Below are 56504 nucleotides of genomic sequence, written 5' to 3'. Positions count from 1 at the left end.
CGATCAGCACCAGGGCGGATGCAACGGCGAAGCCGATGCCGTACCCGGTTTTGAGCACCATCGCGACCGTTCCCATGTACGGAACGTGGAAGACATAGAGGCCGGCAGTGTCAACGGCGTACGGCTCAGGATCGTCAGTGGCGTTCGCGTCGCCGCGAAGCGTGACATCGACCGTGGTGCCGTCTACGTCATGGACGGACGTCACACGATGAGTGATGAGTCCGAGCCCACGAGGGCGCTCGAGCGTTGCGATGTCGCCGACGGTGAGCTCGGCTGCCGGAACCGTCCGTGAGAAGACGACTGACCCGACCGGGAGAGTCGGCTCCATGCTGCCGGAGAGCACGATGAGCGGCCGCACTCCGAACGCGAACGACACCCCGAAGACGAGCACGCACACGATCCCGAGCACCGCCGCGGAGGTGAGGATCACCGAGCGCAGCAGGCTCCACGCGAACCAGAGCCGGGACGAGTGGCCCGACAACGACCTCCCGCGTCGGGATCGCCTCGTCGTCATCGACGCTGTCATGGCTTGCGCGAAGCGGCGTCGAACCGGACGGCCAGCGCCGACTGCCCGCCGTTGAGGCTTTCGACCCCTGCCACGTCGAGGTAGCGGATCGTGAGAGTGATGATGTCGGAGCTCGCAGTGGCACCCGGAGTGTAGGCGTCGCCTGCAACGAGCGGCTGCTCGCCTCGTGCCGACAGGGTTCCCAGACTGGCGTGAGCGTCTGCCAGTGCAGCATCCGAGAAGAGCACGCTCCCGTCCGCCCTCGATGCCGTGAACCGGAGATACGGCGTGATGTTCGGCACGGATGGCGACACCGCGCCCGTCCCATCGCGGGCCACCAGGGTGACGACCGTGTCCGCGTCCAGGTCTGTGGTGTTGTTGAAGACCGGGATCTGCGTGACGACGGTGCGGCCGGGAACGAGGGTCTCTGCGTCTGTCACGGGCCAGGCGTAGCCGGCCGGCGCATCGGCCTGCTCGACCGTGCCGTCGGGCAGAACGATCCCGATGTCGAAATGCCCCTGATAGCCGACCCCGGCGTCTCCCGCGAGATTCATGTTCGCCTGGTCCGTATAGGCCGCTGAGGTCGCCGCTGCGGTGACGACCACCGCGCCGACCACAGCGATCGCGCCGGCAGCGACGGCGAGCGCGAAACGCCTGGTTGTACGTCGGGGCGCGCGGTCTCGAGCACGAATACGCATGTCGCGTTCTCCCTTACTGCGCGATCATCGAAAGGTCCCAGGAGACCTTGCGGTTGGTGGTGGTGCCGACGCTGGGCAGACCGATCGCGCCCTGTGGGTTGTATCCGCGACCCCAGAACGTACCGTCGCCACGCTGCCAGATGTAGTAGCCCTGCCCGGCGGCGAACTGGCGCACGTCGTCGTCGACCTTCGTCGGGGCCTGGGGCAGCTGACCATAGTCATCGCTGGCCCCGTAACCCCACAACGAGCCGTCGTTCTTGGCCATGACGACCCCCGTCAGGCCGAACTGCATCGAGGTGATGCCGCTCAGAGTGGTGACGAGCGCGGGCGTACCGGGGGTGCCGGATCGGTTGCCGATGCGCGTCGCAGACCCGCCCCAGCTGAGGAAGGTTCCATCAGACAGGAGCGCTCCTCCCATGGAGATGCCCCCGTCGACGGCGACGATGTGCGGCTGCCCGGTCGCGACGGTGGAGGCGAACCAGGGCGACAGTGATGTGAGCTTCACCGCCGTGGTCCCGCTGGAGTAGCCGGTCGGGGTACTGGAGGTGCCGCCCCACGCGTAGACGTCGCCGTTCTCCAAGATCACGAAGAAGTTCGTGTACGCGCCCTTGATGTAGACGGGTCGATTGCCGGCGACGGTGGGGTCGGGCAGTCCGGTGAGCTTCTGCGCACCCGAGACGGTCGAGCCGCCGTATGCACTGGATCCCCACTTGTACACCTCCCCCGTGTTCGTGATCGCCGCGCCGGCCATCTCTGTGGACGCGATCGTCAGAGCTCCGGTCAGGAGCGGCCCCGTGCCGTTCCATGCGGTGCCGATGCGGATCTGTCGGGGTTGATTGGCCGATGAGGATGCGCTCGTCCCATTGCGGCTGTTGTAGGCTCCCCAGCCGTATACGGTCCCGTCCGCCGCCAGCGCGTTGGCGTCGTAGATCATGCCGGAGATCTGCTTGATGCCGTCGGGAAGCGGGACGGCCTGAGGCGCGCGGTCGCCGAGGAGAGGTGAGGTCGAACCCGAGATCTCCGACGAGCCTCCGAACCATCCCCAGACGTACACGCGGCCGTCGTTGCCGAGCGCGATGCCGGTGTCGACCATGCGCGCGTTCCTCGCGAGCCCCGGTCGGAAGGGCGCCGACGCCTCAGCGGCGATCGAGTCCGTGCGCGCGTGAGCGACATCCTGGTAGGCGGCACTCGTCCCCGCGACGCCGGCGAGGAGGCCGACAGCGGCGAGTCCGGCGGCCAGGGCGAGCAGGCGACGGTTCGTCTTACGCATCAGTGCGGGCCTTTCGTCGAGTGAGTAGCAAGACACCGAGGGTGAGAAGAGCGCCACCCAGAAGCAGGAACACGATCGGTGCCGTCCCACCGGTCTGCGCGAGGGGCGTCCGTGGATCGACCGCAACGAACTCGAACACGAGCTCGCCGCTGAGCCCCTGGTAGGAGTTGTCCGCCGAGCGCGGGAGGCTGGCGGTACCGGAGAGCGCATACGTCGCGCCTGCGGGCAACGAGGGCAGGACGATCAGCTGGCCGATGAGATCCCCCGCCGCCAACGGGCCGACCACGATGCCACCTGTCGCGTCGCGAACGGTGACCTCCAGTGGTGTCGCACCGACGAAAAGCGGTACGCGCTCGCCGCTGACCCGCAGCGAGAGAGGCACAGCGACGGAGGTGACGTTGGTCACGGTCATCGTCCAGTCCATGGCATGGCCGGGCGCAGGAGTATCGATCCCGATCGTCGTGGGTGCCGCATCTATGAGATCGTCCTGGGCGGCAGCCGGAGCGGCGGCCGTCCATACGGTGAGAGCGGCCAGTAGGACAGCGGTCCTCCATGTACGGAGGCGGGAGATGCGCGTCATCGGCTCGTCCCGTTCGTCTGCAGTCCGATCGCCGTCGACGTGCCCGCCACGCTGAGACCCGCGCCGGTCGCGATGACGGCGTCGACCCGCACGTGGTGTTCGATGCCCGGCTCGACCGCAGTGAAGCCAAGGCCGGCCGCATTCACGGTGTCAGCGGTGGCGTCAGTGATCGCCGGTGTCGCCGAGCCGTCCAGGTACAGGCTGAACCGCAGCGATCCGAACAGATCGGAGGACTGTGGATCCGGGTCGTAGAGCGAGAGCATGAGATCGCCCGTGACGCCGGGGGTGCGGTTCGCGATCGTGACGTCGAAGCGCACCGGTGTTCCCTCCGTGAACACGGTGCCCGAGGTGACGGGAAGCACGACCGCGTCGGCTCGAGTCACCGCGTCCTGTAGTTCGTTCTGTGCGTCGCGCACCGCGATATCGAAGCGGTGGGGGTTTCCGATCCCCGATCCTTCGCTGCCGGTGCCCAAGAAGACGAGAGCGGCGTCGGTGTACGCGGCAGCGGTGACCCCGCCGCAGGCGAGGAGGACAGCGCCGGCGGCGAGGAGCAGGCGTCGCGTCCCGGAGCGGCGAGGAGTGCCGGTCATGAGTTCTCCGCTTCGAAGTGGAACTGTACGGCTGTGCTGGCGCCCTGCCATCGGTTGTCGACACTCGGCGGCAGATCGATCTGCACGTCCAACACCATGTCGTCGCCCGAGGCGAGTGCGGCGGACCACACGTACGTCGTCAATGCGGTCGCAGGGACGTGGTCGAAAAGGACGGTCGATCCCTGCTTCACCGTGAAGACGAGCTGATCGAACAGCTCGACATAGCGCCCGGTCGTCGGGTCGATCTCCTGCCCGCGGGGCTGAGGATCGACGATGTCCAACGAGAGCGTCCCGGCCAGCGCGGGACTGTTGTTCTGAACGGCAACCCTCAGCGCGAGCACGCCGCCGGGCGCGAGCGTGGCCCCGCTGTGCAGCGCGACCTCGTACGCACCAGGGTTGCCCTGCTGCCAATCCGAGGGACTCGGCTCCCACCCGGTTGCGTCGCTGCCGGCGGTGCGGATGTCGAACGTCGTGCGCGTGCCGTCCAGCGCGACGCGCACATCGGCGAGATCGACGAACGCTGCGGCGGTGGTGAGTGCGCCGATGGCGAGGACGGCACCGGCGGCAATGATGAGCCGACGGGCCCCGAGTCTGAGGACGGGCATGGGCTCTCCTTCTGGGCTGCTCGCGGATGTGCACGCGCACTCGTACGCTGCCGGAGCGTCAGAGAGCTGCGTACCTGGAGAGGGCCCGCGGGACGGGGCGGACGCATCGGCACGTGGGGAGACCGAGCGTCGGCCGGGCTGGGGACTCGGCCTTCCCGCGAGCGGCCTTGGGGTGCACGCTCGCGGTCGGGTGAACGTCCCCGCCCCGCGGGAGTCGGCTACGGCTGGACCGAGATCGCGTCGAAGTGGGCCTGCACGTAGGAGACCTGCCCCTGCAGGGCGTTGTTGTCCGCGGCCGATCCCTGATCCGGGAGCGTGATCGCGACCTCGAGGGTGCCCTGCTCGCCCGTCAGGTAGGTGCCGAGATCGAGATCATCGACAGTCGCCTGCGTGGCGTCGGTGACGATGTCCGTGCCGTCGAGCGTGATCGTGTAGCGCAGGGCCGCGACCATCGCGGGGTCGGACGTGTAGCCCGGGCGATCCTGCAGGGAGAAGGAGATGTCTGCGCTCAGCGCCGGGCTCTCGTTGCGGAACGGAATGGCGACACTGATGGTGTCGCCGGGAGTGATCAGCTGCGACCCCGGGACGTTGATGTTGACGCCCGCTTCGGTGTCGGCCTCCTGCCACGTGCCTGCCACGGGGTTGCCGTCGGCGTCCGTGCCGACGACCTGGATGTTGAAACGGTTGTTCCCACCGATACCGCTGTCGTCGGTGCCGTTGCCGAGGTTCAGGTTGGCGAAGTCGGTGAAGGCGGCGGCCGTGACGAGGCTGGCAGCGCCGAGCAGCGCTCCTCCCGCGATGAGGAGGCGCTTACGGCCGGGAACGCGTGTCTTGGTGTCCATGGGTGTCCTTTGCGTGGGGTGAGCGCGCGACTGTGGTGTCGCACGGAGTACGGCACTGCGACACCATCGAGAGATGGCGCCCGCCGCCGGGAGACGAGCGACCCGACGCGAAGTCCCCCTTGCGCCGCTCGGCTCGTTCCGCGATCACTGTACCAATTTTCTTTGGTTATCGCAAAGGAGAAGAACTGTTTCCCTTCAGGGCCCTGCGCTACATCGACCCGGACGCACCGTCCCGCCGCGGGGTGACCATGAGCGCCATCAGCGGCGTGACTCCGATCAGTCCGAAGGCGACGGGATAGCCGACGGCGGCGATCAGTGCACCGACGAACGGACCGACGGCGGAGGCGGCGAGGAACTGTCCCGTGTTCTGGATACCGAGGGCACGACCCGACCAGAAGGGCCCGGCCGCCTCGGCGACCGACGTGTAGGCGAGGCCGTTGTCGGCGACCGAAACCGTCGAGGCGACGAGGTACAGCACAACGACCAGCGGGTCGAAGCGCATGGCGCCGGCCACGGCGAGGGCGACCATGACCAGCACCCCCGCGCCCGCCACCCATCGCAGTACGCCGACACGGGTGCCGACGCGGTCGCTGAGATGACCGACCAGGATTCGGCCACCAGCGCCGACGAACTGCGAGACCGCGACGAGGGCACCCGCCTCGGCCGCGCCCCATCCCATCGCTGCCACGAGCCACACCATGCCGAAGATCGAAAGCGCGAACTGCGGCACGACCAGCAGCGCGGATGCCACGTGGATGCGGACCAGGAAGTCGTTCGCGCGGTACGGGCTGACCGCGGCATCCACGGGTCCGGATCCGCGCGCCGGTCGCGGCGGATTGCGGATCCCCCATGCGCACAGCACGACGAGCACCCCCGTGATCACCCCCGTGACTACCATCGGCGCCGCGAGCCCGCGCATCGCCAGCGGGGGCACGATCAGCGCGGCCACCGCCACCCCGAGCGGCTGGGACATCTGCCGGATCCCCATCGCGAGGCCTCGGCGCCGGGCAGGGAACCATCCGATCACGACGCGACCGCTCGCGGCGTTCGCGCTGGCCGACGCCGCGCCGCCGAAGGCGAGCAGGACGCCGAGCAGCAGGTAGCCGTCGTCGCTCACGGCGGCCGCCGCGAAGGAGGCCGCCGCGGTGAGCACGAGCCCCGCGACGATGATCTCGCGCTCCCCGTACCGATCGGTGAGGACGCCCCACGCCACCAGAGTGCACACCATACCGAAGGTGGGTGCCGATGCGAGCAGGCCTGCCTGCGTCAGCGGAAGGCCGCGTTCGCTGTGCAGGAGCGGGATCAGGTAAGCCGGCGTCGACACCAACAAGGTGCCCGCCGCCTGAGCCAACACGCCCAGCGTCAGCATTAGCCAAGCACGCGCGGGCGCGGCCGTGGAAGTCCTCGTGATCAGCATCGCGGCGTCCTTTGTCGGATAGAGTGCTGGTATACCAGTCTGGTACACCAGGAGAGTAGCCGTGACCCCGCCCGCCCCCTACGACCGCCTCCGCGCCGCCGTCCTGTCACTCGACCTGTTGCCGGGTGAAGGATTGAGCGAACGCGGCCTCGAATCGCTCCTCGGTGCGTCGCGCACACCCATCCGCGCCGCCCTGATGCGCCTCGAGAACGAAGGGCTCACCGTGCGGGATGGGCGCAGCTGGCGCGTGGCCCCGATCGACCTCAGCGAGATCCGGGCGGTGATGGAGTTTCGTGAGGCGGCCGAGGTCGCCGTTGTGACTCTCGCCGTAGAGCGCGCTGATGAGGCGGAGCTCGACAGCTTCGCCGCCCTCCTCGACGAGAGCGGCACACACGACGATGCCGACACCGTGCTGCGTGACGGCAGCGACTTCCACATCGCGCTCGCACGCCTGTCGCGCAATCCGTTCCTCGTGGATGCGGTGTCCGGGGCGCTCCTGCGCCTCAGCCGAACCCGGTGGCTCGAGGTGCGCAGCGCGGCGTCGCGCGCGCAGGCGCGAGCCGAACACCGAGAGATCGTCGCGGCGATCGCGGCACGGGATCCCGAGCGGGCACGTGAACTCGTCATCGCACACGGACGCGGGACGCGCGACCGTGTGCTCGCCGTTCTGTCCGCGGAGCGAGGGCGTCTGCGCGGACACGGCCTGTCGATCGTGGAGTCCGCGGTGACGAGATGAGCGGCCGGCTCCCTGCCGGCGTGGCCGACACCACGCATCCTGACGTCGCTCACGGCGAAAACGCGGATCACGACCCCCCAGCGTCGCGACGGCGTCATTCTCTGGTCGGCGCCCCCTGCGATCCTGGGCGGCGCCGCCTACGGAGAGATCCGACCTGTCGCAGCGTCTGCGCGCGACGTACCATTCGATGCAGATGAGTGACACCCTTTCTCCCATCGAACTCACCAGCGGGATGATCCTGAGCGACGAGATCTACGCCCGCATCGGTGCGGCGATCGCCGACGGCACGTTCCCTCCGGGCCATCGGCTCCGCGACGTCGAGCTCGCGCGGCAGCTCGGCGTGTCCCGGACGCCCGTGCGTGAGGCGCTGCAGCGACTGGAGCGCTTCGGGCTCGTCGAGATCGCCGTCGGCCGCTACACCCGGGTCACCGCTCCCGACGATGCGCTCCGCCGCGACACCGGCGAGTTCGCCGCGTACTTCCTGGGCAACGCAGTGAACCTGGCCGTCTCCCGGTGCTCGGACGAGGACCTCGCCGACATCGTCGGCACCGTCGACGCCGCCCTCGCGGGCATCGACGCGGGCGAGCCGGCAGCGGTCTTCGCCGCGGCATCCGCTTTGGGGCTCCTCGCCACGCGGGCGACCGGCAACGGGGTCTTCCTCACGATCATCCGCGAGACCTCGATCGTGGTGCAACGCAACCTCCGGGGGTGGTCGGGCGTCGTCGCAAGACCGGCACCGCGCCGCGAGAACTGGCAGCGGCTGCGCGACCGCATCGCCGCGCGCGACGCGGTCGGCGCGGAACAGGCCATCCGGACGCTCTACGGCGTGACGCCCGGCGCCGCGCCGGCCAATCGTGAACGGGGTGACCAGCGAGGGCCGAATGTCGACTCAGCCGAGTGAGTGACCTTCGCACACCCTGAAGTCTTCGAAGACCGTGAACAGCAGAAAAGGCCACCCCGGAGGGTGACCTTTTGCATCGCACCGTAGGAGACGAGATCACCACCGGCACAGCCGGGCTGATCTCCGTCGTCTTCCTGTGGTGCGCGAGGGGGGAGTTGAACCCCCACGCCCTTTCGGGCACTGGCACCTGAAGCCAGCGCGTCTGCCTATTCCGCCACTCGCGCGAGCCGCGACATCCGAAGATCTCACGGACTCAACTTCCCGAGGATATCACGAGACGGGAGGCGTTTCGACTCGGCGCTGCGCGCCTCGCTCAACGCACGGGCGGCGCTGCGCGCCTCGCTCAACGCACGGGGCACGCGGGCGGGGCCCCCGGGCGTTGAGCGAGCGCAGCGAGTCGAAACGCGACGCCCGACATCGCACGTTCCGCGTGCGCTCAGCCTGTGCAACTAGCATGTACGCACCGGTCGGCGATCCTGAGGAGCCCTGTGGGACTACTGGACAGCTTCGAGAAGGGACTCGAGCGCGCAGTGAACAGCGCGTTCGCGAAGTCCTTCCGTAGCGGCATTCAGCCCGTCGAGATCGCGGCCGCCCTGCGCAGCGAGCTCGATGCGAAGGCTGCCGTCGTCAGCCGCGACCGCATCCTGGCCCCCAACACGTTCGAGGTGCGCATGTCGCCGGCGGATGCCGAGCGCATGCTGTCCCTGGGCAGCGCGCTCGACTCCGAGCTGCACACGCTCGTCGATGCGCACGCGAAGGCACAGGGCTTCACGTTCGCGGGACCCGTGACCATCTCGCTCACCGCGGATCCGACGCTGTCGACGGGGACGCTGCGCGTGGCATCCCAGACGGCCGCCGGCCAGGTCGCGTGGCGCGGCGTCGTGGAGATCGCCGGAGCGCAGCACCCCCTCGCGAAGGGGCGCACCGTCATCGGGCGCGGCAGCGACGCCGACATCACCATCCCGGATGCCGGCACCAGCCGCCGCCACGTCGAGATCCTCTGGGACGGCGAGCGCGCGATGGTCCGCGACATGGGCTCCACCAACGGCACGCAGCTGAACGGAACCAAGATCGCGGAGGCCCCGCTGCCGCCCGACTCGGTGATCACGATCGGACGCACCGACATCGTCTTCCGCGTCGTCGCACAGGCGACGCCTCCCCGCCCCACCACCTCTGCCGCCGACGCGACCCGCGCCTTTGGATTCGGAGGATCCGCGTGAGCGAGTTGACCCTCCTGCTGCTGCAGATCGGATTTCTGATCCTGCTGTGGTTCTTCGTGTTCGCCGTCGTCTACTCCTTGCGCGCCGACCTCTTCGGCGTGAAGGTTCGAAAGCTCCCCGAGCCGGCGGCCGCGGGGCTCGCCCCGGCGGCGGCATCCGCTCCCGCGCAGGCCGCCACGGCGCCCATCGCCCCCGCCGCCCCCGCGGCGGCGCCCACACCGAGCGGGCCGCAGAAGGCGACCCGCGACGCCGTGTCACGCATCGTCATCACGAGCGGACCGAAGGCCGGCCTCGAACTCCCCCTCGGCTCCGAGGCCCTCACGATCGGCCGCTCCAGCGAGTCGGGGCTCGTCATCCGCGACGACTACACGTCCAGCCATCACGCCCGCCTGCTGCTGTGGGGCGACCAGTGGATGATCCAGGACCTCGACTCCACCAACGGCACCTGGCACGACGGCGCACGCGTGAGCACCCCGGTGCCCGTGCGCGTGGGCGCACCGATCAAGGTCGGCGCGACGACGTTCGAGCTGAGGAAGTAGCCCGCGGCTCATGGTGTTCGAGGGATCGAGCGTCGCCATCTCCCATACGGGGAAGGTGCGCTCCAACAATCAGGACTCGGGCTACGCCGGCTCGAACCTCTTCGTCGTGGCCGACGGCATGGGCGGCCACGCCGGCGGGGATGTCGCCTCGAGCATCGCCGTCCACCGTCTGAAGGAGCTCGACCACCCCTACGGGTCCACCGGTGAGGCCGAACAGGCCCTTCAGGAGGCGATCTCCTCCACGGCGGCCGTGCTCATCGACACCGTGGCGCGTCGGCCCGAGCTCGCCGGCATGGGGACGACGGTCAGCGGCCTCATCATGGTCGACGACTACGCCGTCATCGCCCACATCGGCGACTCCCGCATCTACCTGTACCGCGACGACGCGCTCACCCAGATCACGACGGACCACACCTTCGTGCAGCGCCTCGTCGACTCGGGTCGCATCACCCCCGAGGAAGCGCGCTACCACCCCCGCCGGTCGGTGCTCATGCGCGTGCTCGGCGACATGGACCCCGACCCCGAGGTCGACACCTTCATCATGCCGACGCAGCCCGGCGACCGCTGGCTGCTGTGCTCCGACGGTCTGTCCGGGGTCGTCGACGACGCCCACACGAGCAAGGTGCTGGGCCACCACTACCCTCCGGGGCGCACGGCCGACCTCCTGCTCAAGCAGGCCCTCGACGGCGGGGCTCCCGACAACGTCACGGTCGTCATCGTCGACGTGGGCGGCAGCCACCCCATGTTCAGCGGGACCGCCACCATCGTCGGCTCGGCATCCAACCCGCAGGGCGTCGAGGTCCCGGCCGCCCGACCCGGTCGCACCAGCTGGCTGCACTCGGCGCGGCAGGCCGCGAACGAACCGACGCACTTCGAGCCCGCCGCCGAGTTCCTCGAGGAGCTCATCGAGGAGGATCGGCGCCGCGCCCGCCGTCGACGCGTGTGGTGGGTGGTCGGGCTGCTGACGATCCTCCTCGCGCTCGCGGCGGCGGCGCTGGGCGCCTACAGCTGGACCCAGACGCGGTACTTCGTGGGCGCCGACACCGACACCGTCGTCATCTTCCGCGGCATCCAGCAGGATCTCGGTCCGCTCTCGCTCTCCTCGGTCTACGAGGACACCGGCATCATGCTGAAGGACCTGCCGTTCTACCAGCGGCTCGCGGTCACCTCGACCATCTCCGCGCGGTCGCTGTCCGACGCGGAGCAGATCGTCGACACGCTGCGCACCACCGTGGAGGATGAACGATGAGCGCGTCGACCGACACCGTCCAGACCGATACGACGGTCGTCAAGGCGTTGCGGAGACTCCGCGTGCCGCAGACGCAGCGCAATCGCGAGCTGGGCCTGCTGCTGTTCGCGTTCGCGATCAACGGCGCCGCCATCGCACTCGTGCAGCTGGGCGCGCTCGGCCACATCGACTGGACGTTCCTCTACTACTGCGGCGCACTGACGGTCCTCGTCCTGGGGCTGCACATCGTGCTGCGCTTCAAAGCGTCGCAGGCCGATCCCTTCGTCGTCCCGATCGCGACCGTGCTGTCGGGACTCGGGCTCGCCATGATCTACCGCATCGACATCGAGGATCAGAGCACCGGCTGGGACGCCCTGTCCACGCGCCAGCTCGTCTGGCTCGCGATCGCCACGGCGGCAGCCGTCGCGATCGTCGTCTTCCTCAAGAACTACCGTGTGCTGTTCCGCTACACGTACGTGTTCGGTTTCGCCGGCATCCTCCTGCTCGTGCTGCCGTTCATCCCGGGCCTCGGCACCGACGCCAACGCCGACGTCTGGATCTCGATCGGCGGCATCTTCTCGTTCCAGCCGGGCGAGCTCGCCAAGATCGCGCTCGCGATCTTCTTCGCCGGCTACCTGGTGCGCACCCGCGAGGCGCTGAGCTCGGTCGGCACCCGCTTCCTCGGGATGACCTGGCCACGCGCCCGCGAGCTCGGTCCGCTGCTGCTGATCTGGCTCGCCTCGATGGCGATCATCGTCTTCCAGCGCGACCTCGGCACCGGTCTGCTGATGTTCGGCATGTTCATCGCCATGATCTACGTGGCGACCGGCAAGACCAGCTGGGCGGTGCTCGGCGTGCTCCTCGCCGTCGGCGGGGCGATCATAGCCTCGCAGGTGCTGACGTACGTCGGCTGGCGCTTCCAGAACTGGCTCGACGCCTTCAACCCCGCCGTCATCGATCGCGACGGCGGCAGCTACCAGCTGGTCAGCGGCATCTTCGGCCTCTCCGAGGGCGGGCTGCTCGGGACGGGACTCGGTCGCGGACGCCCCGGCCTGACGCCGCTGTCGCAGAGCGACTACATCTTCCCCAGCCTCGGCGAGGAGCTGGGCCTGATCGGCGTCTTCGCGATCCTCTGCCTGTACATGGTCTTCGCGAGCCGCGGCATCCGCATCGGCATCGCCGGACAGGACGACTTCGGCAAGCTCCTCGCGACGGGCCTGTCGTTCACGATCGCCCTGCAGGTGTTCATCATGGTCGGCGGCGTCACCCGCCTGATCCCGCTGACGGGTCTGACGACCCCGTTCCTCGCGGCCGGCGGCTCCTCGCTCGTGGCCAACTGGATCATCGTCGCGCTGCTGTTGCGGATCTCGGATGCCGTGCGCTCCCGACCCCGGGTGGTGATCGGATGACCCGCGAACTGCGACGGCTGTCGTTCATCATGCTGGCGATGTTCATCGCCCTGTTCGGCGCGACCAGCTGGATCCAGGTCGTGCAGGCCGGCGACCTCGGCGAGAACCCGCGCAACAAGCGCGCCCTGTACGACGCCTTCGAGGTGCAGCGCGGGTCGATCATCGCGGGCGACACCGTGATCGCCGACTCCGTGCCCAGCGACGACGTGTACGCGTGGCAGCGCCAGTACGTCGATCCGCAGATGTGGGCGCCGGTCACCGGCTACATGAACCCGCTGCTGAACTCCCTGACGGGTCTCGAGCAGTCCATGAACAAGGAGCTGTCCGGCACCGCGAGCTCGCAGTTCCTGTCCCGCGTCGAGCGGGTGATCACGGGTCAGCCGGCCCGCGGTTCCAACGTGCTGCTGACCCTCGACCCGACCATCCAGAAGGCCGCCTTCGACGCCCTCGGCAGCTATCAGGGCGCGGTCGTGGCGATGGACCCCACGACCGGACGCATCCTGGCGATGGTGACCAGCCCGAGCTATGACACCAACGCGATGGCGGTGCACAACGCCAAGCAGGTCAACACGACGTACGACGAGCTGCTCAGCGCGGCGGTCAACCCGCTGGAGAACCGCACGATCGGCACCCTCAACCCGCCCGGCTCGACGTTCAAGCTCGTCGTCGTGTCGGCCGCCCTGTCGTCCGGAAAGTTCACGCCGGACTCGACCTTCCCGAACCCGGCGACCTACACCCTGCCCGGCACCTCGACCTCCATCCGCAACTTCGACGGCAACACGTGCGGACCGGGCGACCAGGTCACCATCGCCACCGCTCTGCGGCTGAGCTGCAACATCCCGATGGCCCAGCTCGCCGTCGCCCTCGGCCAGGACGCGCTGCGCGCCGAGGCGGAGAAGTTCGGGTTCAACGGCGCCGATCTCGACATCCCCCTCGCGGTCACGGGATCGGTCTACCCGACCTCGAAGCTCAGCGATGCGCAGGTCGCGCTCAGCGGTTTCGGCCAGGGCGACGTCACGGCGACGCCGCTGCAGATGGCGATGGTCGCGGCCGGTATCGCCAACGACGGGGTCGTGATGAAGCCCCGCATGGTCGATCGCGTCGTGGCCCCGGATCTGACGGTGCAGGAGAGCTTCGCCGACACCGAGCTGGGCCGCGCGCTCAGCACGACGGATGCCGCGACGATGACCTCGCTGATGATCTCGAATGTCCGTGACGGCGCTGCCAGCGGTGCAACAATAGACGGGGTCGATGTGGCCGGGAAGACCGGGACGGCAGAGCACGGGGCTTCGGATCCGTACACGCTCTGGTTCACGGGCTTCGCCCCGGCGCAGGATCCGAAGGTGGTCGTCGCCGTCATGGTGGAGAACGGCGGAGGTCTCGGGCAGTCCGGCACGAGCAACGGGATCGCGGCTCCAATCGCGAAGAAAGTCATGGAGGCGGTGCTGAGCAGATGAGACCGACACAGGGTGTGAGCTTCGGTGGACGCTACGAGCTGGACTCGCGGATCGCGATCGGCGGCATGGGCGAGGTCTGGGAGGCCACCGACCACGTGATCGGACGCACCGTCGCGATCAAGATCCTCAAAGACGAGTACATGGGCGACCCGGGCTTCCTGGAGCGTTTCCGTGCCGAGGCCCGCCACGCGGCGCTCGTCAACCACGAGGGCATCGCCAGCGTCTTCGACTACGGCGAGGAGAACGGCTCGGCCTTCCTCGTGATGGAGCTCGTGCCCGGCGAGGCGCTGTCGACGATCCTGGAGCGCGAAGGGTCGCTGTCGACCGACAAGACGCTCGACATCGTCGCGCAGACCGCCGCCGCCCTGCAGGCCGCCCACGCGGCCGGCCTCGTCCACCGCGACATCAAGCCCGGCAACCTCCTGATCACGCCCGACGGGCGTGTGAAGATCACCGACTTCGGCATCGCGCGCATCGCGGACCAGGTGCCTCTGACGGCGACCGGACAGGTGATGGGCACGGTCCAGTACCTGTCGCCCGAGCAGGCGTCGGGTCACCCGGCATCCCCGGCGACGGACATCTACTCGCTGGGCATCGTCGCCTACGAGTGCCTGGCGGGCAAGCGCCCCTTCACCGGTGAGTCGCAGGTCGCCATCGCGATGGCGCAGATCAACGACGCTCCGCCTCCGCTGCCGGCCACCATCGCCGAGCCGGTGCGCAACTTCGTCATGAGCATGATCGCCAAGAAGCCCGAAGACCGGCCGGCCACCGCGTCGGCGGTCGCCCGGGCCGCCACGGCGCTGCGTCGCGGCGACGTCGCCGGGGCGGTGGCGATCGTCCCCGCGATCGCGGGAGCGATGGCGCTCGACGACGTCACCAAGCTGCTCACTCCGGGGATGGCGACCCAGGAGGCGACCCGCATCCTGCCGACCGCCGCCGCGCTGGGTTCGGCGGCGGACGCGGGAGCGCCCGCCGAGGAGCCGAAGAAGAAGCGCAGCCCGTGGACGTGGCCGCTCGTCGCGCTCATCGCGCTGCTGCTGATCGTCCTCGGCGGCACGCTGTTCGCACTGTTCGCCAACCAGGGCGGGCAGCCGACGCCGACGCCGACGACCACGTCGACGACGGCCTCCCGCACACCCACGACTCCCACGCCGACGCCCAGCAAGACGACGGTGTCGATCGACAGCCTCGGACTGATCGGAAAGACGTGTGACGAGGCGCAGTCCATCGCCACCGCGAACGACGTCCAGATCACGTGCGAACGCGGCTCCGCCGCTCCGACCGACGCCGAGATCGGCAAGATCTACCAGACCAACCCGACGCGCGGCGAAGTCCCCACCGGCAGCATCATCACGGTGACCTTCTACGACGAGATGTCGCCGATCGGCACGCCCACGGCGCCGACCGTGACGAACGATCCCAAGGGGTCGCAGACGTTCACGGTGACGTGGGAGGCCTTCAGCTGCCCGGCCGGGTCGTCGGTCACGGCGTACAACTTCACGGTGATCAACGGCACCTTCAACGCCAACGACAGCACGACCTACCAGTCGCCGACCGCACCGCGCAGCTTGCAGGTGACCGCCGACAAGGACGTGCAGCCGGGATCACTCATTCTGGTGAAATACACCGCTCAGTGCGGCGACCGCGAGAGCGGCTCCTCGCAGGAGGGCCAGGCGCAGATCCCCACGGCGAGCACGTCGACGGGAACTCCGGCGCCCTGAGCGGCGAGCCTCCTGGGACGGGGGCGCCCCAGGAGGCGTTCAGCAGGGTTCGATTAGGCTGGCGGTGAGTCAGCCCAGGGGAGAGAAGTGTCGGGAGAGCAGCGTGTGCTGTCCGAGCGGTACCGCGTCGATGAGCTCATCGGCCGCGGTGGGATGGCGAGCGTCTACCGTGGACAGGATCTGACCCTCGGCCGCCAGGTCGCGATCAAGGTCCTCAAGCGCGAGCTCGCCGACGACAACGCCTTCCGCACCCGTTTCCGGCTCGAGGCGCAGTCCGCCTCGAGGATGTCGCACCCGGCGATCGTCCGCGTCTACGACGCCGGAGAGGACACCGAGACCGACCCCGACGGCACGGCGCACCAGGTTCCGTACATCGTCATGGAGCTCGTCGAGGGCACCCTGCTGAAAGACCTGGTCGCCGATGGCGGTGTCGCCGTCCCCGATGCCATCCGCTACGTGGACGGCATCCTGGAGGCCCTCGAGTACTCGCACCGCGCGGGCGTCGTGCACCGCGACATCAAGCCGGGCAACGTCATGGTCACCGCGGCCGGCCAGGTCAAGGTGATGGACTTCGGCATCGCCCGCGCCGTGTCCGACTCCTCCTCGACGGTCGCCGAGACGACCGCGATCATCGGGACCGCCGCCTACCTCTCGCCGGAGCAGGCGAAGGGCGAGCCGGTCGATGCCCGGGCCGACCTCTACTCGGCCGGCATCGTCCTGTACGAGCTCCTCACCGGCCGTCAGCCGTTCCGCGGCGAGTCGCCCGTCGCCGTGGCGTACCAGCACGTCAGCGAGACGCCGCTGGCACCCTCGGAGCTCGTCGACGCGATCCCCCGCTCGGTGGATGCCGTGGCCCTGCGTGCTCTCGCCAAGGATCCGTTCCAGCGCTACCAGGACGCGGCCTCCTTCCGACAGGCGCTCGACGCGACCCTCGAGGGGCGCGCACCCACGAAGAAGCAGGTGGGGGCGCTCACCAGCGAGCTCTACGGTGCCAACCCGCGGCAGGCGGCCGAGACCGCGCGGTCGCTCCGGCAGCTGACCGCGGACACGACGATGAGACGCACGCAGGCCGGCCCGCCCGCGGCCTGGATCTGGGCGGGCGTCGCCGTGCTGGCGGTCGTCCTGATCTCCGTGCTGATCTGGGTGATGACCAGTCGCCCGGGCACGCCCGTGCCCCAGAACTCCCGCATCGTCGAAGACGTCACCGACATGTCGTGGGACCGCGCGAGCGAGACGCTCACGGCCCAGGATCTGCAGCCGCGGCGCGTCGACCAGAGCAGCGACCAGATCACGGAAGGCAACGTCATCCGCACCGATCCGGGCGCGGGCACCACGGTCGCACCGGGTCAGTCGATCACCGTCTACGTGTCGACGGGCCAGCAGACCAGCGCCGTGCCCGCGCTCACGGGTCTGTCGTCCACGCAAGCCGAGGCCGCTCTGAAGACGGCGGGCCTGCAGCTGGGCGCGGTCACGACCCGCAGCGACCCCGATCTGGCGCAGGGCATCGTGATGTCGGCCGACCAGACCGAGGGAGCGCAGGTGCCCGTCGGCACGCGCGTCAACCTCACGGTGGCCAGCGGCAAGGTCGCGCTGGTGAACCTGGTCGGCTACACGGTGGAGGCCGCGACACGCGAACTCGAGTCGGACAGTCTGAAGCTCACGCCGACCGTCGTCGAGGATCCGTCGTGCCCCGCCAACCCCGGCACGCCGATCGTCGCCGGACAGTCGTTGCCGCCGGGAGACGTCCCCATCCACTCCACGGTGGAGCTGCGGGTCTGCTCCGGCACCTGACCGGCCGCGCGCGGGCTCAGCCCCGAAGCGGGTGCAGTCGCGCGCCGCGCGCCGCCGCACCGGGCACGCCCACCCGTTCGAGCCAGTTTCCGAGCAGCAGGTAGCCGCCCTCGGTGAGCACCGCCTCCGGGTGGAACTGCACCCCCCACAGCGGCAGGTGGCGGTGGGCGAGTCCCATCACCACCCCCGACGCCGTCTCGGCCGTGACGTCGAGCTCCTCCGGGAGCGTGTCCCGCCTCACGGCGAGCGAGTGGTACCGGGTCGCCGCGAACGGTGACGGCAGTCCCGTGAAGGGGACGTCCCCGCGATGCCGCACGTGCGAGGTGGTGCCGTGGCGCAGTTCGGGCGCCTCCGCCACGGTCGCCCCGAAGGCGACCGCGAGGGCTTGATGCCCCAGGCAGACACCGAGGAGAGGGATGCCGGCGGCAGCGGCGGCGCGGACGACGGCGACCGACGACCCCGCGTCCTCGGGACGTCCCGGACCGGGGGAGACCAGCACGCCGGCGAACGCTCCGATCGTGCGGACCGGGTCGGCGACGGCATCCGCTTCGACCATGTCGGTGTCGGCGCCGAGCTCGTGCAGGTAGCCCACGAGCGTGTGCACGAAGCTGTCGTGATTGTCCACGACCAGCACGCGCGCGCGATCAGCCACCGACAGTGGCCTCCTGCGGGTTGATGAACTGACCGACCCAGGGGAACACGTACCAGAACAGGCCGTAGAGCACGGCGGCCAGCAGGACGAGGAGGATGAGCACCCGCACCCAGGCCGGGCCGGGCAGGACGCGCCACAGAGCGGCATACATCAGGCGGTCACTCCCTGAGTCAGTGAGGCGGGGGCACCCGCGGCGGTCGGGGTGAAGCTCTCGAACACCGCGTAGGCGATGATGCGCTCGAGCATGTTGAGCTTGGGGGCGCAGCTGGTCAGCGTGAGGTAGCGGCCGTTCGCCGCCAGACCGACCTGCTGCGGCACGGGGAGGAGGACCTCGACCTGGGTGTCCTGCACGTACTCCAGCGTGCGGAAGCGGTAGGTGTACCAGCCGTCGGGCGTCTGGATCACGATCGCGTCGCCGATGACGAGCTTGTCGATCGGGTCGAACGGGGCGCCGGAGGTCCAGCGGTGCGCGGCGTAGACGGTGTTGCCGACCTCGCCCGGCATGGCGGTGTCGGTGTAGTGACCGATCTCGCCCGCGTCGAGGATGTCGCGACGACCCGTTCCGGCGGCGACCGTGAACTGCCAGTTCGGACCGAAGCGAGGGATGAACATCACGCCGAACTGCTGGCCGTAGTCCTGCTGGGCCAGGACGGGCACGACCGGATCACCCGTCTCGGTCGGAGACGCGCTCGGTGTCGCACTGGGCGAGCCGGATGCCGTCGGGTCGTCGCTCGGCTGCTGCAGCCAGCTCTGCGACAGCGCGCTGGCCTCGTTGTGCTTCTGCGAGCCGATGATCAGGTCGCCGATCCACATCTGCCAGGCGACGTACAGGAGGGCGACGACACCCGCCGTGATCAGCAACTCGCCGAGCACGCCCAGGAAGGACGCGCGCCGTCGCGGACGCGCGGGGGTCACGACGGGGGTCGCGGGAGCCTCCGCGGCGGGTGCGGCGGAGGTGGCGGCATCCGCGGACGAGGGGGTCGACGGACCGCCCGCACCGTCCTGTGCGGCGAGTCGGCGCGCGCGGCGCGACGTGTGCTCACCCGGGCCGGCGACCCGGGGCCCGTCGTCGCCCATACCCTCGTTCACGGTGTGATTCTCGCACAGCATGGCTGAGGGAGACCTGCCAGGTAGAATCTTCGCCATGGCACGTTCAGGCAAGGAAGACGAGCAGCTCGCGGAGTACGGCGAGGGCGAGTCCGCACCCAACCCGGTGTGGTTCAAGCCCATCATGCTCGGGCTCATGATCCTCGGTCTGCTGTGGGTGATCGTGTTCTACCTGAGCAACCAGGCGCTGCCGATCCCGGGCATCGCCGGCTGGAACCTGGTGATCGGCTTCGGCATCGCCTTCATCGGGTTCCTCATGACGACGCGCTGGCGCTGACCCCCGCACGACCCGTCGTCCGCGCTGTCCACAGGCGCATCCCCCTGTGAATTACACCGGTGTGATTCATCCCCATATGTGGATGAAGCTGTGGATAACTCTCTCCCGCGGCACCCGCGGACCCCGCCTCCCGCGAGGCGCACGGCGTCAGGCGTACACGAAGAGCGGCACCGCCAGCAGCGCGACGAGCCCGACGGCGACGGCGATCAACAGCCAGGTCTGCAGCGCGCGCTGACGGATCTTGCGGGTGCGTGCGAAGATCACGCCGATCAGCGCCCCCACCAGACCGCCGCCGATGTGCGCCTGCCAGGCGATGTTCGACCCCGGCAGGAACGTGATCACCAGGTTGATCCCCAGCAGCACTGCGATCGCCGTCACGTTCGCGCCGAGGTGTCGGCCGATGATGAACATCGCACCCAGCAGACCCCAGACCGCGCCCGAGGCGCCGACGACCACCGTCGCCGGCGCGAGCAGTGCCGTGAGCACCGACCCGCCGACCGCACTCAGGACGTACAGCGTGAGGAACCGCCACCGCCCGAGCAGCGGTTCGAGGCTGCGCCCCAGCGCCCACAGCGCGAGCATGTTGAACGCGATGTGCCAGATGCTCGCGTGCACGAGCGTCACGGTCACGAGCCGCCACGGCTCGGTGTAGGCCAGGGGGGCGTAGAACGCGAGCGCATTGCGCACGGTCGCGCCGACCCCGCCGGGGATCAGGCCGATGAGGTAGAGGGCGCTCGTGACGATCAGGAGCGCGTACGTGACGACCGGCTTGCCGTCGAGTCCGGCCACGCGGCGCCGCGGCATCCGCGTGACGTTCGCCGCCTTGCGCTGGTCGGCCAGGCACTCCGGGCAGATGACTCCCACGGGCAGCGGCGTCTGGCACTCGGGGCAGATCGTCCGCAGGCAGCGCTGACAGAGCACGAAGCTCTGGCGATCCGGATGCCGGTAGCAGAAGTTGTCCGGGTTGGTCCGGAGCTCGGAGTCGGTCACGCCGGCCGGTTCCGCGCGATCAGGCCGCGACGACGTCGATGGAGCTGATGACGACGGGCTCGATCGGGCGGTCGCCCGCGGCGGTCGGGACGGCCGAGATCGCGTCGACGACGGCGCGCGACGCATCGTCGGCGACTTCGCCGAAGATCGTGTGCTTGCCGTTGAGCCACGGCGTCGGGTCGGTGGTGATGAAGAACTGCGAGCCGTTCGTGCCCTCGGCCTTGCCGGTGATCGCGTTGCGACGCAGACCCGCGTTGGCCATGGCCAGCAGGTAGGGCGCGCCGAAGGTGAGCTCGGGGTGGATCTCGTCGTTGAAGTTGTAGCCCGGCCCGCCGACGCCCTGGCCGAGCGGGTCGCCGCCCTGGATCATGAAGTTCGGGATGATGCGGTGGAAGATGACGTCCTTGTACAGCGGGCCCTCACCCGGCTTGCCGTTCGCCGGGTGCGTCCACGCCTGCGAGCCGTCGGCGAGACCGGTGAAGTTCTGCACGGTGCGGGGTGCGTGGTCTCCGAAGAGGTTGACGACGATGTCGCCGTGGTTGGTGTGGATGGTCGCGACGGCGGTGTGGATCGGCATGCCTAGCATTCTCTCACCTGTCAACCCCTCGCAAGGCCCGGGAGGTCTGGCAAGATGGGATGAAACCCAGCCGGAACCCAGGGAGGGCACCGTGAGCCTCAGCCGCAAGCGCAAGAAGGAACTCCGCAAGCTCCAGCACCAGGCGAACACGCTGTGGGAGTCGCAGCAGGTCCTGATCGGACAGGCCGGCGAGGTCGCCCGCGAGGCGGGACGCCAGCTCGGCAACTACAACCGCGAGCAGGTCGTGCCGACCGTGCAGCACACGTATGAGAAGTACGCCGCCCCGTACGTCGAGCAGGGCGTCGCGACCTCCAAGAAGGTCTACAACGACAAGGTCGTCCCGACCGCCGGTGCCCTGATCGGCTCGGCGCTGTCGGTGTGGGATGCCGCGAGCGAGAAGCGTCACGACCTCGCAGCCGGCCGCGGTTTCGGCTCGATCGACCTGGCGGCCATCCAGAAGAAGGCCGACAAGTACGGCAAGAAGGCGACCAAGCAGCTCAGCGTCGCGGCACCCAAGAAGCGCATCGGCGCCGGCGGTGTCATCGCGATCCTGCTCGGCGTCGCCGCGGCCGCGGGCGTCGTCTACGCCGCCTGGCAGACCCTGCGTGCCGACGACGAGCTGTGGGTGGCGGACGACCCGCTGCGCGCACCGGATGCCTGAGCAGCCCCGGTCGTCGAGCTCCCGCAGCCCCCGGTCGTCAAGCTCCCGCAGCCCCCGGTCGTCAAGCTCCCGCAGCCCCCGGTCGTTGAGCGAGCGCAGCGAGTCGAAACGCCATGACTGATCCGCTCGCGCGCGTGCGCACCGCCGCCGCAGCGCGCGGTCTCGACATCGAGCTGCGCGAGCGACCCCCGGCATCCAGTCTCGACGAGGCCGCGCGGTTGCTGGGCCTCCAGCCGGCCGACATCGTGAAGACCCTCGTGGTGAAGAAGTCGGACGACACCTACCTGTTCGCGCTGATCCCCGGAGACCTGGCGATCTCGTGGCCGAAGCTGCGCGCTCTCGTCGGCGTGAACAAGCTGCGCCTGCCGGAGCCCGAGCTCGCCCTGCAGGCGACGGGGTACGAGCGGGGGACGATCGTCCCCATCGGCAGCACGACCGACTGGCCGGTGTACGCGGACGCGTCGATCGCCGGGCGCCGCATCGCGATGGGCGCCGGCGCGCACGGGTACAGCCTCTTCGTGGACGCCGACGAACTGATCGCCGCCTACGACGCCACGGTCGCCGACATCTCGCAGCCGGTCAGCCCGACGCGCTGACGGCGAGGCCGGCCATGCCGAGCGCCACGTCGACCAGCTTCACCCGTTGCGGCGGAAGGGCGCTGAGCGGAAACCACTCGGCGCGGTCGGTCGACCCGTTCTGCTCGTGCCGCAACCGGCCGCCGGTCACCTCGGCTCGGTAGACGATCCGCAGGGTGTGGAGCGGTTCCGTGTCCTCCGCATACACGCGTCTGCTCGCGGGGATCACGCGGGAATGGATGCCGAGGAGCTCACCCACCCGCACGCGGAAGCCGGTCTCCTCCCAGACTTCACGGCGGGCCGCGTCGACGGGGTCCTCACCGGGCTCGAGGCCACCGCCGGGCATGGTCCACGCGCCGCGGCGCCCCTGATGCCAGTGGGCGAGCAGCACGCGATCGTCCGCGTCGACGACGACGGCGTACGCCGCAACCCGCAGGTCCATCCCGTGAGCCTAGCGGGCGCGGCTATGACGCCGGGAGGCGTCTTTTCCCCGTCGGACACGCGGGTCAGACGGCCGCGGTCCGCAACTCCCGGTCGCGCAGGGCGCGCTCGACCGCCTCGACGTCGCGCACGGCGCCCCGGTCGGCCGACGTCGCCATCGCGGCGTAGGCGCGCAAGGCGAGCGACACGGGACGGTTGCGGTCGCGGGGCGCGTAGCCGCCGTCCGCCAACAGCCGGGCGCGCCGACGCTCGAGCTCATCGTCGTCCACGCGCAGGCTCATGCCGCGCGAGGGGATGTCGATGTCGATGATGTCGCCGTCCTCGACGAGCGCGATGATCCCGCCGCTGGCCGCCTCGGGGGAGACGTGTCCGATCGACAGACCCGACGTGCCGCCGGAGAACCGACCGTCGGTGACGAGGGCGCAGACCTTGCCCAGACCGCGGCCCTTGAGGAACGAGGTCGGGTGCAGCATCTCCTGCATCCCCGGCCCGCCCTTCGGTCCTTCGTACCGGATGACGACGACATCGCCCGGCTGCACCTGCTTGCCGAGGATCTTGGCGACCGCCTCCTCCTGCGACTCGCACACGACCGCCGGTCCCGAGAACACGAGGATCGACGGATCGACGCCCGCCGTCTTGACGACCGCCCCGTCGACGGCCATGTTGCCGCGCAGCACCGCGAGCCCGCCGTCGGCCGAGTACGCGTGCGCGGCGGACCGGATGCAGCCGTTCTCGGCATCCTCATCCAGCGCCGCCCAGCGCTCGGACTGCGAGAACGCGCTCGAGGACCGCACGCCGCCGGGGGCCGCATGCCACAGGTCGCGGGCGGTGTCGGACGCGGTGCCTCCGCGCACGTCCCACTCCGCCAGCCACGAGGCGAGGGAGTCGGAGTGGATGGACGAGACGTCCTCGTTGAGCAGACCCGCGCGGTGCAGCTCGCCGAGGATCGTGGGGATGCCGCCCGCGCGGTGCACGTCCTCCATGTAGTACATGCGGCCGTACGCCGGGTTGGGGGCGATCTTGGCGAGGCAAGGCACGCGGCGGGAGATGGCATCGATCTCGTCGAGCCCGAAGTCGATGCCGGCCTCGTGTGCCGCGGCCAGCAGATGCAGGATCGTGTTGGTCGATCCGCCCATGGCGATGTCGAGCGCCATGGCGTTGGCGAAAGCGGAGGGACTCGCGACCGCCCGGGGGAGCACCGAGGCGTCGTCCTCGTCGTAGAAGGCGCGGGTGATCTGCACGGCGACCTCGCCGGCCTTCTCGTACAGGGCGCGGCGGGCCGTGTGCGTCGCGAGCACCGATCCGTTGCCGGGGAGGGCCAGGCCGAGGGCCTCGACGAGGCAGTTCATCGAGTTCGCGGTGAACATCCCCGAACACGAACCGCAGGTCGGGCAGGCGTTCTCCTCGATGCGCTGGATGTCGGCATCCGACACGGTGTCGTTGGCCGCCTCGGAGATCGCGTCGACGAGGTCGAGGGTGCGGACGGTCCCGTCGACGAGGGTGGCGCGGCCCGACTCCATCGGCCCGCCCGAGACGAAGACCGTCGGGATGTTCAGACGCAGCGCCGCCATGAGCATGCCGGGGGTGATCTTGTCGCAGTTGGAGATGCACACCAGCGCGTCGGCCTGATGGGCGTTGACCATGTACTCGACCGAGTCGGCGATGAGGTCGCGCGAGGGCAGCGAGTAGAGCATGCCGCCGTGGCCCATCGCGATGCCGTCGTCGACGGCGATCGTGTTGAACTCGCGCGGGATGCCGCCGGCGGCGGAGATCGCCTCGGACACGATGCGACCGACCGGCTGCAGGTGGGTGTGGCCGGGGACGAACTCGGTGAAGCTGTTCGCGACCGCGATCATCGGCTTGCCGAAGTCGGCCGCGTTGACACCGGCGGCGCGGAAGAGGGCACGGGCGCCGGCGGCGTTGCGGCCGTGGGTGACGGTGCGGGAGCGCAGAGGGGTGGGCATGGTTCCACCCTGGGGGCCGGCGGCGGTCGGCGGAAGTGGCTGCTGATACTAGTAGTGGGAGCACTAGGTTTGTGGAGTGACCGATGACCACCCCCATGACGTCCGTGACGACGGCCGTCAGCAACGACGGGAGCTCGGATCGTTCCTGCGCCGGCAGCGCGAGCGCCTCGACCGCTCGACGTACGGTCTCCCGCCCGCCGGACGCGGACGCACGACGGGCCTGCGTCGGGAGGAGGTGTCGTACCTCTCCGGCGTGAGCGTGACCTGGTACACGTGGCTCGAGCAGGGCCGCGACATCCATCCCTCGCGCCAAGTGCTCGACGCCGTGGCGACGGCGCTGCGCCTCACCGATACGGAGCACGACTACGTCCTGAGCCTCGTGGGACTCGCTCCGAGGCCCGCGGTGCGCGCGGGAGCGGTGGACGTCGCCCCCGCGCACGTCCAGCGCTTCCTCGACGCGCTCGACGAGCACCCCGCCTACGCGCTCGCACCCGACTGGGGCATCACGGGGTGGAACCGCGCCTACGAGCGGCTCTATCCGGGGGTCGCGACCACGACGCCCGAGGATCGCAACCTGCTCTGGCTGGTCTTCACCGATCCGTCGGTGCGCTCGCTCCTGGACGACTGGGATGACACGAGCCGCCGTTTCCTCGCCGAGTTCCGCGCCGAAGCGGGCTCCCGACTCGGCGACCCGCGGTATCGCGACCTGGTGGCCCGTCTATCCGCCGCGAGTGACGACTTCCGTGCGCGCTGGAACGAGCACGGCGTGAGCGGGTTCCGCTCCCGCGAGCGCGTGTTCCGGCATCCGGCGCTCGGACGCCTCGTCTTCGAGCACCACCAGCTGCGCCCCTCCGACGAGACCGATCTGCAGCTCGTCGTCTACGTGGCGGATGCCGAGACGCGAACGCGCTTCCACGGCTCGGCATCCTGAGCGGGCGCCTCGCGGTCAGCTGCGCAGGGCCACCACCGGCTCGATCCGCGCCGCGCGGCGCGCCGGGATCCATCCCGCGACGAGTCCGACCACTCCGCCGAGGACGGCGCCGGCGGCGGCGAGCAGCGGGTCGAGGACGGGGACCCAGCCCGCGACGAGCGAGACCGCGAGCACACCGAGCACCGCGAGCGCGGCCCCCATGATGCCGCCGAGCAGCCCGATGACGACCGACTCCACGACGAACTGCCCGGCGATCTGCCGCGAGGTCGCCCCCAGCGCGCGGCGCAGGCCGATCTCCGGTGTGCGCTCCATCACGGAGAGCATCGTCACGTTGGCGATGCCGAGGCCGCCCGCGAGGAGCACGATGACCCCGAGCGCCACGAAGACGATGTTCACATCCGATTGCACGCCGCGGCTGAGGTCGCTTCCGGCGCGGGGCGCGGCGACCTCGACGGCATCCGGATCGGCGGGGTTGAGGGTGAGCGGCGCCTGGTCCTTCACCTGCGGCCCGGCGCCGACGACGATCCGCGCCTGCACGCTGCCCGGTCCGCCGAGGCCGAAGTCGGCACGGGCCGCGCCGGTCGGGACGATCACGGCGTCGAGCAGGTCGGCGCGACGTTCGAACCCGTCCACGATGCCGATGACGGCGTACGCGATCCCCCCGATGAAGATCGACGGCTGACTGTCGATGCGGTTGATCGAGAGGCGCTCCGCCACGCGGGCGCCCACCACGGCGACGCGGTCGCCGCGCCGATCGTGACCGAGGTCGAACATGCGCCCCGCCTGGACGGTGCCGCCGATCGTGTCGAGCAGCTCCGCGGATGCCGCGACGATGGGCGGGGCCGCGGGCAACGCGATCGAGGGGTCGTTGACCGGGACCGCGGTGACGGTCGCGCCGTCGGGAAGCGCCACGTCGGACAGGAGCACGGCGGACTCGACGCCCGCGAGGCGCTCGACGCGCTCGACGGCATCCCACGGCAGCCGCGCGGTGGCGACCTGTCCGCCGCCGCGCGTGCTCGCCGTCGACGGAGTGATCTCGATACCCGTCGCCGCGGCGGCGTCGAACTGTCGCGCGATCTGTCCCGCGGCCGTCTGCGCGAAGCCGAGTGTCGCGACGAGGGCGCCGACGCCGAGGACCGTGCCGGCGAGGGTCATCACGAGTCGTGCCGGTCGTGCGCCGATGTCCACCGTCGCCTCGGCGACGAGGTCGGCCGCGGAGAACCGATCCGCGCGCGCGACGGGCGGGACGAGCCCGTCGACGCCCGCTTCCTCGGCGGGAGGACGGCGGTCGCGGCGACGCGGGATCCATCGCACGTCAGGCCACCTCTTCCAGTCGCCCGTCGGAGATGCGCACGCGCCGCCCGGCCCGTGCGGCCACGGTGCTGTCGTGCGTGATGACCACCAGCGTCTGACCCTCGCCGTGCAGCTCGTCGAACAGCTCGAGCACCTCGTCGGAGGTGCTCCGGTCCAGGTTGCCGGTGGGCTCGTCGGCGAGCAGAAGGCTCGGCCGGCCCACCACCGCACGGGCGACGGCCACCCGCTGCCGTTCGCCGCCCGACAGGAGCGTGGGCAGGAAGTCGACGCGGTGACCGAGACCGACGCGGTCGAGCGCCGCGCGCGCCCGTGACTCGCGCTCGCCCCGCGGCACACCGCTGTAGAGCATGGGGACCAGGACGTTCTCGAGGACGGTCCGACGGGGCATGAGGTGGAACGCCTGGAAGACGAAGCCGATGCGCCGGGCTCGCACCGCCGCACGCCGATCCTCGTCGAGGGCGCCGGTGAGGACGCCGTCGAAGCGGTACTCGCCGACACTCGGGCGGTCGAGCAGGCCGAGGATGCTCAACATGGTCGACTTGCCCGACCCGCTCGGGCCCACGATCGACACGTAGTCCCCGGTGTCGACACGCAGATTGATCCCCTTGAGAGCCTGCACCTCCGGCGGTCCGGGAAACGACCGGGTCACGTCGCGCAGTTCGACCAGGGGTGCGACGGCATCCGCCGCACTCACTTCCCGACCACCACGAGGTCGCCCTCCGTGAGCTCGCCGCCGGACGGCGTCACCTCGACGACACCCTTCGCCGACAGTCCCGTCTGCACGGTGACGAGCCGCGTCTGCGCGCGAGGGTCGCGAGGATCACCGACGATGACCTCGACGCGTGCCTCCCCGCCGGTGCCCGCCGACAGTGCCGCGAGGGGGACGGAGAGCACCTTGCCGTCGGTCGCGCCGACCGGGATCGACACGCGGACGTTGCTGCCCTGGATCTGCTGGATCTGCTCGGTCGAGAGGGGGTCGGGGGTGAGCGTCAGCGACCAGCGGCCGTTCGCGTCTCTACCGCTTGCGGGGGTGATCGCGGCGATCGTCGCCGTGTGCGCCGCGCCGTCCGGCAGCGCGAAGCTCGCTTTCCCGCCGACCGTCAGAAGCCGCGCGTCGGCCGAGGCCACCGAGCCGGTGAGCTGCACGGTGGCGCCCGAGACGGTCATCGCCTTTCCCTGCAGCACGCTGCCGCGCTTGGCCGTCACCTCATCCACACGTCGCGGAAGACTGCTGAGATACAGCACCTCCGAGGAAGGCAGCGCGGTGAGTGCCGCTTCACGGGCCCGCGCCAGGTCGGCCTCGGCCTGGGCGACCTGCTCGCGCGCGGCATCCCTCGCGGCGCGCTGCGCCGAGGTGTCGGGAGCGGCGGACAGCTGCTCGCGCCGCAACTGGGCCAGCGCGAGGTCGTCCTGGAGATTGGCGATCCGCGAGGGTGCCTCACCCGCGGCCTGGGCGTCGGCGACCGCGCGCTGCGCGGCGGCGACCTCGTTGTCCGCCTGACGGATCTCGACCGCCGAGGCGCCGGAGGCGGCCTTGCCGAGATCGGCGGATGCCGCGCCCAACGACTGCTGCGCCGACTGTAGCCCTTGCTCCGCTGCGCGGACGGTGGCGGCCGCGGAGGCATCCCCGCCCGGGGCGGGATAGCCGGCGGCCGTGTACAGCGCGTCGACGCCGGCCGCGGTGGTCTCGTCGAAGCGGTCGGATGCCGGATCGCCGCCGTCGATGCCGACCGCGCGCAGCGCGTTCTTCAACTGCACGACGTCGGGGCCGGAGACGCCGAAGCGGAGCGTGCGGTACGCGGGCAGCTCGCCCGGCAGGACGATCACCGGCCTGCCGGCCACTTCGAGCGCGATCGACAGGGGGTTCAGCTCCGCACCCGTGGCGGGCACCTGGCCGGTCACGACGGCGGGACCCTCGACGCTCGCGGTGTCGATCGTCACCTCCGTGGCGTCGGCGTAGCCGACGTCGGCCCGGACGGTGACATCGTTGCTCAACTCACCGAACTCGACGGGCACGGTGACGAGCCCCGCCGCGGGCGCGGCGGCGTTGGCCCCACCCGCCGGCGCGACGACGAAAGTCCCCACGAGGAGTCCGGCGACGAGGGCCCCGGTCGCGACGAGCGCGGTGATCCACAGCGCTCGATTGGCCCGCAGCATCCCTCGCCAGCCGGAGCGGCGCCCGGCATCCGGCGCATCGGATGCCGCCGCATCACCGGCGGGCACGACATCGTCGGCAGGTGCGAGATCGCCGAGCAGGTCGACCTCGGAGGAGCGGTCGGGGTCGCCGGCGGCGCGGTCGCTCGTCATCTATCGTCCCGCCTGCTCGGCGGCCGCCTTGAGCGCCTCGAGCTCGGCCTTGTGGTCGGCGATGAACTGTCGCTCCAGCTCGAACTGCACCTTCTGCTGCTCCGCGGTGTATCCGGTCTTCGTCCGGCAGTCGAGGTCGGCGAGGGCGACGGCGACCTCCTCCTCGGCGAGCGTGGCGAGTTCGGGGTCATTCTCCTGCGCACCCGAGGAGCCGCTCATCTTCTCGTAGTACGACGACAGCTTGTTCGAGATCGACATCTGCGCGTCGGTCTGCGCCGAGAAGCCCGTGTGTCCGGCGTCGCTCATGCAGGACGACCACTTCTGGTTGATCTCCGCGAAAGCCGTGTTGGTGGCCATGTCCGTGTAGAACGTGTTGATCGCTTCGTTCAGCGAGGCGAACTGCTCGTCCTGCATCGGATCGCTGTTGGTCTCGTGCTGCGCAGCGCCCTGGCATCCCGCCGTCTTCCAGTCGTACTCGTACGACCCGTCCTCGCCGAGCTGGTCCTCGGTGGGCTGCGGTCCGTAGAGCGCCTCCCAGTACGCGGTCTGCTCCGTCTGGGAGAGGCTGTCGAGGTAGCCCTGGTTCGGGTCGGTGTACGGGGTCTCCTGCGCGGGCTGGTCGGACATCGGGTTCTTCACCATGCCGTAGCCGTACTGCGAGACCCAGTCCCGGTCGTCGGGCTTCCACATGTCCGCGTCACCGGCCGAGAACGAGACGTTCTGGGTGTTCGGCGTGTACTCGAAGCCCTGGTCCTTCATGCACTGGGCGACGAGCTCCTCGGACTTCTTCTGCGATTCGGCGTATCGCTGCTCCTGCTCCGAGGCCGACAGGTTGGTGCCGTAGACGGCGCCGAGGTACTCCATCAGCGGCGAGTCGGTCTTCCCACCATTGCCGTCGGAGGCGGCCGTGCAGCCGGATGCCGAGATCGCGAGGGCGACCGCGGCCAGCGTGGTGGTGGCGATACGGGTGAGGGTCTTCATGGCGGGGGTCCCATCGTGTCGTCGGAGCGAAACGGCTCCGATGAACACGCTATGAGAGGCCCATGGACCCTCGCGTCCCCCTAGAGGATGATCCGCTCCGCGGCCCGGGCGTGTCTCGCCGCCGCGTGGCGGATGTCGGTGCTCAGGCGAGCTTCGCGACGATCGCCGCGATACGGCGCGCCCGCGTCTCCTCCGCCTTCGCCGACAGCACGTTCGTGACGTGGGCCTTCCGCGCGCTCGGTGCGAGCGCGTCGAATGCGGCGCGAGCTCCGGCATCCGCCAGCGCGCCGGCCAGGTCGTCGGGGAGCTCGACGGTGCGCGGTGCCGTGTCGAGCTCGAGGACGACCTCGATGGCGTCACCGCCGGCCAGGCCCGTCGCCGCCCGTTTGTCGGATGAGAAGGGGATCAGATGCCGCCCGCCCATCACCGCGAGGGTGCTCGGGTAGGTGAAGCCGTTGACGGTCACGGAAACGGCGGCACGACTGCCCCCACCCAGTCCGTCGACGATCTCGGGCGGCACCACGATCCCGGTGTTGTTGCCCTGCTGGAACAGCGTGGTCTCAAAGCGCATGCAGTGAGTATCCCAGCGCACGACCAGCGGCGGAAGACGGGGCGAGATGTCTGTGGAGCCTAGGAGATTCGAACTCCTGACATCCTGCTTGCAAAGCAGGCGCTCTACCAACTGAGCTAAGGCCCCGGACGGGAAGTGGTGGGGCTACCAGGACTTGAACCTGGGACCTCTTCATTATCAGTGAAGCGCTCTAACCGCCTGAGCTATAGCCCCGTCCGGAGGCGGCGTCTCCGCCGTCAACCTCCAAGACTTTACCCGACGAGCGGGCAAACCAAAAATCGGTCAGTTGGAGGTGAACCCGACGAGCAGGCCGCCGGTCACCTTGACCATCAGGTTGTAGATCCCCGCGATGACGGCGCCCAGCACGGTGAGCACGATGAGGTTCAGGATCGCGACGACCGCGGAGAACGCCATCACCTGCGGGAGGTTGATGACGTCGCTCAGCTTGAAGTTGTCGTCGAACGCCGTGAACAGCTCGTCGAGCTTGCCGATCAGACCCGTGGTGCTCAGCACCATGTACACGAGGAAGCTCGCCACCACCGTGACGATCGCCAGGGCGACCGCCGCGAGGAACGACAGCTTCACGGCGGACCAGAAGTCGACGTAAACGAGGCGCAGGCGCACCTGCTTGGCGCTGGTCTTGCTCGATGACTTCTTGGCGAGCTTGTCGGCTACCGTGCTCATGCGTCAGTGTCACTTCCTTCGGGGCGTGAAGCGGGGGGTTCTTCGGCGTCTGCCGTCTCGGCCGAGTCATGCTCCTGACGGAGAGCTCGCTCCGAATTACGGGCGATCGCGAGGATGCGGTCGTCGTCATCGGGACGGGCGAAAACCACTCCCATGGTGTCGCGACCCTTCGCAGGCACCTCGGCCACGGCAGAGCGTACCACCTTGCCGCTGGCAAGAACCACCAAGACCTCGTCGTCCTCACCCACGATCAGACCGCCCGCGAGAACGCCCCGATCCTCGTTCAGTTTGGCCACCTTGATGCCCAATCCGCCGCGACCCTGGAGCCGGTACTGGTCGACCGCGGTGCGTTTGGCGTAGCCGCCTTCGGTCACGACGAACACGTACGCGTCGTCCTTCGCGACGGATGCCGACAGCAGCATGTCGTCCTCGCGGAAGGACATTCCCTTCACGCCTTCGGTCGAGCGTCCCATCGGCCGCAGCGACTCGTCGGTGGCCGTGAAGCGCAGCGACATGCCCTGGCGGGAGATGAGGAGGATGTCGTCGGTGTCGTCGACCAGCAGTGCGCTGACGACCTCGTCGCCGTCCTCCTCGTCCTGACCGCGCAGGCGGATCGCGATGATCCCGCCCTGACGGTTGGTGTCGTACTCGCTGAGGAAGGTCTTCTTCACCTTGCCGTCGCGGGTCGCGAGCACGAGGTACTGCGCGACCTTGTAGTCGCGGATGTCGAGGATCTGCGCGATCTCCTCGCCCGGCTGCAGCGCGAGCAGGTTCGCGACGTGCTGACCCTTCGCATCGCGGCCGGCCTCGGGCACCTCGTACGCCTTGGACCGGTAGACGCGGCCCTTCGTCGTGAAGAAGAGGAGCCAGTGGTGCGTCGTCGTCACGAAGAAGTGCTCGACGACGTCGTCGGCGCGCAGCTGGGCACCCTTGACGCCCTTGCCGCCACGGTGCTGCGAGCGGTAGTTGTCGCTGCGCGTGCGCTTGATGTAGCCGTCGCGCGTGACGGTGATGACCATCTCCTCCTCGGGGATCAGGTCCTCCATCGACATGTCGCCGTCGAAGCCGTGCAGGATCGTCGTGCGCCGCTCGTCGCCGAACTTGTCGACGATGCCCGTGAGCTCTTCGGCGATGATCGTGCGCTGACGGCCCGGCGTGACGAGGATGTCGTTCAGGTCGGCGATCTGCGCCTCGAGCTCGGTCGCCTCGTCGATGATCTTCTGGCGCTCGAGAGCCGCCAGGCGGCGCAGCTGCATCGCGAGGATCGCATCGGCCTGCACGTCGTCGATCGCGAGCAGCGACTTCAGACCCTCGCGCGCCTCGTCGACCGTGGGCGAGCGGCGGATGAGCGCGATGACCTCGTCCAGCGCATCCAGCGCCTTCAGGTACGCGCGCAGGATGTGCATGCGCTCTTCGGCCTTGCGGAGGCGGAAGCGCGTGCGCCGCACGATGACCTCGACCTGATGGTCGATCCAGTAGGAGATGAAGCCGTCGAGGGCGAGCGTGCGCGGCACGCCGTCGACGATCGCCAGCATGTTGGCGCCGAAGTTCTCCTGCAGCTGCGTGTGCTTGTACAGGTTGTTGAGGACCACCTTCGCGACGGCATCCCGCTTCAGCACGATCACGAGCCGCTGGCCCGTGCGGTCGCTGGTCTCGTCGCGGATGTCGGCGATGCCGGTGATACGCCCGTCGCGGGCGAGGTCACGGATCTTCAGCGCGACGTTGTCGGGGTTCACCTGGTAGGGCAGCTCGGTGATGACCAGGCAGGTGCGCCCCTGGATCTCCTCGACGTTGACCACGGCGCGCATCGTGATCGACCCGCGGCCCGTGCGCTGAGCCTCGCGAATGCCCTTCGTGCCCAGGATCTGGGCGCCCGTCGGGAAGTCGGGACCGTGGATGCGGCCCATGAGAGCTTCGAGCAGCTCCTCGCGGGTGGCATCCGGGTTCTCCAGCGCCCACAGCGCTCCGTCGGCGACCTCGCGCAGGTTGTGGGGCGGGATGTTGGTGGCCATGCCGACCGCGATGCCGACCGAGCCGTTGACGAGGAGGTTGGGGAAGCGCGAGGGCAGGACGACGGGCTCCTGGGTCTTCCCGTCGTAGTTGTCCTCGAAATCGACGGTGTCCTCGTCGATGTCGCGGACCATCTCCATCGCGAGCGCGGCCATCTTGGTCTCGGTGTACCGCGGGGCGGCGGCGCCCTGGTTGCCGGGAGAGCCGAAGTTGCCCTGTCCGTCGGCGAGCGGGTAGCGCAGCGACCACGGCTGCACGAGGCGCACGAGTGCGTCGTAGATCGCGCTGTCACCGTGCGGGTGGTACTGGCCCATGACCTCGCCGACGACGCGGGCGCACTTGTTGAAGCTCTTGTCGGGACGGTACCCGCCGTCGTACATCCCGTAGATGACGCGGCGGTGCACCGGCTTCAGACCGTCTTCGACGCGCGGCAGCGCGCGGCCGACGATGACGCTCATGGCGTAGTCGAGGTAGCTGCGCTGCATCTCGACCTGGAGATCGACCTGGTCGATGTTGCCGTGGTTGTGCCCGGCGTTCGGGTCGGGGCGTTCTTCGTCAGTCATGTCTTCTCGTTCTCACAAGGGTCGGGGTGCGTGTGTCGCGTTTCGAGTCGTCGCTGCGCTCCTCGCTCGACGATCGGATCGAACCCGACCGGTCGTTGAGCGAGCGCAGCGAGTCGAAACGCATCAGATGTCGAGGAAGCGGACGTCCTTGGCGTTGCGCTGGATGAAGCTCCGGCGCGACTCGACGTCCTCGCCCATCAGCACCGAGAAGATCTCGTCCGCCGCGGCCGCGTCGTCGATCGTGACCTGGCGGAGGGTGCGGGTGTTGTGGTCCATCGTCGTCTCCCACAGCTCCTTCGGGTTCATCTCGCCCAGACCCTTGTAGCGCTGGATGCCGGAGTCCTTCGGCATCCGCTTGCCGTTGGCCAGACCGTCGGCCAGCAGCGCATCGCGCTCCCGGTCGCTGAACACGTACTCGTGCTCGGCGTTGGACCACTTCAGCCGGAACAGCGGCGGCATGGCGAGATAGACGAAGCCGGCCTCGATGAGTCCGCGCATGTAGCGGAACAGCAGCGTCAGCAGCAGCGTCGTGATGTGCTGGCCGTCGACGTCGGCATCGGCCATGAGCACGATCTTGTGATAGCGCGCCTTCGCGACGTCGAAGTCCTCGCCGATCCCGCAGCCGAACGCCGAGATGATCGCCTGGATCTCGTTGTTGCCGAGCGCGCGGTCGAGCCGCGCCTTCTCGACGTTGAGCACCTTGCCGCGCAGCGACAGGATGGCCTGGGTCTCGGGGTCGCGGCCGCGCACGGCCGAGCCGCCGGCCGAGTCGCCCTCGACGAGGAAGATCTCGCTGATCGAGGGGTCTTTGCTCGTGCAGTCCTTGAGCTTGTCGGGCATGGATGCCGACTCGAACACGCTCTTGCGCCGCGCCGTCTCCCGCGCCTTGCGGGCCGCGAGGCGCGCGGTCGCGGCGTCGATCGCCTTCATGATGACCCGCTTGGCCTGCGCGGGGTTGCGGTCGAGCCAGTCGGTGAGCTGGTCGCCCACGACCTTCTGCACGAACGCCTTGGCCTCGGTGTTGCCGAGCTTCGTCTTGGTCTGACCCTCGAACTGCGGCTCGGACAGCTTGACGGAGATGACCGCGGTCAGACCCTCTCGGATGTCCTCACCGGTGAGGTTGTCGTCCTTCTCCTTGAGCAGGCCCTTCTCGCGCGCGTACTTGTTGATGTACGTCGTCATCGCGGCGCGGAAGCCCTCTTCGTGGGTTCCGCCCTCGTGGGTGTTGATCGTGTTGGCGAAGGTGAAGACGTTCTCCGTGTAGCTCGTCGTCCACTGCATGGCCAGCTCGAGGGAGATGTGGCGCTCGGTGTCTTCCGACTCGACCTCGATGATCTCGTCGTTGACCACCTCGGCCTTGCGGATCTTGTTGAGGTACTCGACGTAATCGACCAGTCCGCGCTCGTAGTGGAAATCGTCGAACGGCTGCTTCTCGACGGCCTGCCCGTCTTCGCCGTCGACGACGTAGGCCGAGGAGGCGCGCAGGTCGCTGAGCGTGATCCGCAGACCCTTGTTCAGGAACGCCGTCTGCTGGAAACGGGTGCGCAGCGTGTCGTAGTCGAAGTCGGTGGTCTCGAAGATCGAGGCGTCGGGCCAGAACGTGATGGTCGTGCCGGTCTCCTCCGTCGCCTCGTCCTCGCTCAGCGGAGCCTGCGGCACGCCGCCGTCGCGGAACGACTGGCGCCAGACGTGCCCCTGCCGGCGCACCTCGACGTCGAGGCGGGTGGACAGCGCGTTCACCACCGACGAGCCGACGCCGTGCAGACCGCCGGAGACCGCGTACCCGCCGCCGCCGAACTTGCCGCCGGCGTGGAGCACGGTCAGCACGACCTCGACGGTCGACTTCCCCTCGGTCTTGTGCATGTCGACCGGGATGCCGCGACCGTTGTCGACGACACGGATCGCCCCGTCCTCGAGGATCGTCACCGTGATCGTGTCGCAGTAGCCGGCGAGGGCTTCGTCGACGGAGTTGTCGACGATCTCGTACACGAGGTGGTGCAGGCCGCGCTCACCCGTCGAGCCGATGTACATGCCGGGGCGCTTGCGCACCGCCTCGAGGCCCTCGAGCACCTGGATGGCGTCGGCCCCGTACTCGTTCTCGACCTTCTGGGACTGCTTCGGCGGAAGTTCCTGGGGAACGCTGTCGGGGGTGTCGGACGTCATAGGTTTCGAGCGCTCCTGAATGGTCGATCAAAGACGTCTCATTCTACCCCCAGTCACCCCTCGAAAGCCCGCAGAAAGCCCCTGTGGCGCCCTGAAATCGTTCCGGATGCCGTCGGACCCTCCTCAGCCGTAGGTATCGCGAGGACCCCGCCCTGGAACGGCTCTGGGGCCCCATTTCCACGAGGGGACGTCCGGCCCGACGAATCGGACGTTCTGCACACCGGCATCCGGGAACCGTCTCATCAGCTGAGTGACGATCTCGGCCCGCATCAGCTGGAGGTTCTTCGCCCACGCGGTGGAGTCGCACTGCACGGTGAGCAGCCCGTCGGACAGCGCCACCGGATGAGCGTGACGCGCCGTCTCCTCGCCCGTGACGTCCGTCCACTGCAGCACGAGGTCCTCCCGCGCCAGCTGGGTGTCCCACCCCGACTGACGTGTCAGATCCGCCAGTACGTCGGCCACGCCCTTGGGATCGCGCCCGGGCGCGAACGGCTGCTTGTCGTCGTCCTCGGCCGCACGTCTCTTGCGCCGTCGCGCGGTCCGCGGCGAGGGCTCGAGACCGCGCAGGCGCAGATACGTGCCGATCGTCTCCGGCACCATCCCCGGCACCTCGTCACTCATCGACGCCTCCCGTCGTGGCGGGTTCGATGATCGTCCCCGCGACGACCCGCACGGTGCGCGCGCGCAGCGCGCTCGGCACATCTTCCTCCACCGCCGCGGTCACCACCACCTGCTCGTATCCCTCGACCAGGCCCGCCAACCGGGCGCGGCGATCCGTGTCGAGCTCGGCGAACACGTCATCGAGGATGAGGACCGGATCGCCCAGCTGCGACTGGGCGCGCAGCAGCTGCGCAGACGCCAGACGCAGGGCGAGGGCCACCGACCACGATTCGCCGTGCGATGCGTAGCCCTTCACCGGCAGGCCCCGCACGCGCAGCAGGAGGTCGTCGCGGTGGGGTCCGACGAGAGTGAGCCCGCGTTCGAGCTCGGAGGAGCGGCGCGCGGCGAGCGCATCGCGGAAGTTCTCGCGGACCTCCTCCGCGCTGAGTCCGGTCACCGCTGTGCGGTCGCCCGCCTGGTCGGCCTCGTCGTCGTCGACGTCGGGGTCCGCGCCCCCGATCGACAGCATCCACTCCAGCTCCGGCCGGTGATCCTCGCCGGCGATCGCGCGGTACGCCTCGGCGACCGGGCCGGCGAGGTCGTCGGCGAGCACCGAGCGGGCGCGGATGACGTCGGTGCCCAGCTGCACCAGCTTGTCGTCCCAGACGTCGAGCGTCGTCAGTGCATCCGCGCGGATGCCGCGGGCGCGCGCGGACTTCAACAGCGCGTTGCGCTGCTTGAGCACGCGGTCGTAGTCCGCCAGGACACCCGCCATCCGCGGAGCGCGCTGGATGAGGAGCTGATCGGCGAAGCGGCGACGCGCGGAGGGGTCGGAGCGGACGATCTGGAGATCCTCCGGCGCGAAGAGGACGACCTGTGCGTAGCGCGGGAGCTCGGCGGTGCGGACGGCCGAGCCGTTGACCCGGGCCTTGTTGCTGCCCGACCGGTTGAGCTGGGCCTCGAGCAGCACACGACGTTCACCGTAGGCGAGACGCATGCGGACGATCGCGGCATCCGCCCCGTCGCGCACCATCGGGGCATCCTGCGAGACCCGGTGGGAACCGAGTGTGGCGAAGTAGCCGATGGCCTCGGCGAGATTCGTCTTGCCTTGACCGTTGCGGCCGACGAACACGTTGGCGCCCGCCGCCAGAGTCACATCGGCGGCCGCATAGTTGCGGAAGTCGACGAGGCTCAGCTGTTCCACGATCACCGATCCAGCCTATGCGGCAGCGCCGACGCCGGTCGGAACGCGAGGATCGTCAGCGCAGCAGGAGATTCGGCTGCAGCAGGTACTTGAAGCTCTCCGGGGTGCCCGAGGTTTGCGGCGTGATGAGCACCGGGCTGAGCTTGTTCGCGTTGTCGCTCGAGGTGAACGTGATGCGCGCGAACTCGCTCTTGACGGCGCCGAGCGCTTCGAGCAGGTACTGCGGGTTCAACCCGAGCGTGACCTCCTCACCCGCGAGGGTCGCATCGACGGACTCGGTCGCCCGCGCCTGCTCGGTGCCGGACGCATCCATCGACACGCCGTCCTCGGTGAAGGTGAAGCGCAGCGGAGCGGAACGGTCGAGCACGAGGGCGACGCGTCGCACCGCCTCGGCGAGCTCGGCCGTGTTCACGACGGCGTAGTGGTCGGTCTGCTCGGGGAACAGCCGACGCACGGGCGGGAAGTTGCCCTTGATGAGCAGCGACGTCACGGTCTTGTTGCCGGCGGTGAACGCGATGATCTCCCGATCTCCCGAGCCGGAGAACGCGACCTGGATGTCACCCGAGTGGGCGAAGGTCTTGCCGACCTCGGTGAGCGTGCGCGCGGGGACGAGCGCGGTCGTCGACTCGTCGCCGGCGACACCGCCGCCGTCCCAGGCGACGTCGCGCAGGGCGACGCGGTAGCGGTCGGTCGCGACGAGGCTCAGCTGCGTCCCGGCGACCTCGAGCTGCACACCCGTCAGCACCGGGGTGACGTCGTCGCGGGACGCGGCGAAGGCGACCTGGGCGATCGCGGTGGCGAAATCCTCCGCGGGGACCAGACCCGACTCGCCCGAGACCTCGGGGATCGCGGGATATTCCTGCACCGGCATCGACGCGAGGGTGAAGCGCGCGGAGCCGCAGCTGAGGACGATGCCGTCGTCCTCACCGACCTCGATCTGGATCGGTGCGTTCGGCAGACGGCTGGCGATCTCCGACAGGAGTCGGCCGTGGACGAGGATCGTGCCGGGCTCGTCGACGGTCGCTTCGATGGTCGTCCGCGCCGAGGCCTCGTAGTCGAACGCCGCCAGCGACAGCCCCTCGTCGGATGCTTCGATCAGCACACCCGCCAGGATCGGCTGCGGGTTCCGCTGCGGCAGGAGCTTGACGACGAATGACACGGCCTCGCTGAACACATCGCGATTCACGTGGAACTTCACTGGCGCTCCCTTGACGTCGAGTAGGGCCCTCCCATGCTAGTGCCCCGACCGGAACGGATTGTCCCGGCATCCCGTCGACCGCCTCCGACGCCTCGCACCGCAGAGGTGATCGAATCGGATTCTCTAAGGAAGGTCTCTGTCATGGTGTTAACGGCTGTGGAAACTGTGGACAACTCCGCCGATCCCAGTCGCGACAGGGAAACCACACGCGTGTAAGTTGTGGGCGCGATGCGGAGAGCCGGTGCGGACGCGATCGTGCACCTCGGTCGAGACATTCTTGTCATCCACAGCTTCGGGCCATCGACTCACAAGAGTCCACGGGGAAGTGGAGTTATCCACAGCCTGTCCACACTGTGCAGAACGCGTATATTGGCGGCGCCCGCCCGCCGATGTCAAGCACTCCGCACGCAGAAGACCCCCGGTTTCGTGGCCGGGGGTCTTGAGGGCCGCGGGATGCCGCGGGCGAGAGGTCAGCGTCCGACGCGGCCGAGCTGCGTGGTGATCTCGGAGACCTGGTTGTAGATCGAGCGGCGCTCCTTCATGAGCTCGCTGATCTTCTTGTACGCGTACATGACCGTGGTGTGATCGCGATTGCCGAACAGCTGGCCGATCTTCGGCAGGGAGAGACTCGTGCGCTCGCGGCACAGGTACATCGCGATCTGACGGGCCGTGGCGATCGACTGCGACCGGCTGGATCCGTAGAGGTCGTCGACCGACAGGCGGAAGTACTGCGCCGTCGCCGTGATGATGTCGGTCGGCGAGATGACGTTGGCGTCGTCGGTGTCGACGATGTCGCGCAGCACCGTCTGGGCGAGGGAGATGTCGAGATTGGAGCGGTTCAGGCTCGCGAAGGCCGACACCCGGATCAGCGCGCCCTCGAGCTCGCGGATGTTGCTCGACACCTTGGTGGCGATGTACTCGAGCACCTCGTCGGGGACGAGCAGCCGTTCGGACTGCGCCTTCTTGCGGAGGATCGCGATGCGGGTCTCGAGGTCGGGGGCTTGGACGTCGGTGATGAGGCCCCACTCGAACCGGCTCCGCATGCGGTCCTCGAACCCGGTCAGGTGACGCGGGGGGACGTCGCTGGTGATCACGACCTGCTTGTCGTGGTCGTGCAGCGTGTTGAAGGTGTGGAAGAAGGCCTCCTGGGTCTCGGCCTTGCCCTGGAGGAACTGGATGTCGTCGATGAGAAGGATGTCGACGTCGCGGTAGCGCGCCTGGAAGGCGGATCCGCGGTTGTTGGCGATCGAGTTGATGAAGTCGTTCGTGAACTCCTCGCTCGAGACGTACCGGACGCGGATGCCCGCATACAGACTGAGCGCGTAGTCGCCGATCGCATGCAGCAGGTGCGTCTTGCCCAGACCCGAGTCGCCGTAGATGAACAGCGGGTTGTACGCCTTCGCCGGCGCCTCGGCCACGGCGACGGCTGCCGCGTGGGCGAAGCGGTTGGACTGGCCGATGACGAAGTTGTCGAAGCTGTACTTGGGGTTCAGTCGCGTGTCGTTGCGCGACGGCGCGGCCGCGGTCTCCACGTAGTCGTCCGCCGCAGGCCGCGCGATCGGCACGGGAGCGGATGCCGACTGCACCGGGACGGGCACGGTGAGGTGGGCGTCGGCGAGCTCCGGGTTCACCACGACCCGGAACGAAGATGCGGCCGGCTCGGCGTCGACCCGCGCGAGCGCCTCCATGATCGGTGCGCGCAGCCGCTTGTTCAGCTGTGCGGCCGTCAGGTCGTTCGGCACGTCGAGGTACAGGGTGCCGCTCATCACGCCCTGCGCGACGGCGAGACTGATGAATCCCTGCAGCTGGGGGGTCACCCGTTCGTCGCCCGACAGCTCCTGCAGCACTGCGGTCCAGACGGGGACATCCGGAATATCGTGCTGTGACATGTCCCCTCCGGGGGTGCGATCGGTGCGGCACAGGCGATCGTGAACGACGATCGAGCCTGTGGATAACTACCGCAGTCACGGTAGTCAGCGACCCTGTGAAGAGCAAAATCCACTGTAGATCCGCCCCGCGTGTCTTCACCAGACGCTATCCACAGTCCGTGGATAATGTGCCGTCCGGCTCGGCCGGTTTGAGTTCTCGTCGCTCTCGACGTAGCCTTAGTCGGTTGACTTATGCCCTGGGGTGCCCTCGGACGCCCCCGGACAGTCCCTGTACCCCGTGTCCCCGGTCTAGAGCGTTCGGGTGACCGCCGATCCGGAGTGATCCTCATGAGCAAGCGTACGTTCCAGCCCAACAACCGTCGTCGCGCCAAGAAGCACGGCTTCCGCGCCCGCATGCGCACGCGCGCCGGCCGTTCGATCCTGTCGGCGCGCCGCGCCAAGGGTCGCACCGAGCTGTCCGCCTGATCCGACGAAAGTGCTGGCGCGCGGGAACCGCATCACCCGCGGGGCGGAGTACAAGACCGTCGTCCGCAGGGGCGTCCGCTGTGCCGCGCCGCACACGGTGACCTACGTCATCGCGTCCGCCGAAGACCGCCCCGCGCGGTTCGGCTTCATCGTCAGCAAGCAGGTCGGCGGCGCCGTCACGCGCAACACCGTGCGACGTCGGCTGAAGGCCGTCTGCGCCGAAGCCCTTCCCGGCGTCGGCCGTGGAGCGGATGTCGTCATCCGGGCACTTCCGTCCGCGGCATCCGCCGACTTCGCACAGCTGCGCGCGGAGGTCACGCGCTGCCTCGCCCGACGGGCCGCGGCGTGAGCACCTCGACACTTCCCTCCTACGCGCTCGGCTCCGGCCGGCTCTCGCCGACGTCGGCGCTGCGTGCGGTGCCGCTGCTTCCCCGCAACGCCGGGCTCGTCCTCCTGCACGCGTACCGTGCGACGATCTCCCATCTCTACGGCGACGTCTGCAAGTACTACCCGTCGTGCTCGGCGTACTCCGTCGGGGCTGTGCAGCAGCACGGTCTCCTCAAGGGATCGGCGCTCACCGCAGCTCGCCTCGCGCGATGCCACCCCTGGGCCCGTGGTGGAATCGATGACGTGCCCCCGCACGCGCACTTCCGACACGAGCTGACCCGTCATGGGTTCGTCGTGCCATCCACAGACGACGGGTCCGCGGACTCCTCGCCGAGAAAGGACTGATCCGTGCTGGATCTTCTGTATGCCGCCGCCGCTGCGACGCCGACCCCGGTCGTGCCGACGCCGACGACGCCCGCGCCGTCGAGCAGCCTCGACTTCTTCAGCACCATCATGTGGCCGTTCAAGTGGATCGTCGAGGCGATCCTCGTGTTCTGGCACTGGATCTTCACCTCGGTGGGCCTGCCGGCCGATGCCGGACTCACCTGGGTCCTGTCGATCATGGGGCTCGTCATCGTGGTGCGCAGCGCCCTGATCCCCCTCTTCGTGCGGCAGATCAAGAGCCAGCGGAAGATGATGGAAATCGCTCCTGAACTGCGGAAAGTTCAGGAGAAGTACCGCGGGAAGAAGGATCAGCTCTCCCGTGAGGCCATGAGTCGCGAGACCATGGCGCTCTACAAGAAGCACGGCACCACACCGGTCTCCAGCTGTCTGCCCCTCCTCGTGCAGATGCCCATCCTGCTGGGCATGTTCTACACGCTGAGCGACGTGAAGAAGCACGCGGAGTGGGGCGTGGGCGGCGTCGGTCTGCTGAGCAAAGACCTGACGTGGCAGTTCTACGAGGCGAAGCTGTTCGGCGTCGCTCCCCTCCACACGAGTCTCATCGAGGCGTTCAACCAGAAGCCCGACGGCTGGGAGGCCACCGTCGCGATCCTCGTGGTCCTGGTCATCCTGATGATCGCGTCGCAGTTCATCACCCAGCTGCAGATCATCTCGAAGAACCTCTCCCCCGAGGCCAAGACCGGCCAGGCCTACCAGATGCAGCGCATCATGCTGTACATCCTCCCGCTGGCCTTCATCTTCTCCGGTGTGTTCTTCCCGCTGGGTGTGGTGCTCTACTGGTTCACGTCCAATATCTGGACGATGGTGCAGCAGTTCCTCGTCATCCGTAACCTGCCCACGCCCGGTTCCGAGGCGGCGAAGGCACGTGAGGAGAGGCTGGCGCGCAAGGGCAAGGCGATCGACGCGAACGGCAAGATCGTTCCGCTCGAGAAGTACCAGGCCGAGCAGCAGCGTCTGTACGAAGAGGCGCAGAAGGCGAAGGCGCAGGCTCCCAAGCGTCAGCAGCCGGTGAGCAAGCAGCGCGCCAAGAAGCAGTCGAAGAACACCAAGCCCAACACCGACTCGTGACCGGGTCGACGTCTCTCGAGGAACAGTCATGAGCACCACTTCCGACCACGACGCGGCCGAGCGCCCCGCGGCCACGATCGAGCAGCTCGAGCAGGAGGGCGACATCGCCGCCGACTACCTCGAGGTGCTGCTGGACATCGCGGACATCGACGGCGACCTCGCCCTCGACGTGCGCAGCGGCCGGGCGTACGTCTCGGTGGAGAACGATGACCCGGCATCCCTCCGTCTGCTCGCCGAGCCCGACACGGTTCAGGCTCTGCAGGAGCTGACGCGCATCGCGGTGCAGACGAAGACCGGACGCTTCTCCCGCCTCATCCTCGACGTGGGCGGTTCGCGCGATGCGCGGCAGCGCCAGCTGGAGAAGCTGGTGGATCGTGCGATCGCACGCCTGGACGAAGGGGCGACGCAGGCCTCGCTCCCCTCGATGACCAGCTACGAGCGCAAGCTCGTCCATGACATCGTCGCGGACCGGGGTCTCGTCTCCGAGTCCTACGGTGAGGGCGCCGACCGTCACACCGTCATCCGCCGCTCCTGATCCGATGGACGATGTTTCACGTGAAACACCGGTGATCGAAGAAGAGCCGGCCGTCGCGGCATCCCTCTTCGGTGACCGCATCGAGCTCGCGCGTCGCTTCACTGCCGCGCTGGGGGCGCACGGCGAGGAACGCGGACTGATCGGCCCACTCGAGCCGCCCCGTCTCTGGAACCGTCACATCCTCAACTCCGCGATCGCCGCTCCCCTCCTTACTGCGGGAGCCCGTGTCGGAGACGTCGGCTCGGGCGCGGGTCTTCCCGGGCTCGTGCTCGCGATCGCCCGCCCCGACGTCGAGTGGGTGCTCATCGAGCCGATGGAGCGTCGCGTCGCCTGGTTGCAGGAACAGAAGGACGAGCTCGGGCTCGACAACGTCGCAGTCGTGCGCGCTCGTGGTGAGGAGTGGAAAGAGGGTGCGGTGCTGGATGCCGTGACCGCGCGCGCCGTGAGCGCCCTGCGCACCCTCATCCCCCTGACCGTTCCTCCGCTGCGACCGGGAGGAGAGCTGATCCTCCTCAAGGGCGTCAACGCCGAGAACGAGATTGCTGCGGCGGAGAAGGCCATCCGCAAGTACAAGCTGACCGATGTGCGCGTCGAGGTCGTCGGTGAGGGCATCATCTCAGAGCCGACCCGCGTTCTCCGCGCCACCCGCTCCGCCTGACCACCCCGCCGCCAGATGTTTCACGTGAAACGCACGTGAGGGCGTTTCGACTCGGCACTGCGCGCCTCGCTCAACGATCGGGACGGGGTGGCTCGACCCCGCGGTCGTTGAGCGAGCGGAGCGAGTCGAAACGCGGCAAGGACGCAGGCACATGTTTCACGTGAAACGCGACGTTTCGACTCCGCGCTGCGCGCCTCGCTCAACGACCGGGAGTGAATGAACACGCCACCCACCCGCCCGTTTAGCGAGCGAAGCGAGTCGAAACGCGGCACAGACGCCGGCACGTGTTTCACGTGAAACGGGACGGGGGTGTTTCGACTCGGCGCTGTGCGCCTCGCTCAACGAACGGGACGGGGTAGCGCAACCCCCCGGCCGTTGAGCGAGCGGAGCGAGTCGAAACGTCGCTCGACCACAGACGCCCGCACATGTTTCACGTGAAACGGGACGTTTCGACTCCGCGCTGCGCGCCTCGCTCAACGACCGGGACGGAGTAGCGTAACCCCCGGTCGTTGAGCGAGCGCAGCGAGTCGAAACGTGGCAAGCACGCGGGTACCTGTTTCACGTGAAACGCGCGTTGGGGCGTTTCGGCTCGGCGCTGTGCGCGCCTCGCTCAACGACCGGGAGTTGGATAGCGCGACTACCGGCCGTTGAGCGAGCGAAGCGAGTCGAAACGGGGCAAGGATGCAGGCACATGTTTCACGTGAGACGGGGAGTGGGGGCGTTTCGACTCGGCGCTGTGCGCCTCGCTCAACGACCGGGAGTGAACCAACACGCCCACCCGCCCCGCACGGGGTTTCACGTGAAACATCCGTAGCGGTGGCTCTCGATGACCGGGGTGTGGGACCCCTCGACTACAGTAGAGGAGTCCCGAAAAGACAGGAGTTGATGGTGCCGGAACCGGAGAACGCGACCGCACCCGCACCCTTCTCCATCGACGACAGCCCCATCGCGCGGGAGCTCGCGGATCTCACGTCCCGCCGCCGAGCGCTGGACGCCGTCACGGTCGACTTCCACGGCGAGACACGCATCCTCACCGTGTCGAACCAGAAGGGCGGGGTCGGCAAGACCACGACCACCGTCAACATCGCCGCGGCCCTCGCTTCTCTCGGTGCTCGCGTCCTGGTGATCGATCTCGACCCGCAAGGCAACGCATCCACGGCCTTGGGGGTGCCGCACTCGGCCGATATCCCGAGCGTCTACGACGTGCTGATCGACGAGTTCCCCCTCGCCGAGATCATTCAGACGAGCCCGGAGTCGCCGAACCTCCTGTGCGCTCCCAGCACCATCCACCTCGCCGGCGCCGAGATCGAGCTGGTGTCGCAGGTGGCCCGCGAGCATCGCCTTCGGACGGCCATCGATGACTACCTCGCGCAGGCCGACGAGCGCCTCGACTTCATCCTCATCGACTGCCCGCCCTCGCTGGGACTGCTCACCATCAACGCGTTCACGGCTGCCGGGGAGCTCCTGATCCCGATCCAGTGCGAGTACTACGCGCTGGAAGGCCTCAGCCAGCTGCTGGGGAGCGTCCGGATGATCCAGAAGCACCTCAACCCGCGGCTGCACCTCTCGACGATCCTGCTCACGATGTACGACGGACGCACTCGGTTGGCGCAGCAGGTGGCCGACGAGGTTCGCCAGCACTTCGCTCGCGAGGTGCTCCACACGGTCATCCCGCGATCGGTCCGCGTGTCCGAGGCGCCGAGCTTCGGCCAGACCGTCATCGCGTACGACGGCCAGTCGGCCGGGGCCGTCTCCTACCGGGAGGCAGCGGTCGAAATCGTCCAACGCGGACAGCGCACCACCACGAACGAGGAGAACTCCTGATGGCCAAACGCACCGGTCTGGGCCGCGGAATCGGCGCCCTCATCCCCACCGCCGACAGCGCGGAGGCGCGGCCCGTCGACGTCTTCTTCCCTGGTGCGCCCCTCGCGACCGTGCCGACGCCGGATGCCGCCGATGCAACGGATACCGGGGGACAGGCGGATGCTGCGGCATCCACGCCCGATGACACCCCCGGCGACCTCGTCGCGGTGCCCGGTGCGCGCCTGATCTCCCTCGATCCGAACGACATCGTCCCCAACCCCCGCCAGCCGCGGACCAACTTCGACGCCGACGACCTGGCCGAGCTCGTGCACAGCGTTCGGGAGTTCGGGGTGCTGCAGCCGGTGGTCGTGCGCCTGAACGAGGACGGCGCCTACGAGCTCATCATGGGTGAGCGCCGCACGCGTGCCTCGCGCGAGGCGGGTCTCACCTCCATTCCGGCGATCGTCCGCGACACGGCGGACGAGGATCTCCTGCGTGACGCGCTTCTCGAGAACCTCCACCGGTCGCAGCTGAACCCACTCGAGGAGGCGTCGGCGTATCTGCAGCTTCTCGAGGACTTCGGCATCACTCAGGAGCAGCTCGCGTCGCGCATCGGCCGGTCGCGGCCCCAGATCAGCAACACGATCCGCCTGCTCAAGCTCCCGATGCCGGTGCAGCAGCGCGTCGCGGCCGGTGTCATCAGTGCCGGGCACGCACGCGCGATCCTCTCGCTGGACGACTCCGATGCGATGCAGAGGCTCGCCGACAAGATCGTCAACGAAGACCTCTCGGTACGCGCCGCGGAGGCTGCGGCGAAGGGAGCGGCGGAGCTGGGCGCACGGCGTCCGGCACCCAAGGCCGGCGCCCGTCGGGCCCACCTCGATGACGTCGCCGAGCGACTCGGTGACCGCCTCAACACCAAGGTGAAGATCACTTTGAGTGCGAGAAAAGGCCAGATCAACATTGATTTCGCCACGATCCAGGATCTCAACCGCATCCTGGGGGAACTGGGGGAGACCGAGTACGGCGTCGGAGCCGGCGCGTAGGCTGGCAGGGTGACCGATCGTCCTCACCTTCCCCGGCGCGCCAGTCTGGAGCTGCTGCGCGCGGAGGCATCCGACGAACTGTCGGTGCTGATCGAGGAGCGCATCCGCGACGGTGAAGATCCCTGGGACTTCATGGAGGACCTGCCCTCCGTCGACGAGCTGGTGGTCCTCACGCTGCGCGCGGAGAACATCGCGTCGGACGGCGGCAACAAGCCCACGGCGGCGAGGAACTATCGCGTGCTTCGCCAGATCGCGTTCGACTACCCGCCGCTCACGCGTGCCGTGTGGCGTCTGCTGGGAAGCGAACCGCACCGGCGCTGGGACGCCTCGGTGCGAGCCGAGGCATCCTGATCAACGCCGGTGCGGTGAGTCTGCCGTGCATCTGCGGTGGGCCGCACGAGGCGGCGTCACGCGCGAGGGTCGTCAGCCGAGGTAGGCGGCGAGGTCCTGCTCGAGCGCGAACTTCGGCTTGGCGCCGATGATCGTCTTCTCGACCGCGCCCTTGTTGAACACCTTCATCGCGGGGATCGAGGTGATCTGATACTCCATCGCGAGGTTGGGGTTCTCATCGACGTTGAGCTTGAGCACCGTGATCTTGTCGCCGTTCTCCGACTGGATCTCGTCGAGGATGGGTCCGACCATGCGGCACGGACCACACCACGCGGCCCAGAAGTCGACCAGCACGGGTCCCTCGGCGTCGATGACGTCCTGCTGCCAGGTGCTCTCGCTCGTGGCCTTGGCGGTCATGTCTGTCTCCTTCGTTGCGAGCCGCCATCGTGCGGCTCTGGGGTATCAAACGCGACGGATGCCGGAGATGTTCCCCGACCCGTGCGGGGCTCAGGCGACGGGCTCGAGCCCGTCGATCTCGGCGGCATCCACCTCGGGCGCACCGGCGTCGCCGCGCGCGGCGAGGTAGTGCTCCACGTCGAGGGCGGCCGTCGTACCGCTGCCGGCCGCCGTCACCGCCTGGCGGTAGATGGGGTCGACGACGTCACCGGCCGCGAAGACGCCGGGAACCGACGTGCGCGACGAGCGGCCGTCGACCCACACGGTGCCGTGCTCGGTGAGCTTCAGCGAATCGTGCACGAGGTGCGTACGCGGGTCGTTGCCGATCGCGACGAAAACCCCGGTCACAGGCAGTTCTCGCGTCGAACCGTCGACGGTGTCGCGCAGCAGCAGACCCGTCACGGCGTCACCGCCGAGCACGTCGACGACCTCGCTGTTCCACACGAACTCGATCTTCTCGTTCGCGAAGGCGCGCTCCTGCATGATCTTGGAGGCGCGCAGCTGGTCGCGGCGGTGGATGATGTACACCTTCGACGCGAACTTGGTGAGGAACGTGGCCTCCTCCATCGCGGAGTCGCCGCCACCGACGACGGCGATGGCCTGCTCGCGGAAGAAGAACCCGTCGCACGTCGCGCAGTAGGAGACGCCGTGTCCGGACAGGCGCGACTCGCCCTCGATGCCCATCTTGCGCGGTGCCGAGCCGGTGGCGAAGACGATGCTCTCGGCCTCGTGCTCCGTGCCGCTGCCGAGGACGACCTTCTTCACGTCGCCGGTCAGCTCGAGCTTCACGACGTCGTCGTAGACGACCTCGGTGCCGAACTTCTCGGCCTGCTCCTGCATCTTCGCCATGAGGTCGGGTCCCATGATGCCCTCGGGGAAACCGGGGAAGTTCTCCACCTCGGTGGTGTTCATCAGCTCGCCGCCCGCCTCCACCGAGCTCGCGATGAGCAGCGGCGAGAGGTTCGCCCGCGCCGCGTAGATGGCGGCGGTGAATCCGGCCGGACCGGAACCGATGATGATGACCTGTCGCACGTGCTCTTCCCTTTCCGCACGAGCCCCTGACGGGCTCCAGTGCGTGCAACCAATGCTAACCGCGGGGCATTCCGAGCAGACGGTGCACCGCGCGGTGCGCTCGTCAGCGCCCGATGAGGCGCCGCAGCATCCGCCCGCCGATGGCGAGCTCGGGAGCCCGCAGCAGCGCGAGGGCGGCGACGTACACCAGCAGGGCGACGCCGCCCACGAGTGCTCCGGCCACCGCACCGAGGAGACGGTCCGACGCGGGCCATCCGTCCGCGCCGCCGAGGAGCAGGAAGAACAGCCATCCGGCGGCGAAGGCGGGGACGGCGGCGACCGTGAACCGCCCGAGCGACCGCCAGGTGGCGCGCAGCGGCGCCGTGTCGGTGTGGCGACGCAGCAGACGCAGGGCGACGGGCAGCTGGACGTAGGTGGAGAGCGACTGGGTGAGGGCGACGGCGGCGGCGAGGAACCCGAGCGGCAGCAGGCCCATGCCGACGGCGGCTACGGCGATGACGGCGCCGAGGGCGGCCAGCGACGCCTGGACGAGGGAGAAGACGAACGGCGTCCGCGTGTCCTGGAAGGCGAAGAACGCCCGGCGGATGATCACCAGCACGCCGAAGGGGACGAGGGCGATCAGGTACCCGCACAGCACCCAGGCCATCGCGACCGCGCCGTCGGTGCTGGTGGTGAACACCCGCGAGACGGCGACGGATGCCGCGGCGATGGCAGCCGTGAAACCGAACCCGAACAGCGCGATCGCGCGGATCGACTCGTCGAGGTTCGGCGCGACCCGGTCGAGGCGGCCCGCGGTGATCTCCTCGGCGAGGCGTGTGAAGTACGTCGTCGAGATCGACATGGCGACGATCGAGTGGGGAAGCATGAAGATCAGCCACGCGTACACCATCACGGTGACGCTCGCCTCGCCGGAGGCCTGGGTGACGACCAGCGACTGCACGATACCGGCGAGCTGACCGACCACGACGGCGAGGAACGTCCACCAGGCCAGGGTGCCGACGTGACGCAGGCCGATGCCGCGCCAGCCGAAGTCGGGACGGATGTGCAGGCGGGTGCGCTTCCAGAAGAAGAGCAGCACGACCGTCTGCATCGCGATGCCGAGGGTGGCGGTGCCGCCGAGGAGGGCGATCATCCCAACATCCCAGTCGCCGATCGCGGTGAACGGGCCGCCGAAGACGACCAGGAACACCCCGAATCCCGCGATCGAGACGATGTTGTTGACCGTCGGCGCCCAGCTGTACGGGCCGAAGACCTTGCGCGCGTTGAGTACCTCGCCCAGCAGGGCGAACAGGCCGTAGAACAGCAGCTGGGGCAGCAGCCAGTAGGCGAAGGCGGTGGCCAGGGCCTTCTGCTCCGGCCCCCAGCTGGCCGCGTAGAGCCAGATCAGCACCGGCGCGAGCGCCATCATCAGCGCTGTCGCGGCGACGAGGACGACCGCGCCGAGCGTCAGGAGCTTCGACACGTACCGCGAACCGCCGTCGCTGTGTGCGGCCGCCTTGACGATCTGCGGCACGAGGATGCCGGTGATCACGCCGGCGGCGAGCAGCTCGTACACGTTGGTGGGCAGCATGGCCGCGACGCTGAAGGCGTCGGCGGCCTTGCTGCCGAACGAACCGATGACGGCGACGAGGACGACCGAGCGCACCAGACCGGTGACCCGCGAGAAGAGCGTGCCCGCTCCGATGATGGCGCTCGCGCGACCGAGACTAGCCATCGACATCCTCTTTCTGCGGGGCTTCCTTCTGCGGCGCTTCGCCGTGCTCGTCCTCGGCGGGTGAGGCCGCGCCGCGCCGACGCAGCTTGCGTACGGTGCGGATCAGACCCAGCACGAGCATCGCTCCGATCAGCACCACCATGAGCACGATGCCCACCGACTCCCACTCGGCGCGCACGGTCACGGCGACGCGGACCTCCGATCCGATCGGCACGCCCGCGGTGCTGCGCAGCTGCAGGTCGAGGGTGGACTCGCCGCTGCCGACGCGTGCCTGCACGGGCACCTGCACTCGCGTGCTCTGCGCGGAGCCGGCCGAGACCTCCGCGGTCTTCTGGACGATCAGGCGCGGGTCGTTGGGGTTCACCGACAGGGTGAGGGTGACCGGCCAGGGCAGATCGTTGCGCACCGAGAAGGTGAGCGGCGCCGACGAGGCGAGCAGGGTGATGTCGCTGGGCGGAACGATGGCGACGGCCCCCATCGTCTTCGCCGTCGCGTCGCGGTGATCGCTCACCGCCGTGGCGAACTGATCGGGCACCGCGAGCCAAACGTTGGCGAGCAGCTGCAGGATCTTGGCGCGTTCGGGGGCCGTCAGGAGAGCGGGGTCGCTGAGCACGGTCGCGAACGCCGAAAGGGCGGTCTCGTCGTCGAGCAGGCCGTGGAGGGCGTCGACGCGTGCGGAGTCGGGTGCGGTGCCACCGGTGACCGTGACGGCCGTCGCGGGCGCAGCGGCCACCGCCGACAGATCGATCGCGGTGCGACCGGCGAGCGAGGTCGCCGCGGTGATCGCCGCCCGCAGGCCGGTGGACGAGCGGCCGCTGGCCCGGTCGATCACGACCAGTAGGGGCGCCGAGGCGGACGCGCCCTGAACGGCGAGGCTCGCATAGGCGGATGCCGCGGCGAGCCCCGCGCCCTGGTGGACGCCGTCCGAGGCGAGCGACGCCGTCCGCAGCGCCGCCGAGACGTCCGCGTCGTAGGAGAGGATCGCGGCCCCCTCGGCATCCGCTCGCGCCCCCACCGCGCCCGTGAGGGTGTTCGATGACACGAGGGTGAGCGGCGTCTCGCTCTCGTCGGTGCCGCTGGAGGTGCCGGTCGCGAGGGCGGAGACGAGCCCCGCCGTCGCCGACCCGGTCGCGGGCCAGAACACCCCGGTGCGCGTCGCGCCGATGTCGAGGAGCTCGGAGAGGCTCGGCAGCGTGCGACCGGCCGCCGGCGTGGGTGTCGACGATGCACTCGGCGATTCCGAGGATGCCGGGAGCGGCGTGCCGGTCGTCGCGAAGTTCCGTGCCGACATGTACGGGTCGAGACTCGAGACGGAGAGCGGCTCGCCCTGCCCCGCGGCGAACTGGGTGGCGAGATCGGCATCGCCGAACTGGAGCGCGAAACGCGAGTTCGGCAGCGCGAGCAGGTCGGACAGCCACTGCTGAGCCGATGCGGGCGCCGCCGTACCCAGCACACGGATCGCCGCGACGATGGCGGGGTCCACGGCGAGGATCGCGGTGGTGCCGGTCACCGCGTCGAGCTGGATGCGGAGCGCCCCGTCGGCGGCGGTGAGCGTGGCGAGGTCGTCCGACGTGAGCAGCCCCGTGGTGGTGGGAGGCGCCGTCAGCGGCACGACGACGGCGACGCCTCCGCCGGAGGAGGCGGCATCCGGGACGACGATCGCCGTGTGTGCGACGAGATCGCCCTGGGCGGCGGGGAACGCCGCGCTCACGGGGTAGACACCGGGGGCGAGGTCGCCGCCGGTGGCGGCCAGGTCGATCGCGGTCGTCGAGGTCGCCGTCCCGCGGGCGGCGACGGCTGTCACGGCCGCCGTCGCGACCTCGGTGTCGGCGCGCGCGTCGGAGTCCAGCCACGCCGTCACCTCGGCGGCGGTGGTCAAGGGCGACCGGGTGAGCGCCACGCTGACCGTGCCGCCGGCAGCGGGCGCATCGCCGGTGTTGGTCACCGAGAACGTGACGGAGAACACCGACGAGCCGATGACCCCGTTGCCCGACGGCGACACCGCGACGGTGAGCCTCCCGCTCTCGGCCGGCGCCTCGGTCGCGGCGACCGCGGTGCCGGCGACGGGCGCGGCCACGACGAGGGCCATCGCGACGGCGACGGCGCTCCGCCAGCGCGCGCGGCGACGGCGCCTCGTCCCGACTCCGTCGGGAGTCCGGCGCGCGGGACGGGAAAGAGGAAAGGTCATGTCGGGAATCGGCTCCTGTGCGATCCCTGACCGCACGATCAGGTCAGATTCTAGGGTCCCCGCCCTGTGCGCGACCCGTGACGGGCCGCGGGCGCCGGTATCCGCGCGCGGCGGCATCCGTCGGTCCCGTCTCGGTCCCGCGCCGACGGTACCGCCCCGCGTGCGTGAGGATGGGATGCTGTGGACCATCCCCTGAACCCCGATCCCGCCCTCGTGGCCGACCTCCGCCGCGATCTGGCGGCCGCCGGCTACACCGCAGACGCTGTGCGGACCGGGTGGGGCCCTCTCGCCGACGACGCCGTCGGGCACGGCCTGCACGGACCCGCGCTCGCCGCCCTGGGGACACGGGACGACGCATCGGCGACGTTGGCGCGGCTGCTGTTCCTCGGTGTCCGCACGCCGCGGGACGCCGTCGACCGCGCGCTGCCCCACCTCGGCGCCGGCGGACTCGCGACGCTCGGTCTGGCCCGCATCGACGATGCCGAGGTGACACCGCTCGCGCTCGTGCGACCGCAGGGCTTCGCCGACGCGGACGGCGCCGGACACTGGTGGATCGCGAGCGATCTCGACGAGGCGGCGCTGGGCGGACCACTGCCGACCGGCCACGTGCTGGGTGTCGGCGGCGCCTCTCTCACCCTCGCCGGCCTGCAGCTCGCGACGCCCGTGCGACGGGTGCTCGACGTCGGCACGGGCTGCGGCATCCAGGCGCTGCGGGCGCACCGCGCCCTGGCGGCGTCCGCGGATGCCGATGCAGACGCCGACAGCGTCATCGTCGCGACGGACGTGTCGCCGCGCGCACTGGCGTTCACGACGCTCAACGCGCTCCTGAACGGCGTCGGGGGGATCGAGACCCGACACGGCAGCCTCTTCGACCCCGTCGCGGGCGAACGGTTCGACCGCGTCGTGTCGAATCCGCCGTTCGTCATCACCCCGCGCGTCTCCGGCGTTCCCGAGTACGAGTACCGCGATGCGGGGTTCGCGGGGGACGACCTCGTCGCGGCGTTCGTCGGAGGGGTGGGCGAGGTGCTCGCTCCGCAGGGGACGGCGCAGCTGCTGGGCAACTGGGAGTATCGCGACGGCGGCGACGGCCTCGAGCGCGTCCGCGCCTGGGTGGCCGCCTCGCCCGTGCCCCTCGAGGCCTGGGTGATCGAGCGGGAGCGGCTCGACCCCCTCGCGTACGCGGAACTGTGGGTCCGCGACGGCGGCACCGCCCCCGGCACCCCCGGCTACGCGGCCCTCGTCGATGCGTGGCTGGACGACTTCGCCGCGCGCGGCGTGGAGGCGATCGGGTTCGGCTACATCCTGCTGCGACGACCGGCATCCGGGGTCGCCGCGCTGGCGCGCTACGAACGCATCACCCACGCCCTGCCGGAGACCTCGGGAGGACTCGGCCGGCACTTGTCCGCCGCGCTGCAGGCCTTCGACGCACTGGAACTGCTCGACGACGACGCCCTGGCCCGTGCGCACACCGTGGTGGCCGGCGACGTCACCGAGGCCCGTCATCATCTGCCGGGCGCCGAGGCCCCGAGCGTGATCGAGCTGCGCCAGGGCGGCGGGCTCGCCCGCACCATCGAGGTCGACCCGGCCCTGGCCGCCCTCGTCGGCGCCTCCGACGGCGAGCTCACCGTCGGACAGCTCTCCGACGCGATCGCCGAGCTGCTCGAGGTGGATGCCGGCGCCCTCCGCGCCGACCTGCTGCCGCGCGTGCGCGAGCTCGTCTTCACCGGGATGCTGCGGCTGGCGTGAGGGGTCGCACGACGGTCGCGGGCGGGGGCGATGGAAGGCGCGCCGGTAGTCTGGAGACCATGCTCAACATGGCCGAAGGCCTCGACCGGCTGGGGTCGCTCGCGACTTCTCCGATCATGGCCTCCCTCGGCGCGGCGTTCGCCCAGGCGGGGTTCGAGCTGGCGATTGTCGGCGGTCCGGTGCGCGACGCGCTGCTCGGCCGCCCCACCCACGACCTCGATCTCACGACGAACGCGCGCCCCGACGACATCCTTCGCATCGTGAAGCCGCTGGCGACCGCGACGTGGGACATCGGGCGCGCGTTCGGCACCATCGGTGCGAAGATCACCGGCCCGAGCGGGACGTCCGAGCAGGTCGAGATCACGACGTACCGCGCCGACAGCTACGACGGGGTCACGCGCAAGCCCACGGTCGCCTTCGGAGACCGCCTGGAGGACGACCTCGCCCGCCGCGACTTCACCGTGGGCGCCATGGCGCTGCGCCTGCCCGTGCCGGCGCTCGTCGACCCGACCGGGGGTGTCGAGGACCTGCTCGCGGGCGTGCTGCGCACGCCGGGCGACCCCGACGTCAGCTTCGGCGACGACCCGCTGCGCATGCTGCGGGCCGCCCGCTTCGCCAGCCAGCTCGAGTTCGACGTCGCCCCGGCGACGCTGGACGCGATGGAGCGCCTGCGGGCGACGATCGAGATCGTCAGCCCCGAGCGGGTGCAGGCTGAGCTGGTGAAGCTGCTCGCGACGGACGACCCGGTGCGCGGCATCCGGATCCTCGTCGAGACCGGGCTCATGGGCGAGATCCTGCCCGAGGTGCCGGCGCTGCGGCTCGAGGTCGACGAGCACCACCACCACAAGGACGTGTACGAGCACTCGCTCACGGTGCTGCGCCAGGCCATCGAGCTGGAGCACGCCCGGCATCCGGGGGCGGCGCCCGACACGACGCTGCGCCTGGCCGCACTGCTGCACGACATCGGCAAGCCCGCGACGCGCAAGCTCGAGCCGGGCGGCGGTGTGAGCTTCCACCACCACGACGTCAAGGGTGCGCGTCTGGCCCGCAAGCGTCTGCAGGCGCTGCGCTTCGACGGCGACACCATCGCCGCGGTCACGCAGCTCATCGAGCAGCACCTGCGCTTCTTCGGCTACGCCGAGGGCGCGTGGACCGACTCCGCGGTGCGGCGCTACGTGCGGGATGCCGGTGATCAGCTCGAGCGGCTCCACATCCTCACCCGTGCCGACGTCACCACGCGCAACGCGAAGAAGGCGACGCGCCTGCGCCGCGCGTACGACGACATCGAGTGGCGCATCGACGAGCTCGCCTCGCAGGAGGAGCTCGCCGCCATCCGCCCCGAGCTCGACGGCAACCGGATCCAGGAGATCCTCGGCATCCCGCCCGGACGCGAGGTCGGGGAGGCGTACCGCTTCCTGCTGGAGGTGCGCCTGGACGAGGGTCCGATCGGCGCGGATGCCGCCGAGCAGCGCCTGCGCGCCTGGTGGTCCGCCCGCTGACCCACCC

55 protein-coding genes and 3 tRNA genes (1 of these 58 running past the window's edge) are annotated in these 56504 nt (G+C 69.4%); 24 read left to right on the top strand and 34 right to left on the bottom strand.

Going from position 1 to position 56504, the window contains the following annotated elements:
- The 8 genes from AC1Q49_RS06410 to AC1Q49_RS06375 all read right to left on the bottom strand — a co-directional run.
- On the bottom strand, positions 1-430 hold the 5' portion of the coding sequence (locus AC1Q49_RS06410) for a signal peptidase I (RefSeq protein WP_492491232.1). Its footprint begins 122 nt before the window's first position; the window shows 430 of its 552 coding nt (coding positions 1-430); its start codon is at positions 428-430; its stop codon lies beyond the left edge, outside the window.
- A gap of 92 nt (positions 431-522) precedes the next feature.
- Positions 523-1203, bottom strand: coding sequence for a hypothetical protein (locus AC1Q49_RS06405; protein WP_492491231.1), 681 nt, complete (start codon positions 1201-1203; stop codon positions 523-525).
- Between the two features lie 13 nt (positions 1204-1216).
- Positions 1217-2473, bottom strand: coding sequence for an RCC1 domain-containing protein (locus AC1Q49_RS06400; protein WP_101307084.1), 1257 nt, complete (start codon positions 2471-2473; stop codon positions 1217-1219).
- On the bottom strand, positions 2466-2879 hold the full coding sequence (locus AC1Q49_RS06395) for an LPXTG cell wall anchor domain-containing protein (protein WP_157831659.1): 414 nt from the start codon (positions 2877-2879) through the stop codon (positions 2466-2468). The genes AC1Q49_RS06400 and AC1Q49_RS06395 overlap by 8 nt, the downstream gene beginning before the upstream one ends.
- A gap of 170 nt (positions 2880-3049) precedes the next feature.
- Complete coding sequence (locus tag AC1Q49_RS06390) at positions 3050-3643, bottom strand: hypothetical protein (protein ID WP_101307086.1); 594 nt, start codon at positions 3641-3643, stop codon at positions 3050-3052.
- A complete protein-coding gene (locus AC1Q49_RS06385) occupies positions 3640-4248 on the bottom strand; it encodes a hypothetical protein (protein ID WP_492491230.1) in 609 nt (202 codons plus the stop codon). The genes AC1Q49_RS06390 and AC1Q49_RS06385 overlap by 4 nt, the downstream gene beginning before the upstream one ends.
- A gap of 218 nt (positions 4249-4466) precedes the next feature.
- The gene (locus AC1Q49_RS06380; RefSeq protein WP_101307088.1) at positions 4467-5090 is read right to left on the bottom strand and encodes a hypothetical protein; all 624 of its coding nucleotides are present in this window, start codon (positions 5088-5090) and stop codon (positions 4467-4469) included.
- Between the two features lie 208 nt (positions 5091-5298).
- Positions 5299-6507, bottom strand: a complete 1209-nt coding sequence (locus AC1Q49_RS06375; RefSeq protein WP_492491229.1) for an MFS transporter — start codon at positions 6505-6507, stop codon at positions 5299-5301.
- 61 nt (positions 6508-6568) lie between these two features.
- On the opposite strand from AC1Q49_RS06375, the gene AC1Q49_RS06370 reads away from it, so the two are divergent.
- Together AC1Q49_RS06370 and AC1Q49_RS06365 are read left to right on the top strand one after the other, a co-directional pair.
- Positions 6569-7243, top strand: a complete 675-nt coding sequence (locus tag AC1Q49_RS06370) for a GntR family transcriptional regulator (RefSeq protein ID WP_492491228.1) — start codon at positions 6569-6571, stop codon at positions 7241-7243.
- Positions 7244-7436: 193 nt separating this feature from the next.
- A complete protein-coding gene (locus AC1Q49_RS06365; protein ID WP_101307091.1) occupies positions 7437-8144 on the top strand; it encodes a GntR family transcriptional regulator in 708 nt (235 codons plus the stop codon).
- A gap of 137 nt (positions 8145-8281) precedes the next feature.
- Here the strand turns inward: AC1Q49_RS06365 and AC1Q49_RS06360 are convergent.
- Positions 8282-8368: transfer RNA gene (locus AC1Q49_RS06360), tRNA-Leu, on the bottom strand.
- 264 nt (positions 8369-8632) lie between these two features.
- On the opposite strand from AC1Q49_RS06360, the gene AC1Q49_RS06355 reads away from it, so the two are divergent.
- The 7 genes from AC1Q49_RS06355 to pknB all read left to right on the top strand — a co-directional run bounded on the left by AC1Q49_RS06355 (position 8633) and on the right by pknB (position 17509).
- The gene (locus tag AC1Q49_RS06355) at positions 8633-9364 is read left to right on the top strand and encodes an FHA domain-containing protein (protein ID WP_060959616.1); all 732 of its coding nucleotides are present in this window, start codon (positions 8633-8635) and stop codon (positions 9362-9364) included.
- Positions 9361-9903 carry an FHA domain-containing protein FhaB/FipA gene (locus AC1Q49_RS06350; RefSeq protein WP_101307093.1) on the top strand — a complete coding sequence of 181 codons (543 nt, stop codon included), beginning with the start codon at positions 9361-9363 and terminating at the stop codon, positions 9901-9903. Before AC1Q49_RS06355 ends, AC1Q49_RS06350 begins: the two co-directional genes overlap by 4 nt.
- A 10-nt stretch (positions 9904-9913) precedes the next feature.
- Entirely contained in the window at positions 9914-11152 is a 1239-nt protein-coding gene (locus tag AC1Q49_RS06345) for a PP2C family protein-serine/threonine phosphatase (RefSeq protein WP_060959614.1), read from the top strand.
- Positions 11149-12540, top strand: a complete 1392-nt coding sequence (locus AC1Q49_RS06340; RefSeq protein WP_060959613.1) for an FtsW/RodA/SpoVE family cell cycle protein — start codon at positions 11149-11151, stop codon at positions 12538-12540. The genes AC1Q49_RS06345 and AC1Q49_RS06340 overlap by 4 nt, the downstream gene beginning before the upstream one ends.
- The gene (locus AC1Q49_RS06335) at positions 12537-13997 is read left to right on the top strand and encodes a peptidoglycan D,D-transpeptidase FtsI family protein (RefSeq protein ID WP_060959612.1); all 1461 of its coding nucleotides are present in this window, start codon (positions 12537-12539) and stop codon (positions 13995-13997) included. The genes AC1Q49_RS06340 and AC1Q49_RS06335 overlap by 4 nt, the downstream gene beginning before the upstream one ends.
- Positions 13994-15718 (top strand): serine/threonine-protein kinase, encoded by a 1725-nt coding sequence (locus AC1Q49_RS06330; protein WP_101307096.1) that lies wholly within the window; start codon positions 13994-13996, stop codon positions 15716-15718. Before AC1Q49_RS06335 ends, AC1Q49_RS06330 begins: the two co-directional genes overlap by 4 nt.
- An 87-nt stretch (positions 15719-15805) precedes the next feature.
- Positions 15806-17509 (top strand): Stk1 family PASTA domain-containing Ser/Thr kinase, encoded by a 1704-nt coding sequence (gene pknB / locus AC1Q49_RS06325; RefSeq protein ID WP_492491227.1) that lies wholly within the window; start codon positions 15806-15808, stop codon positions 17507-17509.
- 16 nt (positions 17510-17525) lie between these two features.
- Here the strand turns inward: pknB and AC1Q49_RS06320 are convergent, their stop codons facing one another.
- The 3 genes from AC1Q49_RS06320 to AC1Q49_RS06310 are packed head-to-tail and all read right to left on the bottom strand — an operon-like array spanning position 17526 to position 19250.
- Positions 17526-18161, bottom strand: a complete 636-nt coding sequence (locus tag AC1Q49_RS06320; RefSeq protein ID WP_492491226.1) for an anthranilate synthase component II — start codon at positions 18159-18161, stop codon at positions 17526-17528.
- The gene (locus AC1Q49_RS06315) at positions 18154-18312 is read right to left on the bottom strand and encodes a hypothetical protein (protein WP_223848761.1); all 159 of its coding nucleotides are present in this window, start codon (positions 18310-18312) and stop codon (positions 18154-18156) included. The genes AC1Q49_RS06320 and AC1Q49_RS06315 overlap by 8 nt, the downstream gene beginning before the upstream one ends.
- Positions 18312-19250 (bottom strand): class E sortase, encoded by a 939-nt coding sequence (locus tag AC1Q49_RS06310; RefSeq protein WP_371836326.1) that lies wholly within the window; start codon positions 19248-19250, stop codon positions 18312-18314. The genes AC1Q49_RS06315 and AC1Q49_RS06310 overlap by 1 nt, the downstream gene beginning before the upstream one ends.
- A 55-nt stretch (positions 19251-19305) precedes the next feature.
- Between AC1Q49_RS06310 and AC1Q49_RS06305 the strand changes: the two genes are divergently transcribed.
- Complete coding sequence (locus tag AC1Q49_RS06305; protein WP_060959608.1) at positions 19306-19545, top strand: cell division protein CrgA; 240 nt, start codon at positions 19306-19308, stop codon at positions 19543-19545.
- Positions 19546-19692: 147 nt separating this feature from the next.
- Here AC1Q49_RS06305 and AC1Q49_RS06300 read toward each other — a convergent pair whose 3' ends face one another.
- Together AC1Q49_RS06300 and AC1Q49_RS06295 are read right to left on the bottom strand one after the other, a co-directional pair.
- On the bottom strand, positions 19693-20535 hold the full coding sequence (locus tag AC1Q49_RS06300) for a rhomboid family intramembrane serine protease (RefSeq protein ID WP_060959607.1): 843 nt from the start codon (positions 20533-20535) through the stop codon (positions 19693-19695).
- Positions 20536-20554: 19 nt separating this feature from the next.
- Positions 20555-21112 carry a peptidylprolyl isomerase gene (locus AC1Q49_RS06295; RefSeq protein ID WP_492491225.1) on the bottom strand — a complete coding sequence of 186 codons (558 nt, stop codon included), beginning with the start codon at positions 21110-21112 and terminating at the stop codon, positions 20555-20557.
- Between the two features lie 91 nt (positions 21113-21203).
- On the opposite strand from AC1Q49_RS06295, the gene AC1Q49_RS06290 reads away from it, so the two are divergent.
- Complete coding sequence (locus tag AC1Q49_RS06290) at positions 21204-21773, top strand: hypothetical protein (protein WP_060959605.1); 570 nt, start codon at positions 21204-21206, stop codon at positions 21771-21773.
- Between the two features lie 113 nt (positions 21774-21886).
- On the top strand, positions 21887-22369 hold the full coding sequence (locus tag AC1Q49_RS06285) for an aminoacyl-tRNA deacylase (protein ID WP_060959604.1): 483 nt from the start codon (positions 21887-21889) through the stop codon (positions 22367-22369).
- On the opposite strand, the gene AC1Q49_RS06280 is transcribed toward AC1Q49_RS06285, so the two are convergent.
- Together AC1Q49_RS06280 and ilvD are read right to left on the bottom strand one after the other, a co-directional pair.
- On the bottom strand, positions 22353-22790 hold the full coding sequence (locus AC1Q49_RS06280; protein ID WP_060959603.1) for an NUDIX hydrolase: 438 nt from the start codon (positions 22788-22790) through the stop codon (positions 22353-22355). The genes AC1Q49_RS06285 and AC1Q49_RS06280 overlap by 17 nt on opposite strands.
- 64 nt (positions 22791-22854) lie before the next feature.
- On the bottom strand, positions 22855-24753 hold the full coding sequence (ilvD, locus tag AC1Q49_RS06275) for a dihydroxy-acid dehydratase (protein WP_492491224.1): 1899 nt from the start codon (positions 24751-24753) through the stop codon (positions 22855-22857).
- A 76-nt stretch (positions 24754-24829) separates the two neighbouring features.
- Between ilvD and AC1Q49_RS06270 the strand changes: the two genes are divergently transcribed.
- Complete coding sequence (locus AC1Q49_RS06270) at positions 24830-25684, top strand: helix-turn-helix transcriptional regulator (protein WP_492491223.1); 855 nt, start codon at positions 24830-24832, stop codon at positions 25682-25684.
- 15 nt (positions 25685-25699) lie between these two features.
- Here the strand turns inward: AC1Q49_RS06270 and AC1Q49_RS06265 are convergent, their stop codons facing one another.
- The 14 genes from AC1Q49_RS06265 to dnaA form a co-directional block, all read right to left on the bottom strand.
- Positions 25700-26998, bottom strand: coding sequence for an ABC transporter permease (locus tag AC1Q49_RS06265; RefSeq protein ID WP_492491222.1), 1299 nt, complete (start codon positions 26996-26998; stop codon positions 25700-25702).
- Position 26999: 1 nt separating this feature from the next.
- The gene (locus AC1Q49_RS06260) at positions 27000-27692 is read right to left on the bottom strand and encodes an ABC transporter ATP-binding protein (protein WP_101307103.1); all 693 of its coding nucleotides are present in this window, start codon (positions 27690-27692) and stop codon (positions 27000-27002) included.
- The gene (locus AC1Q49_RS06255; protein WP_492491221.1) at positions 27689-29305 is read right to left on the bottom strand and encodes an efflux RND transporter periplasmic adaptor subunit; all 1617 of its coding nucleotides are present in this window, start codon (positions 29303-29305) and stop codon (positions 27689-27691) included. Before AC1Q49_RS06255 ends, AC1Q49_RS06260 begins: the two co-directional genes overlap by 4 nt.
- Positions 29306-30286, bottom strand: a complete 981-nt coding sequence (locus tag AC1Q49_RS06250; RefSeq protein WP_101307104.1) for a hypothetical protein — start codon at positions 30284-30286, stop codon at positions 29306-29308.
- 142 nt (positions 30287-30428) lie between these two features.
- The gene (locus AC1Q49_RS06245) at positions 30429-30857 is read right to left on the bottom strand and encodes a YdeI/OmpD-associated family protein (RefSeq protein WP_191009263.1); all 429 of its coding nucleotides are present in this window, start codon (positions 30855-30857) and stop codon (positions 30429-30431) included.
- 53 nt (positions 30858-30910) lie between these two features.
- Positions 30911-30983, bottom strand: a tRNA-Ala gene (locus AC1Q49_RS06240).
- 10 nt (positions 30984-30993) lie between these two features.
- Positions 30994-31070: transfer RNA gene (locus AC1Q49_RS06235), tRNA-Ile, on the bottom strand.
- Positions 31071-31139: 69 nt separating this feature from the next.
- The gene (locus AC1Q49_RS06230; protein WP_060960835.1) at positions 31140-31541 is read right to left on the bottom strand and encodes a DUF3566 domain-containing protein; all 402 of its coding nucleotides are present in this window, start codon (positions 31539-31541) and stop codon (positions 31140-31142) included.
- Entirely contained in the window at positions 31538-34114 is a 2577-nt protein-coding gene (gene gyrA / locus AC1Q49_RS06225; protein ID WP_060960834.1) for a DNA gyrase subunit A, read from the bottom strand. Before gyrA ends, AC1Q49_RS06230 begins: the two co-directional genes overlap by 4 nt.
- Positions 34115-34237: 123 nt before the next feature.
- Entirely contained in the window at positions 34238-36277 is a 2040-nt protein-coding gene (gene gyrB, locus AC1Q49_RS06220; RefSeq protein ID WP_060960833.1) for a DNA topoisomerase (ATP-hydrolyzing) subunit B, read from the bottom strand.
- Between the two features lie 123 nt (positions 36278-36400).
- The gene (locus AC1Q49_RS06215) at positions 36401-36898 is read right to left on the bottom strand and encodes a DciA family protein (RefSeq protein WP_060960832.1); all 498 of its coding nucleotides are present in this window, start codon (positions 36896-36898) and stop codon (positions 36401-36403) included.
- Positions 36891-38087 carry a DNA replication/repair protein RecF gene (gene recF / locus AC1Q49_RS06210; protein ID WP_205281915.1) on the bottom strand — a complete coding sequence of 399 codons (1197 nt, stop codon included), beginning with the start codon at positions 38085-38087 and terminating at the stop codon, positions 36891-36893. Before recF ends, AC1Q49_RS06215 begins: the two co-directional genes overlap by 8 nt.
- Before the next feature lie 49 nt (positions 38088-38136).
- Positions 38137-39279, bottom strand: coding sequence for a DNA polymerase III subunit beta (gene dnaN, locus AC1Q49_RS06205; RefSeq protein WP_060960830.1), 1143 nt, complete (start codon positions 39277-39279; stop codon positions 38137-38139).
- A gap of 470 nt (positions 39280-39749) precedes the next feature.
- Complete coding sequence (gene dnaA / locus AC1Q49_RS06200) at positions 39750-41168, bottom strand: chromosomal replication initiator protein DnaA (protein ID WP_060960829.1); 1419 nt, start codon at positions 41166-41168, stop codon at positions 39750-39752.
- 327 nt (positions 41169-41495) lie between these two features.
- Between dnaA and rpmH the strand changes: the two genes are divergently transcribed.
- The 9 genes from rpmH (at position 41496) to AC1Q49_RS06155 (ending at position 47883) form a co-directional block, all read left to right on the top strand.
- Positions 41496-41633 (top strand): 50S ribosomal protein L34, encoded by a 138-nt coding sequence (rpmH, locus tag AC1Q49_RS06195; protein ID WP_005054680.1) that lies wholly within the window; start codon positions 41496-41498, stop codon positions 41631-41633.
- Positions 41634-41643: 10 nt separating this feature from the next.
- Positions 41644-41982: a ribonuclease P protein component gene (rnpA, locus tag AC1Q49_RS06190; protein ID WP_101305164.1), complete on the top strand. Its 339-nt coding sequence runs from the start codon at positions 41644-41646 to the stop codon at positions 41980-41982.
- Entirely contained in the window at positions 41979-42365 is a 387-nt protein-coding gene (gene yidD, locus AC1Q49_RS06185; RefSeq protein WP_223849537.1) for a membrane protein insertion efficiency factor YidD, read from the top strand. The genes rnpA and yidD overlap by 4 nt, the downstream gene beginning before the upstream one ends.
- Positions 42366-42368: 3 nt before the next feature.
- On the top strand, positions 42369-43490 hold the full coding sequence (gene yidC, locus AC1Q49_RS06180; RefSeq protein ID WP_082734276.1) for a membrane protein insertase YidC: 1122 nt from the start codon (positions 42369-42371) through the stop codon (positions 43488-43490).
- A 28-nt stretch (positions 43491-43518) separates the two neighbouring features.
- Positions 43519-44025 carry a Jag family protein gene (locus AC1Q49_RS06175; protein ID WP_060960826.1) on the top strand — a complete coding sequence of 169 codons (507 nt, stop codon included), beginning with the start codon at positions 43519-43521 and terminating at the stop codon, positions 44023-44025.
- A 4-nt stretch (positions 44026-44029) separates the two neighbouring features.
- A complete protein-coding gene (rsmG, locus tag AC1Q49_RS06170; protein WP_492491220.1) occupies positions 44030-44683 on the top strand; it encodes a 16S rRNA (guanine(527)-N(7))-methyltransferase RsmG in 654 nt (217 codons plus the stop codon).
- A gap of 888 nt (positions 44684-45571) precedes the next feature.
- On the top strand, positions 45572-46507 hold the full coding sequence (locus AC1Q49_RS06165) for a ParA family protein (protein WP_492491241.1): 936 nt from the start codon (positions 45572-45574) through the stop codon (positions 46505-46507).
- On the top strand, positions 46507-47532 hold the full coding sequence (locus AC1Q49_RS06160) for a ParB/RepB/Spo0J family partition protein (RefSeq protein ID WP_060960824.1): 1026 nt from the start codon (positions 46507-46509) through the stop codon (positions 47530-47532). Before AC1Q49_RS06165 ends, AC1Q49_RS06160 begins: the two co-directional genes overlap by 1 nt.
- Before the next feature lie 9 nt (positions 47533-47541).
- The gene (locus tag AC1Q49_RS06155; protein ID WP_060960823.1) at positions 47542-47883 is read left to right on the top strand and encodes a hypothetical protein; all 342 of its coding nucleotides are present in this window, start codon (positions 47542-47544) and stop codon (positions 47881-47883) included.
- A gap of 72 nt (positions 47884-47955) precedes the next feature.
- Here AC1Q49_RS06155 and trxA read toward each other — a convergent pair whose 3' ends face one another.
- The 4 genes from trxA to AC1Q49_RS06135 form a co-directional block, all read right to left on the bottom strand.
- Complete coding sequence (gene trxA / locus AC1Q49_RS06150) at positions 47956-48279, bottom strand: thioredoxin (protein WP_060960822.1); 324 nt, start codon at positions 48277-48279, stop codon at positions 47956-47958.
- A gap of 90 nt (positions 48280-48369) precedes the next feature.
- Positions 48370-49350, bottom strand: coding sequence for a thioredoxin-disulfide reductase (gene trxB, locus AC1Q49_RS06145; protein ID WP_060960821.1), 981 nt, complete (start codon positions 49348-49350; stop codon positions 48370-48372).
- A 103-nt stretch (positions 49351-49453) separates the two neighbouring features.
- Positions 49454-51064 (bottom strand): murein biosynthesis integral membrane protein MurJ, encoded by a 1611-nt coding sequence (gene murJ / locus AC1Q49_RS06140; protein ID WP_492491219.1) that lies wholly within the window; start codon positions 51062-51064, stop codon positions 49454-49456.
- Positions 51057-53252, bottom strand: coding sequence for a DUF6049 family protein (locus AC1Q49_RS06135; protein WP_492491218.1), 2196 nt, complete (start codon positions 53250-53252; stop codon positions 51057-51059). The genes murJ and AC1Q49_RS06135 overlap by 8 nt, the downstream gene beginning before the upstream one ends.
- Before the next feature lie 180 nt (positions 53253-53432).
- Between AC1Q49_RS06135 and AC1Q49_RS06130 the strand changes: the two genes are divergently transcribed.
- The gene (locus AC1Q49_RS06130; protein ID WP_492491217.1) at positions 53433-54998 is read left to right on the top strand and encodes a DUF7059 domain-containing protein; all 1566 of its coding nucleotides are present in this window, start codon (positions 53433-53435) and stop codon (positions 54996-54998) included.
- A gap of 59 nt (positions 54999-55057) precedes the next feature.
- A complete protein-coding gene (locus AC1Q49_RS06125) occupies positions 55058-56497 on the top strand; it encodes a CCA tRNA nucleotidyltransferase (RefSeq protein ID WP_101305171.1) in 1440 nt (479 codons plus the stop codon).
- Positions 56498-56504 lie beyond the last annotated feature (7 nt).

Source organism: Microbacterium sp. MPR-TSA4, assembly GCF_058792815.1.
This window is presented reverse-complemented; position numbering and strand designations above follow the sequence as displayed.

What these genes read in the sequence shown, in the direction of transcription:
- AC1Q49_RS06175 (WP_060960826.1), top strand. Translation starts at nt 43,519, where the DNA reads ATGAGCACCACTTCCGACCACGACGCGGCCGAGCGCCCCGCGGCCACG.
- AC1Q49_RS06365 (WP_101307091.1), top strand. Translation starts at nt 7,437, where the DNA reads ATGAGTGACACCCTTTCTCCCATCGAACTCACCAGCGGGATGATCCTG.
- trxA (WP_060960822.1), bottom strand. Translation starts at nt 48,279, where the DNA reads ATGACCGCCAAGGCCACGAGCGAGAGCACCTGGCAGCAGGACGTCATC.
- AC1Q49_RS06125 (WP_101305171.1), top strand. Translation starts at nt 55,058, where the DNA reads ATGCTCAACATGGCCGAAGGCCTCGACCGGCTGGGGTCGCTCGCGACT.
- AC1Q49_RS06285 (WP_060959604.1), top strand. Translation starts at nt 21,887, where the DNA reads ATGACTGATCCGCTCGCGCGCGTGCGCACCGCCGCCGCAGCGCGCGGT.
- AC1Q49_RS06335 (WP_060959612.1), top strand. Translation starts at nt 12,537, where the DNA reads ATGACCCGCGAACTGCGACGGCTGTCGTTCATCATGCTGGCGATGTTC.
- AC1Q49_RS06215 (WP_060960832.1), bottom strand. Translation starts at nt 36,898, where the DNA reads ATGAGTGACGAGGTGCCGGGGATGGTGCCGGAGACGATCGGCACGTAT.
- AC1Q49_RS06380 (WP_101307088.1), bottom strand. Translation starts at nt 5,090, where the DNA reads ATGGACACCAAGACACGCGTTCCCGGCCGTAAGCGCCTCCTCATCGCG.
- AC1Q49_RS06295 (WP_492491225.1), bottom strand. Translation starts at nt 21,112, where the DNA reads ATGCCGATCCACACCGCCGTCGCGACCATCCACACCAACCACGGCGAC.
- AC1Q49_RS06385 (WP_492491230.1), bottom strand. Translation starts at nt 4,248, where the DNA reads ATGCCCGTCCTCAGACTCGGGGCCCGTCGGCTCATCATTGCCGCCGGT.
- AC1Q49_RS06160 (WP_060960824.1), top strand. Translation starts at nt 46,507, where the DNA reads ATGGCCAAACGCACCGGTCTGGGCCGCGGAATCGGCGCCCTCATCCCC.
- ilvD (WP_492491224.1), bottom strand. Translation starts at nt 24,753, where the DNA reads ATGCCCACCCCTCTGCGCTCCCGCACCGTCACCCACGGCCGCAACGCC.
- AC1Q49_RS06305 (WP_060959608.1), top strand. Translation starts at nt 19,306, where the DNA reads ATGGCACGTTCAGGCAAGGAAGACGAGCAGCTCGCGGAGTACGGCGAG.
- AC1Q49_RS06340 (WP_060959613.1), top strand. Translation starts at nt 11,149, where the DNA reads ATGAGCGCGTCGACCGACACCGTCCAGACCGATACGACGGTCGTCAAG.
- murJ (WP_492491219.1), bottom strand. Translation starts at nt 51,064, where the DNA reads ATGGCTAGTCTCGGTCGCGCGAGCGCCATCATCGGAGCGGGCACGCTC.
- AC1Q49_RS06345 (WP_060959614.1), top strand. Translation starts at nt 9,914, where the DNA reads ATGGTGTTCGAGGGATCGAGCGTCGCCATCTCCCATACGGGGAAGGTG.
- AC1Q49_RS06255 (WP_492491221.1), bottom strand. Translation starts at nt 29,305, where the DNA reads ATGACGAGCGACCGCGCCGCCGGCGACCCCGACCGCTCCTCCGAGGTC.
- AC1Q49_RS06135 (WP_492491218.1), bottom strand. Translation starts at nt 53,252, where the DNA reads ATGACCTTTCCTCTTTCCCGTCCCGCGCGCCGGACTCCCGACGGAGTC.
- dnaA (WP_060960829.1), bottom strand. Translation starts at nt 41,168, where the DNA reads ATGTCACAGCACGATATTCCGGATGTCCCCGTCTGGACCGCAGTGCTG.
- AC1Q49_RS06230 (WP_060960835.1), bottom strand. Translation starts at nt 31,541, where the DNA reads ATGAGCACGGTAGCCGACAAGCTCGCCAAGAAGTCATCGAGCAAGACC.
- AC1Q49_RS06250 (WP_101307104.1), bottom strand. Translation starts at nt 30,286, where the DNA reads ATGAAGACCCTCACCCGTATCGCCACCACCACGCTGGCCGCGGTCGCC.
- AC1Q49_RS06330 (WP_101307096.1), top strand. Translation starts at nt 13,994, where the DNA reads ATGAGACCGACACAGGGTGTGAGCTTCGGTGGACGCTACGAGCTGGAC.
- gyrA (WP_060960834.1), bottom strand. Translation starts at nt 34,114, where the DNA reads ATGACTGACGAAGAACGCCCCGACCCGAACGCCGGGCACAACCACGGC.
- AC1Q49_RS06375 (WP_492491229.1), bottom strand. Translation starts at nt 6,507, where the DNA reads ATGCTGATCACGAGGACTTCCACGGCCGCGCCCGCGCGTGCTTGGCTA.
- AC1Q49_RS06245 (WP_191009263.1), bottom strand. Translation starts at nt 30,857, where the DNA reads ATGCGCTTTGAGACCACGCTGTTCCAGCAGGGCAACAACACCGGGATC.
- gyrB (WP_060960833.1), bottom strand. Translation starts at nt 36,277, where the DNA reads ATGACGTCCGACACCCCCGACAGCGTTCCCCAGGAACTTCCGCCGAAG.
- AC1Q49_RS06400 (WP_101307084.1), bottom strand. Translation starts at nt 2,473, where the DNA reads ATGCGTAAGACGAACCGTCGCCTGCTCGCCCTGGCCGCCGGACTCGCC.
- AC1Q49_RS06405 (WP_492491231.1), bottom strand. Translation starts at nt 1,203, where the DNA reads ATGCGTATTCGTGCTCGAGACCGCGCGCCCCGACGTACAACCAGGCGT.
- AC1Q49_RS06390 (WP_101307086.1), bottom strand. Translation starts at nt 3,643, where the DNA reads ATGACCGGCACTCCTCGCCGCTCCGGGACGCGACGCCTGCTCCTCGCC.
- AC1Q49_RS06315 (WP_223848761.1), bottom strand. Translation starts at nt 18,312, where the DNA reads ATGTATGCCGCTCTGTGGCGCGTCCTGCCCGGCCCGGCCTGGGTGCGG.
- rpmH (WP_005054680.1), top strand. Translation starts at nt 41,496, where the DNA reads ATGAGCAAGCGTACGTTCCAGCCCAACAACCGTCGTCGCGCCAAGAAG.
- rsmG (WP_492491220.1), top strand. Translation starts at nt 44,030, where the DNA reads ATGGACGATGTTTCACGTGAAACACCGGTGATCGAAGAAGAGCCGGCC.
- AC1Q49_RS06280 (WP_060959603.1), bottom strand. Translation starts at nt 22,790, where the DNA reads ATGGACCTGCGGGTTGCGGCGTACGCCGTCGTCGTCGACGCGGACGAT.